Annotated in this window: 43 protein-coding genes; 25 read left to right on the forward strand and 18 right to left on the reverse strand. The window is 70.1% G+C overall.

Features of this window, described 5'->3' with window-relative positions; translation table 11 throughout:
* The first annotated feature begins 298 nt into the window (after nucleotides 1-298).
* The 5 genes from HV824_RS14925 (at nucleotide 299) to HV824_RS14945 (ending at nucleotide 6,129) form a co-directional block, all read left to right on the forward strand.
* A complete protein-coding gene (locus HV824_RS14925; protein WP_176418188.1) occupies nucleotides 299-595 on the forward strand; it encodes a hypothetical protein in 297 nt (98 codons plus the stop codon).
* A 22-nt stretch (nucleotides 596-617) separates the two neighbouring features.
* Nucleotides 618-914 (forward strand): hypothetical protein, encoded by a 297-nt coding sequence (locus HV824_RS14930; RefSeq protein ID WP_176418189.1) that lies wholly within the window; start codon nucleotides 618-620, stop codon nucleotides 912-914.
* A gap of 337 nt (nucleotides 915-1,251) precedes the next feature.
* Nucleotides 1,252-2,973, forward strand: a complete 1,722-nt coding sequence (locus HV824_RS14935) for a serine/threonine-protein kinase (RefSeq protein WP_217917407.1) — start codon at nucleotides 1,252-1,254, stop codon at nucleotides 2,971-2,973.
* Nucleotides 2,974-3,052: 79 nt separating this feature from the next.
* Entirely contained in the window at nucleotides 3,053-4,012 is a 960-nt protein-coding gene (gshB, locus tag HV824_RS14940; RefSeq protein ID WP_176423570.1) for a glutathione synthase, read from the forward strand.
* A 227-nt stretch (nucleotides 4,013-4,239) separates the two neighbouring features.
* The gene (locus HV824_RS14945) at nucleotides 4,240-6,129 is read left to right on the forward strand and encodes a PHB depolymerase family esterase (RefSeq protein ID WP_176423571.1); all 1,890 of its coding nucleotides are present in this window, start codon (nucleotides 4,240-4,242) and stop codon (nucleotides 6,127-6,129) included.
* A 21-nt stretch (nucleotides 6,130-6,150) separates the two neighbouring features.
* On the opposite strand, the gene yjjJ is transcribed toward HV824_RS14945, so the two are convergent.
* Entirely contained in the window at nucleotides 6,151-7,461 is a 1,311-nt protein-coding gene (yjjJ, locus tag HV824_RS14950; protein WP_176423572.1) for a type II toxin-antitoxin system HipA family toxin YjjJ, read from the reverse strand.
* Nucleotides 7,462-7,648: 187 nt separating this feature from the next.
* On the opposite strand from yjjJ, the gene HV824_RS14955 reads away from it, so the two are divergent.
* Nucleotides 7,649-8,428: a tRNA1(Val) (adenine(37)-N6)-methyltransferase gene (locus HV824_RS14955; RefSeq protein WP_176423573.1), complete on the forward strand. Its 780-nt coding sequence runs from the start codon at nucleotides 7,649-7,651 to the stop codon at nucleotides 8,426-8,428.
* Nucleotides 8,429-8,444: 16 nt separating this feature from the next.
* Here the strand turns inward: HV824_RS14955 and HV824_RS14960 are convergent, their stop codons facing one another.
* Nucleotides 8,445-9,365: a hypothetical protein gene (locus HV824_RS14960; RefSeq protein WP_255208050.1), complete on the reverse strand. Its 921-nt coding sequence runs from the start codon at nucleotides 9,363-9,365 to the stop codon at nucleotides 8,445-8,447.
* Nucleotides 9,366-9,579: 214 nt separating this feature from the next.
* Between HV824_RS14960 and HV824_RS14965 the strand changes: the two genes are divergently transcribed.
* The 3 genes from HV824_RS14965 to HV824_RS14975 all read left to right on the forward strand — a co-directional run bounded on the left by HV824_RS14965 (nucleotide 9,580) and on the right by HV824_RS14975 (nucleotide 13,267).
* Nucleotides 9,580-10,086 (forward strand): DoxX family protein, encoded by a 507-nt coding sequence (locus tag HV824_RS14965; protein WP_176423574.1) that lies wholly within the window; start codon nucleotides 9,580-9,582, stop codon nucleotides 10,084-10,086.
* Between the two features lie 127 nt (nucleotides 10,087-10,213).
* The gene (locus HV824_RS14970; RefSeq protein ID WP_176418196.1) at nucleotides 10,214-11,812 is read left to right on the forward strand and encodes a CapA family protein; all 1,599 of its coding nucleotides are present in this window, start codon (nucleotides 10,214-10,216) and stop codon (nucleotides 11,810-11,812) included.
* 219 nt (nucleotides 11,813-12,031) lie between these two features.
* Nucleotides 12,032-13,267, forward strand: coding sequence for an MFS transporter (locus tag HV824_RS14975; RefSeq protein WP_176423575.1), 1,236 nt, complete (start codon nucleotides 12,032-12,034; stop codon nucleotides 13,265-13,267).
* Between the two features lie 77 nt (nucleotides 13,268-13,344).
* Here HV824_RS14975 and HV824_RS14980 read toward each other — a convergent pair whose 3' ends face one another.
* Complete coding sequence (locus HV824_RS14980) at nucleotides 13,345-13,806, reverse strand: SMI1/KNR4 family protein (RefSeq protein WP_176423576.1); 462 nt, start codon at nucleotides 13,804-13,806, stop codon at nucleotides 13,345-13,347.
* 383 nt (nucleotides 13,807-14,189) lie between these two features.
* Between HV824_RS14980 and HV824_RS14985 the strand changes: the two genes are divergently transcribed.
* Nucleotides 14,190-14,498 (forward strand): hypothetical protein, encoded by a 309-nt coding sequence (locus HV824_RS14985; protein WP_176418199.1) that lies wholly within the window; start codon nucleotides 14,190-14,192, stop codon nucleotides 14,496-14,498.
* 100 nt (nucleotides 14,499-14,598) lie between these two features.
* Here the strand turns inward: HV824_RS14985 and HV824_RS14990 are convergent, their stop codons facing one another.
* Both HV824_RS14990 and HV824_RS14995 read right to left on the reverse strand, forming a co-directional pair.
* Complete coding sequence (locus tag HV824_RS14990; protein ID WP_176423577.1) at nucleotides 14,599-16,116, reverse strand: pitrilysin family protein; 1,518 nt, start codon at nucleotides 16,114-16,116, stop codon at nucleotides 14,599-14,601.
* The gene (locus HV824_RS14995; RefSeq protein WP_176423578.1) at nucleotides 16,116-17,522 is read right to left on the reverse strand and encodes a pitrilysin family protein; all 1,407 of its coding nucleotides are present in this window, start codon (nucleotides 17,520-17,522) and stop codon (nucleotides 16,116-16,118) included. Before HV824_RS14995 ends, HV824_RS14990 begins: the two co-directional genes overlap by 1 nt.
* A gap of 146 nt (nucleotides 17,523-17,668) precedes the next feature.
* On the opposite strand from HV824_RS14995, the gene HV824_RS15000 reads away from it, so the two are divergent.
* The 3 genes from HV824_RS15000 to HV824_RS15010 all read left to right on the forward strand — a co-directional run bounded on the left by HV824_RS15000 (nucleotide 17,669) and on the right by HV824_RS15010 (nucleotide 20,930).
* Nucleotides 17,669-18,520 carry a hypothetical protein gene (locus tag HV824_RS15000; protein ID WP_176423579.1) on the forward strand — a complete coding sequence of 284 codons (852 nt, stop codon included), beginning with the start codon at nucleotides 17,669-17,671 and terminating at the stop codon, nucleotides 18,518-18,520.
* 142 nt (nucleotides 18,521-18,662) lie between these two features.
* Nucleotides 18,663-19,145: a DUF2267 domain-containing protein gene (locus HV824_RS15005; protein ID WP_176418203.1), complete on the forward strand. Its 483-nt coding sequence runs from the start codon at nucleotides 18,663-18,665 to the stop codon at nucleotides 19,143-19,145.
* 111 nt (nucleotides 19,146-19,256) lie between these two features.
* The gene (locus HV824_RS15010) at nucleotides 19,257-20,930 is read left to right on the forward strand and encodes an MXAN_5453 family MXYO-CTERM-anchored protein (protein WP_303623421.1); all 1,674 of its coding nucleotides are present in this window, start codon (nucleotides 19,257-19,259) and stop codon (nucleotides 20,928-20,930) included.
* Between the two features lie 52 nt (nucleotides 20,931-20,982).
* Here HV824_RS15010 and HV824_RS15015 read toward each other — a convergent pair whose 3' ends face one another.
* The 5 genes from HV824_RS15015 to HV824_RS15035 form a co-directional block, all read right to left on the reverse strand.
* Entirely contained in the window at nucleotides 20,983-22,536 is a 1,554-nt protein-coding gene (locus HV824_RS15015) for a HEAT repeat domain-containing protein (RefSeq protein WP_368738063.1), read from the reverse strand.
* Between the two features lie 82 nt (nucleotides 22,537-22,618).
* Nucleotides 22,619-23,971 (reverse strand): chromosomal replication initiator protein DnaA, encoded by a 1,353-nt coding sequence (gene dnaA / locus HV824_RS15020; RefSeq protein ID WP_176418206.1) that lies wholly within the window; start codon nucleotides 23,969-23,971, stop codon nucleotides 22,619-22,621.
* 248 nt (nucleotides 23,972-24,219) lie between these two features.
* Nucleotides 24,220-26,085 carry a HEAT repeat domain-containing protein gene (locus tag HV824_RS15025; RefSeq protein ID WP_176418207.1) on the reverse strand — a complete coding sequence of 622 codons (1,866 nt, stop codon included), beginning with the start codon at nucleotides 26,083-26,085 and terminating at the stop codon, nucleotides 24,220-24,222.
* Nucleotides 26,086-26,106: 21 nt separating this feature from the next.
* Nucleotides 26,107-28,527, reverse strand: a complete 2,421-nt coding sequence (locus HV824_RS15030; protein WP_176423582.1) for a hypothetical protein — start codon at nucleotides 28,525-28,527, stop codon at nucleotides 26,107-26,109.
* 398 nt (nucleotides 28,528-28,925) lie between these two features.
* Complete coding sequence (locus HV824_RS15035) at nucleotides 28,926-29,129, reverse strand: helix-turn-helix domain-containing protein (RefSeq protein WP_176423583.1); 204 nt, start codon at nucleotides 29,127-29,129, stop codon at nucleotides 28,926-28,928.
* Between the two features lie 285 nt (nucleotides 29,130-29,414).
* Here HV824_RS15035 and HV824_RS15040 point away from each other — a divergent pair, with 285 nt between their 5' ends.
* The 11 genes from HV824_RS15040 (at nucleotide 29,415) to HV824_RS15090 (ending at nucleotide 38,169) form a co-directional block, all read left to right on the forward strand.
* On the forward strand, nucleotides 29,415-30,302 hold the full coding sequence (locus HV824_RS15040; RefSeq protein WP_176423584.1) for a DUF2381 family protein: 888 nt from the start codon (nucleotides 29,415-29,417) through the stop codon (nucleotides 30,300-30,302).
* Between the two features lie 31 nt (nucleotides 30,303-30,333).
* Nucleotides 30,334-31,521 carry a serine/threonine-protein kinase gene (locus tag HV824_RS15045; protein WP_176418211.1) on the forward strand — a complete coding sequence of 396 codons (1,188 nt, stop codon included), beginning with the start codon at nucleotides 30,334-30,336 and terminating at the stop codon, nucleotides 31,519-31,521.
* A 125-nt stretch (nucleotides 31,522-31,646) separates the two neighbouring features.
* Nucleotides 31,647-32,030, forward strand: a complete 384-nt coding sequence (locus HV824_RS15050) for a hypothetical protein (protein WP_176418212.1) — start codon at nucleotides 31,647-31,649, stop codon at nucleotides 32,028-32,030.
* A 361-nt stretch (nucleotides 32,031-32,391) separates the two neighbouring features.
* Entirely contained in the window at nucleotides 32,392-32,544 is a 153-nt protein-coding gene (gene rpmH, locus HV824_RS15055) for a 50S ribosomal protein L34 (RefSeq protein ID WP_002637840.1), read from the forward strand.
* A gap of 12 nt (nucleotides 32,545-32,556) precedes the next feature.
* Nucleotides 32,557-32,976: a ribonuclease P protein component gene (rnpA, locus tag HV824_RS15060; RefSeq protein ID WP_176418213.1), complete on the forward strand. Its 420-nt coding sequence runs from the start codon at nucleotides 32,557-32,559 to the stop codon at nucleotides 32,974-32,976.
* On the forward strand, nucleotides 32,973-33,191 hold the full coding sequence (gene yidD / locus HV824_RS15065; protein WP_176418214.1) for a membrane protein insertion efficiency factor YidD: 219 nt from the start codon (nucleotides 32,973-32,975) through the stop codon (nucleotides 33,189-33,191). The genes rnpA and yidD overlap by 4 nt, the downstream gene beginning before the upstream one ends.
* A 49-nt stretch (nucleotides 33,192-33,240) precedes the next feature.
* Nucleotides 33,241-35,049: a membrane protein insertase YidC gene (gene yidC, locus HV824_RS15070; RefSeq protein ID WP_176418215.1), complete on the forward strand. Its 1,809-nt coding sequence runs from the start codon at nucleotides 33,241-33,243 to the stop codon at nucleotides 35,047-35,049.
* Nucleotides 35,046-35,810: a hypothetical protein gene (locus HV824_RS15075; protein ID WP_176418216.1), complete on the forward strand. Its 765-nt coding sequence runs from the start codon at nucleotides 35,046-35,048 to the stop codon at nucleotides 35,808-35,810. The genes yidC and HV824_RS15075 overlap by 4 nt, the downstream gene beginning before the upstream one ends.
* 48 nt (nucleotides 35,811-35,858) lie before the next feature.
* A complete protein-coding gene (locus HV824_RS15080) occupies nucleotides 35,859-36,086 on the forward strand; it encodes a hypothetical protein (protein ID WP_163786312.1) in 228 nt (75 codons plus the stop codon).
* Between the two features lie 72 nt (nucleotides 36,087-36,158).
* Entirely contained in the window at nucleotides 36,159-37,487 is a 1,329-nt protein-coding gene (gene mnmE, locus HV824_RS15085) for a tRNA uridine-5-carboxymethylaminomethyl(34) synthesis GTPase MnmE (RefSeq protein ID WP_176423585.1), read from the forward strand.
* Nucleotides 37,488-37,563: 76 nt separating this feature from the next.
* A complete protein-coding gene (locus HV824_RS15090; protein WP_176418218.1) occupies nucleotides 37,564-38,169 on the forward strand; it encodes a Uma2 family endonuclease in 606 nt (201 codons plus the stop codon).
* Between the two features lie 25 nt (nucleotides 38,170-38,194).
* Here the strand turns inward: HV824_RS15090 and HV824_RS15095 are convergent, their stop codons facing one another.
* From HV824_RS15095 to sppA, 5 genes are all read right to left on the reverse strand, one after another.
* Nucleotides 38,195-38,581 (reverse strand): DoxX family protein, encoded by a 387-nt coding sequence (locus HV824_RS15095; protein ID WP_176423586.1) that lies wholly within the window; start codon nucleotides 38,579-38,581, stop codon nucleotides 38,195-38,197.
* Between the two features lie 17 nt (nucleotides 38,582-38,598).
* Nucleotides 38,599-39,039: an SRPBCC domain-containing protein gene (locus tag HV824_RS15100; protein WP_176418220.1), complete on the reverse strand. Its 441-nt coding sequence runs from the start codon at nucleotides 39,037-39,039 to the stop codon at nucleotides 38,599-38,601.
* A complete protein-coding gene (locus HV824_RS15105) occupies nucleotides 39,036-39,362 on the reverse strand; it encodes a helix-turn-helix transcriptional regulator (protein WP_176418221.1) in 327 nt (108 codons plus the stop codon). The genes HV824_RS15100 and HV824_RS15105 overlap by 4 nt, the downstream gene beginning before the upstream one ends.
* 433 nt (nucleotides 39,363-39,795) lie before the next feature.
* Nucleotides 39,796-41,079: a general secretion pathway protein GspE gene (locus tag HV824_RS15110; RefSeq protein WP_176423587.1), complete on the reverse strand. Its 1,284-nt coding sequence runs from the start codon at nucleotides 41,077-41,079 to the stop codon at nucleotides 39,796-39,798.
* Between the two features lie 234 nt (nucleotides 41,080-41,313).
* A complete protein-coding gene (sppA, locus tag HV824_RS15115) occupies nucleotides 41,314-43,104 on the reverse strand; it encodes a signal peptide peptidase SppA (RefSeq protein WP_176423588.1) in 1,791 nt (596 codons plus the stop codon).
* A 208-nt stretch (nucleotides 43,105-43,312) separates the two neighbouring features.
* Between sppA and HV824_RS15120 the strand changes: the two genes are divergently transcribed.
* Nucleotides 43,313-46,144: a pitrilysin family protein gene (locus tag HV824_RS15120; protein ID WP_217917409.1), complete on the forward strand. Its 2,832-nt coding sequence runs from the start codon at nucleotides 43,313-43,315 to the stop codon at nucleotides 46,142-46,144.
* A gap of 71 nt (nucleotides 46,145-46,215) precedes the next feature.
* On the opposite strand, the gene HV824_RS15125 is transcribed toward HV824_RS15120, so the two are convergent.
* From HV824_RS15125 to HV824_RS15135, 3 genes are all read right to left on the reverse strand, one after another.
* Nucleotides 46,216-46,965, reverse strand: a complete 750-nt coding sequence (locus HV824_RS15125) for a hypothetical protein (RefSeq protein ID WP_176418225.1) — start codon at nucleotides 46,963-46,965, stop codon at nucleotides 46,216-46,218.
* A 180-nt stretch (nucleotides 46,966-47,145) separates the two neighbouring features.
* Entirely contained in the window at nucleotides 47,146-47,925 is a 780-nt protein-coding gene (locus HV824_RS15130) for an alpha/beta fold hydrolase (RefSeq protein ID WP_176418226.1), read from the reverse strand.
* Nucleotides 47,926-48,000: 75 nt separating this feature from the next.
* Entirely contained in the window at nucleotides 48,001-49,248 is a 1,248-nt protein-coding gene (locus HV824_RS15135; protein ID WP_176418227.1) for a multidrug effflux MFS transporter, read from the reverse strand.
* Between the last annotated feature and the right edge of the window lie 431 nt (nucleotides 49,249-49,679).

Consider the following 49,679-nt stretch of genomic DNA (forward strand, 5'->3'; position numbering starts at 1 on the left):
GACGGTGTGTCCCGACAAGCCACCGCCCCCAGCCCCAGCATCAGCGCCAATACAACGCCGCTGTACCGGGACGCCCGCGTTGCGTGCGCCATGGCGTCCTCCCCCCGTGCCGTCTGGCTATACCCGCACCGGAGGGCCCCGCGGACGCCCCACCCCTGTCGGCGTCCCACCTCCCAACACTTCAGGGTCGGCGGGGAGAGGGGCAGTGTTTTTTACAGGTCGCTCCACTGCTACAGGCTGCAACCGCGCGAAATGGTTGGGTGCCGGAAGGGTATGGTTCTCGCACGCGGGGTACGTCATGACCTCTGTCGCATCCTCCTCATGCGCCCCTTCGTCATCGCCGGCCTTCACCGTGCTCATCCCACGCGGCCTGCAGGCGACCGTGGAGGGGCTCGCGGCGGAGACCCGCCAGGAGCTGCTCGCCGAACTGTTCCGCCTGGCCGCGCTGGCCCGGCAGGAGGAAAGTCACCTGCCCCCTGAGTTCCCGTACACGCTGAGGCTGGACGTCGCCGGCTGCCAGGTCAGCGTGGAGCTGGACCCGTCCCGCGCGCGCCTCACCCTGGTGGGCCTGCTGCGGCCCCAGCCGCTCGAGTGAGCCCGCCCGGGCCAGGGGTGAGATGTCGCGCCGTGCCGGATATGCAGAATCCTGGGACCTCACGTACCTGGTGGAGCAGCTCCGGGAGCTGATCGGGCACGACCTGCGCCTGGGCGAGGCCCTCAGCGATGAGCTGGAGGACGTCCTGGGCAGCCTGGTGCAGCGCAATCAGCGCCTGAGGGTCCTGCAGCGCATGGTGAACGCGGAACGCGCCCAGGAGGACCTGGCGGCCCTCCGCGGGGCCCTGGAGGACATGGACCGGGAGCTGATGGTGCGGCTGCCCGCGTTGCTCGACCAGCTGCGCCTGGCGCTGCCTTGAGTTTCCACAGGCACTTCGTCCCCAGCGCCGCCTGCTTCTTCTAAAGGTTCATAGAGGTATTGATCTATTGGTAGTAGCGGTAGGGAGCCGGGACTTGGGGACAAGTCAGCAAGCTCATGGGAATACTCACGAATTTCGGAAGTGCTACATGTGGGTAAGATGACGGTTATCCCCGGGAACCCACAGGTGTTGATCCACGCCGGGGTTTCTCCACAGCCGCTCCCCCGCTGTCCACAGGCCATCCACAGCTTCCCAGTGGATGCGGGAGGCACCCCAGGTGGTGGCGCGTTCTCACCCCACGTCCGCCCCGCACAAGGCTGTTATCGTCTGGTGCGGGATGTGCCCCGACAGTGGGGTGCCGGCGGAGGGTTTCCCCATCGACTTCTATCGGGGCGAGCGCATCGGGAAGTACGAGGTCGTCACGCAGCTCTCCGTGGGCGGCATGGCGGAGCTGTTCCTGGGCTTCACTTCGGGTCCGGGCGGCTTCCGCAAGTACGTGGTCATCAAGCGGGTGCTGCCGGACGCGCGGGACAACGCGCAGTTCGAACGCATGTTCCTGGACGAGGCGCGCATCACCGCGGCCTTCAACCACCCGAACATCGCGCAGGTGTTCGACCTGGGGCGCGAGGATGACGGGCTCTACCTGGCCATGGAGTTCATCGCCGGGCAGAACCTGAACCAGATTACCGGCGCGTGCCTGCGCCGCCAGGAGCAGCTCCCGCTGGGCTTCACGCTGTCGGTGGCGCGCGACGTCTGCATGGCGCTGCACTACGCGCACGTCTATACGGCGCCCTCTGGCGCGCCCAGCCCCGTCATCCACCGCGACGTCGCCCAGAAGAACATCATGGTGACGTACGACGGCGTGGTGAAGCTGCTCGACTTCGGCATCGCCAAGGCGAAGGACAGCCTGGAGCGCACCAACGTCGGCACGGTGAAGGGCACCACCGGGTACATGTCCCCGGAGCAGGTGCGGGGCGAGGCGCTGGATGGGCGCAGTGACTTGTTCGCCGTCGGGGTGATGCTGCACGAGCTCATCACCGGCGCGCGCCTGTTCGCGGGCAAGAACGAGCGCGACGAGATGATGAAGATTCTGGAGGAGCCCGTCCCCTGGCCCTCGCACGTCGCGCCGCACGTGCCCGAAGCGGTGTCCAAGGTGGTGATGCGGGCGCTGGAGCGCAGCCGTGAGAAGCGCTTCGCCACCGGCCGGGACATGGCCCGGGCCATTGAGGCGGCGGCGGGCAAGCTGCTGCTGGACGCGCATGACCGGGCCGCGCTGATGCAGGACCTGTTCGCCGAGCGCATGTCCGCCACGCGCGTCATGCTGGAGTCCGCGGACGGCACCACCAACGGCGTCATGCTGGACTCCGCGAAGCGGGCCCTGCGCGGTGATGACGGGCCCTACCTCCCCGAGCGCAAGGACCTCCCGACGCCGTCGAACGGCGTGGCGGGCATGCCGCGCAAGCCCTCGCGCAAGGTGCAAGCGGCGGCGGCGCCCCGGAGGCCCGCGGCGGCGAGCCAGCAGCAGCCACCGGAGAGCAAGACCTCCAATGTGCTGTGGGGACTGGTGCTGCTGGGCATCCTGGTGGGCGGCGGGTATGCCGCCTGGCACCTGTCGAAGGTGCTGAACGAGACGGTGGAGGAAGAGGACGCGAGCGCGCTGCGCACCCTCCCCAGCCATGACCCGAACCTGCCCATCTACCCGGTGCCGGGCTATGACGCCCCCACCCCGGATGCCGGCAACCCGGAGGCCCCTGCCAAGGCGTTGGGCGCCGCGGTGGGCGGCGAGGACGTGGAAGAGCACCGTCCCAAGGAGGCGGCGAGCCCTCGCCCGGCGAAGGGCCGGGGCAAGCTGACCTTGCTGGTGCTGCCGGAGGCGGAGGTCTTCCGAGGCAAGAAGCGGGTGGGCCGCACGCCGATGTTCAACGTGGCCCTGCCCGTGGGGGAGCACGACCTGACCCTCGTGGGCCCGGACGGCAAGAAGCGCATGCTGTCGGTGCCGATTACCGCCGGGGAGACGACCCAGTTCCGACTGAAGCTGGCGGAAATCCCCGAGCGCTGAAACACAGCACCGGGATTGAGGGGCACGTTCCGGGGCACTTGGTTATCTTCGCGCCCCTCTTCCTCTGATTCCGGATTGTATGGCCTCTCTGAACATTGGCTTCCTGATGGACCCGCTCGAGACGGTGCGGGTGGACCACGACTCCACGTTCGCGCTGATGCTCGAAGCGCAGCAGCGCGGCCACCAGGTGCGCTACTTCGAGCAGGGCTGGTTGCGCTTCAACGGCACGTGCGCGGAGGCGCGCATGCGCCACGTCACCGTGCGCCGCGAGCCGGGACGGCACTTCGACCTCCTCGATGAGGCCTCGCGCCCGGTGTCCTCGCTGGACGTGCTCTTCATGCGCAAGGACCCGCCGGTGGACGCGGAGTTCCTGCACGCCACCCAACTGGTGGAGCTGTGCGGCACGCAGCGCCCCCCTGTCTTCATCAACGAGCCGGCGGGCATCCGCGACGCGAACGAGAAGCTCTACTCCCTGCGCTACCCGGACCTGATGCCGGACACGCGCGTCACCAGCGAGCTGCCGGTGCTGCTGGACTTCATCGCGCGCAACGCGGCGGGCACCATCCTCAAGCCGGTGGATGGCTTCGCGGGCAAGGGCATCCTCTTCCTGACCGCCACGGACCGGAACGCGCGCTCCGCGGTGGACATGCTCACCCGGGGTGGCCGGGAGGCCGTCGTCGCGCAGGCGTACATCCCGGAGAGCCGCCAGGGCGACAAGCGCATCCTCCTGGTGGACGGCGAGCCGGTGGGCGGCGTGCTGCGCGTCCCGTCCGAGGGCGACCACCGCGGCAACATGGCGGCGGGCGGCGTGGCTCGCAAGGCCGTGCTCACCCCGAGGGATTTGGAGATTTGCGAGCGCCTGAAGCCGGAGCTGCGCCGGCGCGGGCTGCGGCTGGTGGGCATCGACGTGCTGGGCAGCTACCTCACCGAGGTCAACGTGACGAGCCCCACCGGCCTGGTGGAGGCGAACCACCTGGACGACGTGTGCGTGGAGGCCCGGGTGCTGGACGTGGCGGAGCGGCTCGTCGCCGAGCGCTGAGCCCCGCCGGAGGGCGCCGGGCGACAAACGCTGGCTGCCCGGCGCCCTTCCGTGAGCTGAAGGCTGACTCATGTTTCAGCGCACCACACGACGCGGTGCGTGATTTGAATCCTGGTTCATGTTTCAGCGCGACGCGACGCGACGCGCCTTGAATCAGGGGCTATCGGGGGAGTCAGGTCTGTCCCCGTGGCCGCCCATTCCCCCCTGGTGGCGGCCTGGGAGACACCATGCACAAGCAGCGTCGCAGCCGTTCCTGGCCGTGGTCGTGGTCCGCCGGAGTGCCTCTTGCCGCGTGCCTGTTCACGGGACTGGGGGGCTGTGGTGGGCCGGCGGAGGACGCGCCGGAGGCCGAGGTGGCGGAGCAGCAGCAGCCGCTGCTCACGCAGGTGACGAACTTCGGCAGCAACCCCGGCAACCTGCAGATGTTCCGCCACGTGCCGTCCGGCATGCCGGCCAACGCGCCGCTGGTGGTGGTGCTGCACGGCTGTACGCAGCGGGCCGCGGCGATGGAGGGCAGCGGCTGGTCCGCGGCGGCGGACGTCTACAAGTTCTACGCCGTCTATCCGCAGCAGCAGAGCGGCAACAACATGAGCAGCTGCTTCAACTGGTTCGAGCCCGGCGACATCGCGCGGGACAGGGGTGAGGCGCTGTCCATCAAGCAGATGGTGGACACGATGAAGGCGACGTACTCCATCGACCCGGCGCGGGTGTACGTGGCGGGGTTCTCGGCGGGTGGATACATGGCGCCCGCGCTGCTGGCGGCCTATCCGGACGTCTTCTCCGCTGGCGCCATCCAGTCCGGAGGCCCGTACCGGTGCGCGGAGTCGATGAATGCGGGCTTCACCTGCATGAGCCCGGGGGTGAACCGCACGCCCGCCGCGTGGGGCGATGTGGTCCGCAACGCGTACCCGGGGTACTCGGGCCCGCGTCCGCGCGTCAGCATCTGGCACGGCACCAGCGACTACACGGTGAACGTGATGAACCTCACCGAGGCGATGGAGCAGTGGACGAACGTGCACGGCATCGACCAGACGCCGGACACGGTGGAGACGGTGTCCGGCTTCCCGCACAAGGTGCACCGGAGCGGCGCGGGCACCGCGCTGGTGGAGACGTGGGAGCTCACCGGCATGGGCCACGCGGTGGCCATGGATGCGCAGTTCCAGTTCCCGGGCGGCACGGGCAGCGCGGCCTGTGGCGCGGTGGGGGCGTACCTGAGCGACGTGAATCTCTGCGCCGTCTACCACCAGGCGCGGTTCTTCGGGATTGTGGGAGGCGGAGGCGAGCCCACCGGTGACACCACGCCGCCCACCGTCAACGTGACGGCGCCGGCGAGCGGGGCCACGGTGAGCGGCACGGTGAATGTCACCGCGAGCGCGGCGGACGCGGTGGGCGTCACCCGGGTGGAGTTCCTGGTGGATGGCGCGGTGGTGTCCACGGACACGCAGGCGCCGTATGCCTTCGCCTGGAACAGCGCGGCCGTGGGCAACGGGCAGCACCGGCTGGGCGCGCGGGCGTTCGACGCGGCGGGGAACCAGGCGACGGACGACGACACGGTGGTGACGGTGAGCAACTCCGGCTCCCCGGCGCCGGTGACGGTGCAGTTCACGAGCTTGGCGGCGGATGACGGCTACCTGAAGGCGAACGCGGATGGCAGCGCGGCGGCGCTGGGGTTCATGACGAACCTGGCGCTCGGCCGGGGGACGGATGGGAAGTACAACCGGTCCTTCCTCTCCTTCGACACGTCGAGCCTCCCGGATGGGGCCACCGTGACGCGGGCGTACCTGACGGTGAGCTACTCGTCGGGCTCGGGAGACCCGTGGTCGACGCCAGCGGGGAACGCGCTGGTGGTCGACGTGAAGTCGGGGACGTTCAACGCGGCGAACACGGAAGCGGCGGACTGGGCGGCGGCGGCCACGGCGAGCAGCGTCGCGGGCATCGACCGGTTCAGCGCGGGCGCGAAGAGCTCCGGGGACTTCAGCGGCGCGGGCCTTGGCGCCATCAGCAAGACGGGGAAGACGCAGCTGCGGCTGCGCTTCACCCAGGCGCAGACGGCCACGCAGTACCTGTTCGTCCGGGATGGGGCGAACGCGGTGCTGACGGTCGTCTATACGCCGTAGGGAGACGAGGCGGACGCCGGCTCAGACCGGCGTCCGTTGCATCAGCGCCGCGAGTGCGTCCCGGTTTCGTGCGCAGTGGGCTCGGAGCGCGTCGCTGAGCTCGGAGGTCTGCTCCAGCCGGGTCCAGTACGCCAGCGCGTGACGGGCGGCATCGGACCAGACGTCGAGCGTCTCCGCGGTGGGCGGCCGGGGCTCGAAGGTGCGCTCGACGATGCTGGTGCCCACGGGGGCGAACATCATCGGGAGCATGTCGTAGGCCGGTGCGAGCCGGAACCGCTGGGGTCCGTCCTTGAAGAAGGAGAGGTTGCCGAAGTGCCGGTCGGTGTTGCCGGTGAGCTGCCCGAAGGTGTCGAGCCAGCGAATGCGCCGGGCGTCCTCGTCGCTGATGGACTGGCGCTCCAGGAGATACCGGGCCGCGCTGGTCCAGGTGCTCCCCTTCCCTTCGTGGCCGAGGTACTCGTTGTCGATGGCCATGAGTGAGAGCAGCGCCTTGCGGCCTCGCTCGCCGATTCGGTCGAAGCGCTCGACCTCGAGGAACTGGTAGCCCTCGACGCGGAGGGAGCGCGTGGTCGCGGCCGGAATCCCGGCGGCCTGGACGGCTTCGAGCGCGAGGCCTTCGCAGATGAGCAACTCTCTCCAGCGCTGAGCGGCGGCGCCGTCGTCGTTGGCCGCGAACTTCACCAGGACGTGGCGCCCTGCTGTGTACGCCGTGAACTTGGGCTGCTCGCCACCGGCGGAGGAGCCTGCCTCGCTCGACAGGGATGAGCGGGCGAGCTCCGGGTACTGGGCTTCGGTGACGGGTCGAAGCGGGCTGGCCAGGAAACGGTCCAGGGAGGCCGCGCCGATGATGTGGGCTCCGACGCAGTCCTCGCCTCGGAGCGCGAGCGCGATGAGCTGGTGGTCTTCCGTCCAGTCCGTGATGCGTGGGGGAAGTCCCAACTCGGGGTGGCGACTCGCGAAGCCCTGGCCCAGGTAGCCCTGAGGGCTCATGTCGGCGGCGAAGGGCGGGAGGCCGGCGAACCGTTCCCCTCCCCCATCCTGTCGCGCAAGCCAGCAGCCTCCGTTCCAGAGTGGGTGCAGGATGCCTGCTTCGTGGGGACGGCCTGCCTCGTCGACGCGGTACAGCGGTATCTGTTCCCCCAGGGCGGCGATGAAACGGGTCCGCGCATAGCGCCTGGAGGGCCCCTGCCCCATCCGGCAGACGCTCGGACCCGCCGAGGCGAGCAGCCGCGACACCGTCGGGCGTGAGACGCGGAGCTGGGTGGCCAGCTCGCTCCCCTTCACCTCGACCTGACGTCCGAGGACGGTCAGCAGTTGTTCCAGGGTGGCCATGAACGGATTCCTGAGAGGATCCGTGAACAGATATCGCTGACCGATATCTCCGCGCAACCTGCTGAAATAACATCTGAAATTTACGATGTGATCCTGGCTGGTGAGCAGATTTTCCAGCGGGGATGCCGAGACGCAGTGCTGGGTTCTTGGGCCCGAAGCGGACGTTGGGTAGGAAGCCCCGCAGCCCATGCCTGAACCCACCCTGCCCGAGCCCGGCCCGGACGAAACGCTCGACTCCATCGGCACGGCGGGGGTGCGGGTGCTCCAGCGGCGGACGGGTTACCGCTTCACGCTGGACGCGGTGCTGCTGGCCCACTTCGCGGCCACCGAAGGCACTGGCGCGTCCGGGCGGATGCTGGAGCTGGGCGCGGGCAGCGGCGTGGTGTCCTTCCTGCTGGTGAAGCAGTTCGGCCTGGGGCCCGTGGATGCCCTGGAAATCCAGCCCGCCGTACATGCCCGGCTGACACGTTCCGTGGCGCTCAATGCGTGCGAGACGCAGGTCACCCCGCTGCTTGGAGACCTGAGGCGGATCCGCGAACACGTCTCCGGAGGCGAGTACGCCCACGTCGTGTCCAACCCGCCCTTCCGTCTGGCCGACGCGGGGGTCCGCAGCCCGGATGACGAGCGGGCCGTGTCCAAGTCCGAGGTCGCGTGTGACGCGCCAGCCGTCATCGCCGCGGCACGGTACGCGTTGATGCCCGGCGGCGGCGTGAGCCTGGTGTACCCCGCGGCGCGAGCGGCCGAGGTGCTGGGCCTGCTGTCCCAGGCGAAGCTCCACCCCACCGTGCTGCGCTTCGTCCACGCGCGCGTGGACGCTCTGGCCACGCGCTTCCTGGTGCATGCCCTGCGAGACAGGGACCGGGGCCTCGCCGTGCGCCCGCCCCTCATCGTTCATGGCGAGGCGCCCGGGGGCTACTCCGCGGAGGTGGCGGCGTTGATGGATCCGCCGCTCGCGCAGAGGCCCTGAGCCCCGCGCCGCCTCTCTACGGCGTGCCCGTGAGCGGCTTCGTGTTCATCACCTGGACGCCGTGCTCCTCGGACGCGGTGACGAACAGCTCGTGCCTCGCGGGCACCTCCAGCGTCAAACGCCGCAGCTTCCCGCCCACCGTGAAGTCCACCTCCAGCGCATGCGTCCCCGGCGGCACGTCGCGCAGGCTCAGGTTCGTCGCGTTGCTCGTGCCCCGGCGCCGTCCGTCCATCGTCACGGTGCACGGCTTCGCGCAGCGCACATGAACCAGAGAGGTCATCGCGGCGCTCGCCTCAGGCTGCTCCGCCGCCTCCAGGTCCTTCTGCTCCGTGAGCGTCACGCGGCCCTTGGAGTCCCCTTGGAGGGTGACCTCCGAGCCACCCGGTATCTCCACGTAACCCACGAACTGCCGCTGGTTGAAGACGCCACCGGTGGCCTCCACGCGCCGCTGGCCGGGCGCCACGTCGCGGAACTCCCAGGTCCGGTTGTCCCGGCGGACGCCTCGCTTCCCGTCGAGCAGCACCGTGCAGTCGTCCTGGCACTTCACCGTGGCCACGCTCGGCGCCTTCGACGTGGAGACCGGCGTTGGAGGTTTCGGCTCGGCCCAGTCCGGTGTTCCGGGCATGGTGGAGCTGCCAGGCTCGATGAGGATGCGCTTGTTGCTGGCCAGGAACACGTCCGCCGTCGCCACGTCCGGGATGACCACGAAGCTGCCGGCGAGCGGACGGTTCAGCACCCCCGTGGCGTCGATGCGCCGGCTGCCCGGCGCGATGCCCTTGAACTCCCAGGTGGAGTCATTCACCCGGAACCCGTGCTTTCCATCCAGCACCACCGTGCACTTCTCCGTGCAGCGGACCTGGACGGCGACGCCATCGGCCGCGAGCGCCGGAGCAGACACCCACAACGACAAGGACAGGAGCGGCCAGCGGAGGGACATGACGGGGTGACTGCCTCGTACCAGTGGGTATTCACGCGGGGCCCGCCCGGGGATGCGAGTCCACTCCCGCCTCATCAGGCAGGCCCCTTGGAGCCGGCAGTATGCCCACCGGGCAAGGGAGGCGGAACCGCCGCGGCGTGCCATGCGCCCACGCCGGACCCAACCTACCCAGGGTTCCGGCAACGGCCCCAGCCCCATCCAAGGAGCGGAAGGTATGAACATGGCGACGCTGACCGAGCAACCGAGCATCCTGAAGGCAGCCGCCCTGCTGCCCCCGCGCCTGTCGCTCGGGTCGACGATGGTGGTGCATGGCGTGTCCAAGCTCCGCCCCGGGGGCACCGCGCAACATGCGGGCTTCTTCGAGCAACTGGGCTTCAAGCCAGGCAAGCCCTGGGTCATCGCCACGGGGGTGGCGGAGCTGCTCGCGGGCGTGAGCTCCATCCTGGGCATCGCCACGCGTCCCGCGGCGCTGGCGGTCCTCGTCACGCAAGCCATCGCCGTGGCCAAGGTCCATGGCTCCAAGGGCTTCGACAACACGAAGGGCGGCTTCGAGTTCAACCTGGCGCTGGGCGCCATCGCGCTCGGCCTGCTGCTGCGGGGGCCGGGGCCGCTCTCCGTCCACAGCGCCATCGAGCACCGGGTGAAGCGCAAGGCGTCTCGGCGGTTGCGGCTCTTGCCGCGCCAGCGCCGTCGCTCGGTGCTGCTCGACGTGCTGGGTTGAACGCGGGCCGCGACGCACATCCCATCACCCTGACCGATGAGGTGTGTGTCGCCTGTCCGGCTGCAAGGCAGACTGAGGTCATCTCCCCTGACACAGAATCCCGAGATGGCCTCTAGAATGGCGGGACATGCCCTCGTCCGTCTTTCTCTTGATGGCGCTCGCCACCACGCCGGGTGCTGCCTCGGCGCGTGAGCCCGCCCCCGCCCAGCACGTCTCTCCTTCGCGAGCGCCCAGCTCCGAGGTGCCCTCCACCGCGCCCGCGCCCGAGACTGTCATCACCGACCTCAACGCGTACCCCCGTGCCGGTGACTCCGGCGCGGTGCTGGACCTGGGCCGCGCCGCCGCGGAGGCCGGCGCCGCCGCCCTGCGCGCCGCGGCCCTGGCCATGGGCAAGAGCGCCACCCCGCTGGCCGACCCGGACACGAGCTACGCCCAAGGAATGGAGGCCCTCCAGGCCAAGGACGCACCCACGGCCATCACCCAGCTGTCCGCCTGCGTGGAGGCCGCGCCCTCGCGCGTGGACTGCCGCTGGGAGTTGGGCTGGGCGCACTCACTGGAGAACCAGTGGACGGAGGCCTACACGCAGTGGACCGAGGTGCAGAAGCTCCAGCCGGACCACCCGGACCTCGAGGGCGCGCTGTCCCAGGCCCGCGGTCAGGCCATGCTCCAGGCGAAGCTGTCGCAGGGGCCACAGCCCGGCAACCGCCCTCCCCCGCCAGCCGACGCGAAGGTGCGCATCCGCGCGGTGGGTGACGTCATGCTGGGCACCACCGTGCCCGAAGGCCACCTGCCTCCCGATGGCGCGGGCAGCGTGATCGCCGGCGTGCGCTCCCTGCTGGAGGACGCGGACCTCACCTTCATCAACCTGGAGGGGCCGCTGTGCGACACGGGCGAGACGAAGAAGTGCCGCTCGTCGAAGAACTGCTACGCGTTCCGCTCGCCCACCGAATACGGCCAGTACCTGAAGGAGGCCGGGGTGGACCTGGCGTCCACGGCCAACAACCACTCGGGTGACTTCGGCGAGGAGTGCCGCCGCGCGACGGAGTCCACCCTGGACGCCCTGGGCATCGCGTGGAGCGGCGCGCCGGGCACGGTGGCCACGGTGGAGCGCAATGGCCTGCGCATCGGCATGGTGGCGTTCCACACGTCGCCGGCCTGCAACCACCTCAACAACCTGACCACGGCGACGGGGCTGGTGCGCGTGGCCGCGGCCGAGCACGACATCGTCATCGTGTCGTTCCACGGCGGCGCGGAGGGCAGCAAGGCGCTGCACGTTCCCCGCGGCCGGGAGAAGTTCTACGGCGAGGACCGAGGCGACCTGCGGGCCTTCTCGCGCGCGGTGGTGGACGCGGGCGCGCACCTGGTCATTGGCCATGGTCCGCACGTGGTGCGCGGCATGGAGTTCTACAAGGGCCGGCTCATCGCCTACTCGCTGGGCAACTTCGCCACCTACGGCCGGTTCAACCTGCGCGGTCCGCAGGGCCTGGGCCTGGTGCTGGAGGTCGAGCTGAACCGCGACGGCGACTTCACGGCGGGCCGCATCCTCCCCACGAAGCAGGTGGACCGGGGCATCGCCGTGCCGGACCCGAGGGGCGCTGTCATCAAGGCCATCCGGGACCTCACCACGGAGGACTTCCCGGAGACGGGCGCGCGCATCTCCGACGACGGCACCGTGAAGGTCCGCGGCAAGGGCCCTGTCTCCATGCTGGACCGCGCGCGGCGCTGACACGCCGGCGCGTGTGCGCGGCGGCGTGTGGGTGCTTCACGGACCTCGAGCCCGGGAAGTCCCGTCATGTCCGCCGTGTTCATGACGTCGCTGTCCCCTTCACCTCCCCGGGCTGAAGCGCGGCTGCTGGATGTGTCCCAGCTTTCGTCATAGCGGCTCAAAGCAACGGACGGCCCGTACAGGCATGTCGCACGGCTCCGGGATACAAAGGTCCCTGCCGTGCGCGCCCTCCGACTGCCACGCCTCTCCTCGCTTCGCGCCTTCGACCACCCCGGCTACTTCGCGGTCTGGGTGGGAGCCCTGGTCTCCACCATCGGCACCTGGATGGAGACGGTGGCCATGGGGGTGTACGTCACCGAGGCCACGGGCCGCGCCGAGTGGACGGGTGGCATCGTCGCCCTGACCTTCCTCCCCGCGGTGGTGCTGTCGCCGGTGGGCGGCGCGCTCGCGGACCGGTTCGACCGGCGCGCCTATGTCGCGCTGGGCACGGTGGTGCAGCTGGTGCTCGCGGGCGTGTTGACGCTGCTGGCCTTCACGCACCAGCTCAGCGTCCCCGTCGTGGCCGTCATCTCCTTCGTCCACGGCTGCGCCAGCACGCTCATCAACCCCGCCTTCGCGGCGATGCTCGCGGAGCTCGTGCCGCCCCGGGACTTGCACAGCGCCATGAGCCTCAACTCGGCGCAGTTCAACCTGGGGCGCATCATCGGTCCGGCGCTGGCCGCGCTGGTGCTGAGCATGGGCGGGACGTCCTGGGCGCTGCTCATCAACACGCTGTCCTTCGTCGCGGTGCTGGTGGCGCTGTCGCAGGTGAAGACGCTGACGCGGATGACGGCGAAGGCCACGCAGGGCCTGTGGCGGCAGATTGCCCACGGCTTCTCCGTGGCGCGCGGGGATTCGGAAATCTCGTTGATGTTGTGGGGCACGCTGCTGGTCGCCGCCCTGGTGGCGCCCTTCATCGGCCTGGTGCCGGTGTTCGCCATCCGCGTGTTCGGCCAGGGCGCGGCGGCCACGTCGCTGCTCGTCACCTGTCAGGGCGCGGGCGCGGTGACGGCCGCGCTGCTGGTGGGCACGCTGGTGGACAAGCTGGGCCAGCGCAAGCTGCTGGGGCTGGCGGCGACGTCCATCGGCGGGGTGTCCACGCTGTACTGGCTGTCACCCACCCTGCAGGTGGCCGCCGCCGTCATCTGCGTGCTGGGCGCCAACTACATGATGCTGATGAGCGGGATGCACGCGTACTGCCAGTCACGCGTGCCCCGCGAGCTGCAGGCGCGCATGAGCAGCCTGTTCAGCATGGTGCTCGGCGGCGCGTATGCGGCGGGCGTGTGGGGCCTGGGCGCGCTGGCCGACCGGATGGGCATCCGCTTCGTCACCGTGAGCGCCAGCGTGTTGTTCCTCGCGCTGGTGCTCACGTTGCGGCTGCTGCGCCCGCGGCGCTTCGACGGCGTGGGCGCGTAGGCGCGCGTCAGGGGATGACCGTCCAGATTGCTCGGGTCCTCGAGTTCGCACGTTTGGAGGAGACTTCACTCCCCTGGTCAGGAGTGGCCACGGCGGGTGCGCAGCGCCTGCTCCAGGAACTCCGAGAAGGAGCGGGCAATCTGCCTGCAGTAGGCCGGAGCCGGCCTTGCCTCGTGTTCGCCGTCGAAGAGGGGGTAGCGGCCATTCTCCAGTCGGGCCACGTCCACCAGCACGTAGTTGCCATCCTGCACATCGCAGAGCGCGTACACCGAGGCGGGTCCCCACTTGTCGTCATCCTCGCCGTAGATGGCCACCCTCGCCCGGACGATTTTGTGCAGCGGGAGGATGCTGAAGGACGTCCGCGATGGCCGCGCAGCCAGCTCCGCTCCATTGCAGTGCAGGTAGAAGGCGCGCAGGTCCGGGTCCAACTTCCAGCCTACCCGGCGCTCGAACGCAGCCACCTCTTCGGGTGTGGCGGGCGGATACGGCAAGTGCTCGCGGGAGACCTCTTCGAGCAGGCTGCTCATGGGCGTGGCCATCGTCAGTAGTCCGAGTAGGGCAGATTAGGGGGCGAGTCCCGTTCAGGGGAGCTGCGGAACGGACTTGTAGTTGGGTGGCATTGCGCAGGGATATGTCGAGGTAGCGGCGGTCGCTCCAGACGCTAGAGACCTCCCACGCGACGCTGGTGGAGCTGCCCGGCGTGGGCCACATCCCCCACTTCGAGGCGCCGGAGAAGTTCCACGCGGCGTTGCTCGACTTCCTCGGGAAGTGACGCGGCGGCGGGTCGCCCCCCTGTGGGCAACTTGGGGATGTCTCCGGGCGGCCGGGCGTGCCCCCGGACCTCCGCGGGGACCTTGGTGCGCGAGGAGCCCGCTCCGACATTCAACTTCGGAGCAGCACCCACTTCGACGAGGAGCGCACCATGCCGAACAGGAAATATGACCCGTACACGGGAGGCAAGGAGGCCGCGACCAAGCCTCCCTATGCGCCAGACCGCGTGGAGCGGGGACTGGAAGCCGACGACACCCTGCCGCTGTACGCCGCGGACTCCATCCGCGACACGCGCGAGCAGAAGTTCGCCCTGGACAGTGACTCCGAGGTGGGCGGCTACGTCCCCGACATCCGCAGCCCCATCGACGAGGCGGACGAGCTGGAGCGCGAGCGCAAGGGCCGCGAGCGAGCCGAGGAGCGCCAGGTCTCCGACGCGGAAGACGAGGCGCGCAACGGCTGAGCCTCGGGGGAGGCCCGGACCGCGTACCCCGTGAAGCACCGGGCCGAGGCCCGCGAGCAATGACTCGCAGACCACGGCCCGGAAGACACCTGCCTGCGTGCTACTTCGCCGCGCGCGGCATCGGCGCTTCATCCGGCTCAATGGGCACCAGCTTGCCCAGGCCGAGCGGCGTCACCTGCTCCTGGATGGTCGCCGGATCCCCCACGAGGACCATCTGCATCGCGGCCGGGTCCAGGTACCGCTCGGCCATGCGCTGCACGTCCGCGGCGCTGGCGTCGCGCAGGCCCTCCACGGTGCGGTTGAACTCGTCCAGCGGGCGGCGGGTGATGAAGAGCGCCGCGGCGCTGGCGCCCAGGCCCTCCACGGACTCGAAGGCGCCCGGGAAGGCGCGGATGAGGCCCTCCCGCGCGGCCTCCAGCTCCTCGGCGGTGATGGGCCGGTTCTTCAGGCCCGTCAGCTCGCTCATCACCTCGCTCAGGGCCGGGCCCGTCACGTCCTGGCGCACGGAGCTGTACGCGGTGAGCGGCCCCACGCCCAGGCGCGGAGAGACGCTGGCGCCCGCGCCGTAGCTGTAGCCCTTGTCCTCCCGCAGGTTCATGTTGAGCCGGCTGCCGAAGAAGCCACCGAACACGGTGGTGGCCAGCTCCAGCGGGTACTCGTCCGGGTTCCCCGCGGCGATGCCCGCGCGGCCCACCAGCAGCAGCGTCTGGTCCAGGCCCGGCTTGGGCACCACGTACACCTGCTGCCGCGGCGGCGCCTTCGTGGCCGGCGGCGGCGCGGGCGGCGTGGCCTTGCCCGTCCACCCGCCGAAGTGCTTCTTCGCCAGGGCCACCCCTTCTTCCAGGCTGATGTCCCCGGTGAGGATGACCGCCTGGGCCCTGGGGCCGGTGTGCTTCTGGTAGAAGCCCGTCACGTCCGCCAGGGTGAGCGTCTGCACGGACGCGGGCGTGCCGTCGGGGAGGTGCCCGTAGGGGTGCTCCAGCCCGAACACGGCCTCCAGGTACGCCAGCTGCGCCAGCACGCCGGGCTGCCCCATCGCGCGCACCAGGTCCGCCAGCTGCTGCTTCTTGCGCCGCTCGAAGGCCTTGGGGTTGAAGCTGGGCCGCAGCACCACGTCCGACAGCAGGGCCATGGCCGCGTCCAGGTTGCGCGTCAGCACGCGCACGCCCACCTGCGCGCCGTCCGCCTGCACGTCCATGCCGGGAGACACCCCCAGGTCGGCGAAGGCGTTGTCCAGCAGCACCGTGTCCCGCTTGCCCGCGCCTTCCAGCAGCATGCGGTACGTCAGCTCGGCGAGCCCTTCCTTGCCCTGGGGGTCCTGCGCGCTGCCCGCGGCGAAGGCCACGCCCGCGAACACCAGCGGCAGCTCCCGCCGCGTGCTCACCAGCACGGTGAGGCCGTTGTCCAGCTTCGCGCTCTGGAAGGTGGGCAGCACCAGGTCCGGCGCCTTGCCGGGCTGGGGTGGCGTGGCGCGGAAGGACTCGGCGTTGGCCGTGGCTTCAGCCGGGGCCGCCTTCTCTCCCATCGCGGGCGAGTCCGGACTGGCCGGCGCGGGCTTCGGGTTGCTGGCGCAGGCGGCCAGCGTGGTGACGAGCAGGGCGGAGAGGAGGCGGCGCATCAGTGGCGCTCCTTCGAGTCGAGGGGCGCCTGCCGGCGTGCGGGCGGCACCGCGTGGAGGATGACGCGCGCGCCGGGGCGCAGCGTGTCCTGGGCGAACTGCTTCACGGCTTCGGGCGTCACCGACTCGTAGCGCGCCAGGTCCTGGGCCACGTAGTTGGGCTCGCCGACGAAGTGGTTGTAGCTCTGGAGGACGTCCGCCTTGCCGCCGAAGCCGCCGACGGACTGGAGGCCGGCCAGCGTGCGCGTGTCGTAGCGCGTGCGGGCGCGGGCAATCTCCTCCGGGGTGATGCCCTGCTGGCGGACCTCGTCCAGCACCGCGTCCACCTCCTGGAGCAGCCTGTCCGTGGACACCCCGGGCCGCGCCACCACGTCCACCGAGAAGACGGACTGCGCGCCCTGGCTCTGCTGGCTGGCGCTGACGCTCTGGGCCAGCTCCTTGTCCAGCACCAGCCGGCGGTAGAGGCGGCTGGCCTTGCCGGTGGACAGCGCGGTGGCCAGCACGTCCGCGGTGGCGTCCCCTTCCTCCAGGTACGCCGGCGTGAGCCACTGGATGGTCAAGAGCGGCAGCCGGGCCACGCGCTCCTCCTCGCGCAGCACCACGGGCGCGGTGAGCTTCACCGGCGCGACCTCCGGCCGCTGTGGCCGGGCGTGGCTGGGCAGCGTGCCGAAGTACTTCTCCACCAGCGCCTTCGTCTTCGCCACGTCGAAGTCACCGACGATGGCCAGCGTGGCGTTGGACGGCGCGTACCAGGTGCGGAAGAAGTCCTTCACGTCGTCCACGTTGGCCGCGTTCAGGTCCTTCATCGAGCCGATGACGTCCCCGTGGTACGGGTGCGGCAGCGGGAAGAGCGCGTGCCACGCCTTCTCGCGGGCGGCGCCATACGGCGCGGTTTCAATGGACTCACGCCGCTCGTTCTTCACCACCTCGCGCTGCGTCTCCAGCTTCTCCGGAGTGATGGCGTCGAGCAGGAAGCCCATGCGGTCGCTCTCCAGCCACAGCGCCGTCTCCAGGTGATTGCTGGGGACGGTTTCAAAGTAGTTGGTGCGGTCGAAGCTGGTGGTGCCGTTGAGGTCGGTGGCGCCCAGCTGCTCCAGCCGGGAGATGTGGACGTCGTCGGCCACGTTGCGCGAGCCCTGGAACATCATGTGCTCGAACAGGTGCGCGAAGCCGGTGCGGCCGGGTTGCTCGTGGTACGCGCCGACGTGATACCAGATGTTGACGGCCACCACCGGCAGCTTCCGGTCCACGGAGAGGATGACCTCCAGGCCATTGGGCAGCGCGTATTTCTCATACGAGATGGCGAGCGCTTCGCGTCCGGGCTCCAGCGGCTTCGCCTCCTGGGGTGTCTGGGCAAGCGCCGGCAGCCCGCTGAACACAAGGGCTGCGGCGACGAGGGCCTTCATTCGGAACAAGGTGCCTCCAAGTCTCGATGCCAATGACTCACGCGACGCGCTTAGCACGCACCTCCGGCGCCGTGGGTAGGGAATGGTGGCGGGAGCGGCCGGTGCCCCGGGATGTTGGTTCCTGGTCAGCATGAGAGACTGAACGCATGTCCGCCGAAGTCTCATCCGGTGCCCTGCCCCGCTGCGCCCTCCACCCGGAGGCGCTCGCGGGCGCCACCTGCCAGCGCTGCGGCGGCTTCGTCTGCACCGCGTGCACGACGTGGGTGATGGGCCAGATGTATTGCCCGGACTGCGCCGCGCGTCCGGAGGTGAACTACCTGGAGACCTTCCGGCTGGGGCTCTGGGGACGGAGGGACGCGAGCGCCTGGCTGGTGATCGGTGTCGCGGAGCTGCTCTTATTTCTGGCGCTGGGGGCGCTGGTAGGGGGGACATTCCATCTCGCGCTGGCGTTCCTGGCCAGCGCGGGCGTGGGCCTGGCGTTCTTCCTGGGCATGCGCTGGGCCCGCCTGGGCCTGCTGGCCGTCCCGCTGCTGGCCATGCTGCTCACCGCGCCGTCGATGGGCGCGCCCGCGCTGGTGTTCTTCGTTCCGCTGATGGTCGCGGTGAACATCTTCCGCGACACGCGCAGCCGGCTCTTCTTCCGCCTGGACGTTCCGGAGCGCGAGTTGCGCCGACTGTGGGACCTGCGGGTCAACAACCCCCTTGCCCGGCATGCGCTGTCGTTGAGCGTGGGGTCGCTGCTCCTGCACGTGCTCACGCCGTTGCTGTCCTTCATCGGCGTGGGGTTCGTGTTGAGCTTCATCTGCATGGCCATGGCCACGCTGGCCCTCGTCCTGGGCGCGGTGGCGCTGCGGCGGGTGGACCCGGAGGCACGGCCGCCCATTGGACGGCGATGGGAAGCGCTGGGCGCGATGGGCCTGGCGCTGGCCTCGCTGACGTTCGGGTTCATGCTGCATTGGCGGCGGATGGTGGAGCTGTTCGGCGGCGCGGTGGACTGACGACGGCGAGACGGTGCCGCCAGTGCATGGCTCGCTCACCACCCTGCAGTCCCGGCGCGCGGGGGGCGGTAGGTGCCTGGGGGACGTGGGGTGCCCACGCTCACGGAGGAGACCCAAGCCAGACACCGAGGAGGCCACCGTCATGGCGAACATACGTGAGGAGCAGGGCGAGGCAGCGGAGGGCCGGAGCGCGGCCCCCAGCCTCAAGGAGCAGCGCAGCGAGTCACGCGCGGCGCAGACCTATTCGGGCTTCTTGAAGGACCTTGAAGCGAACGCGGGCGTCGTCCGCCCGCTGGCGGAGAAGGCCGCGCAGTCCGTGCTGTGCCTGCTGGAGCAGCGCCTCATGGACACCGAGGCGAAGCACCTGGAGGCCCAGCTCCCGCGGAAGGTGACGGACATGCTGAAGCGCTGTCCCCGTCACGAGGGCAAGGTCGCCAGGAAGTACAAGCTGGAGCAGTTCCTCGCCATGGTGGCCGAGGAGCTCGACACCACGCCCAACGAGGCGGAGCGCCTGGCCCGGGCCGTGTTCCTCACGGTGCGCAATCACATCAGCGAGGGCGAGGCCGACGACGTCATGGGCCAGCTCCCCGCCGACCTGCGCTCGCTGTGGGTGCCCGAGGCCTGAGCGTCGGAATCCAGTGATAGCCTGCCTTCCTTTTAAACATGGGAGGCGGCATCCATGTCAGTCGCGGGACGGAAGTGGAGTGCGCGGGCCAGTCAGGTCCGTGGAAGGACGTTGGCGCTGAGTGTGCTCACGCTGGCCGCGCCAGCCTGGGCGCAGGTGCCTGAATACACACTGGAGCTTCAGGCGCGGACCAACCTGCAGGGGAACGCGTCTGGCGCCTACAACGTGGCGCCGGGCAACCTGCTGGCGGGCAGCTACCAGCTCCCCCTCAGCGCGGACGGGCAGCTCGCCTTCCGTCTGTCGATTACGCCCGAGGGTCGCTCTGGCGTGTGGTGGGGGCAGGACGGCGTGGGGAGCCGCATCTACGTGCTTCCGGACCTGGGCGACGATGCCCGGACGGGCGACCCGGGCGTGAACTCGCGGGGGGACATCGCCTTCGCCGTCACGGGTGCTTCCGCGGCGGCCCAGAACGGCATCTATTTGCTGAATGTCGCGGCGCCGGACCCGGTGCGCATCATCCGCGTCCCCGTGGGCGCTTCCGACTGGAGCAGCCTGTGGCTCAACGAGGCCGGTCAAATGGGCTTCCGCGCCACGTTCGCGGGCGTGGGGCGCGCCTACGCCGTCGTGTCCGAGGCGCCCGACGGCAACTTCCAGGCGACCCTGCTGGCCAGTGAGCGGGCCGTCGACGGGGCGAGCCCCTACGAGTTCCTCTACTCCCCGACGATGAACGACCTGGGGCAGATGGCGGGCGTGGGAGACCTCGCGCCAGCGTCGTCGGAGTACTTCCAGGAGCTTCGCATCTTCAACGCGGATGGGACGCCGTCGCGGCTCATCGCGCAGACGCGGGGGCGGGAGGCGTCATCTCCCGTGTACCGCTTCGCGTCCGTGCAGCCCGCGCTGAACAACCACGGACAGGTGGCGTTTCTGGGAACGGCGCGGAGCGCGCAGGGAAGCAACGTCACCACGCTGTGGCGCTGGGATGGCTCCGAGCTGCGGACGGTTGCGCAGGACGGCCAGGGTGACATCCGGCAGTTGGAGTTCTTTCCGCCCGACATCAACGACAGTGGGCTCGTGGTGTTTCGCGCCTTCGACGCCGCGAACATGCGAGCGGTGTGGGTGAGCGACGGGCAGGAAACGCGGCGCGTGGCGACCGAGCACGACATCGTGTCCTCGGACCTGGGTCCCGCGCGCATCGACCAGGAGACGCCGTCCAACCCGGTGTTCGGTGGGTCGGCCTCCATCAACGCGAGGGGTGACGTCACGCTGGCCGCGGGCCTGGCGCCTCCGGACAACGACCAGGAGGAGTGGGGCACGGCGGTGTTCATCGCGCGGGCGTCGTTCCCGCAGGTGGATGGCGGCACGGGTGATCCGGATGGTGGCACGGGGACGGATCCGGACGCCGGCACGGGTGAGTCGGACGCGGGCACGGATCCGGACGCGGGTACGGAGCAAGACGCGGGCACGGAGCCCGACGCGGGCACGGGTGAGTCGGACGCGGGCATGGAGCCGGACGCCGGTCCGGGCGAGGAGCCGGACGCAGGCGAGGAGCCGGACGCGGGCGAGGAGCCGGACGCGGGCGAGGAGCCGGACGCGGGCACGGAGCCGGACGCGGGCACGGAGCCGGAGCCCGACGCGGGTTCGCGTCAGGATGCGGGGACGTCTCCGCCCCCACCGCCTCCGGACAGTGGCTGCGGGTGCCAGTCCTCGTCTCCCACCGCGCTGCTCCCGTGGATGCTCGCGGGACTGATGCGGCTCGTCGTGGGCCGCCGTCGCAAGGACGCGTAGCGCTTCGAAGTGGAACGGATGCCGGGCGAGCTCATCCGCCCGGCACCCCGCTCTACTCATCGAGCAGTGACGCCGCCAGCGCGCGCACGTTCGCGGACCCATCGTTCGCGGCCACATCGCGCAGCAGGGCGACGGTGGGGGGCTCCACGGTCCGCAGGTGGCCCAGCAGCCGCACCACTTCGATACGGACGCGCTCACTCCGCTCGGCGCGCAGCACCCGGGCCAGCGCTTCCAGGTGGGCGCCAGCGACCCGCTGAGAGACAGCCTTCACCGCGAGCGCACGAACTCGCGAGCTTGGGTCGTCGAGCATCACCTGGTCCAGCAAGGCATCCACCGCCGCGCCAGGGATGGAACGAAGCGCCTCCGTCGCCGCGCCCCGCACGGCCACCTCCGGATGCGCGAGCGACGACCTCACGTAGGCCAGTCCCGCCGGAGCGCCAGCCCGGGCCAGGGCATCCAGGCAGACCTCGGGCTCCAGCGTACCCATGCGACAGCGCCTCAAGAGCCCCTCGACCAGCACCTGGCTCCGGCCCGGCTCCGGCACCTCCAAGGCCTTTGCCAGCGTCCCCATCGACAGCGCCGCCGCGTTCCTCACCCCCGCGTCCCGTGCCCCATCCAGCACACGCTCCAGCTCATCACCGAGCAGCAGCGAAGGCCGCTCCATGTGCCCATTCGCCCGCGCCCCCTCCACGCCGGCCAACTCCGTGAGCCGCTCCGACCGCAGCGTCGCCCGCGTGGCCTCGAACGGCCTCAGCGATGAGAGCCGGTAGTCCACGCCCACGTTGGTCAGCGCGACCCGCGTCTCCTCGCGGATGCGTGGGAGCTCCGTGCCGCCGCCGCCCAGCTCCACCACCTCCGAGCCCGTCGCCTCCCTCACGTGCCCATCCGCGAACAGGGTGAAGTCCAGGTGCGCTTGCAGCCGTGGAAGCACCGCCGAGCCCGCGCGCAGGTAGCGCCGCTTCGTCTTCACGTAGGTGTTCGCGCTGCCACCCGCGCGGTACACGGCCTCCAGGTCACCGCGCGAGTCCGGCTCCTCGGTGCTCCAGCGGGCGCCCTCCTCCGCCACGAACTGCGTCGACGCGAGCAGCAGCCGCACCAGTCGCCGCGCCGCCGCGTCCTGCGCCGCATCGAAGTGCACGGCCACGATTCGGCCCCGGACGTCTTGGCCCACGTACACCGGCCGCTCGAACTTGCCCCGGAGCGCCCGCAGCGCGGCGTCACCGGGCGGCGGCGCCTCACCGGCGTCCACGACCATCCGCGTCGGCACGAAGCGGCCGGAGAACAGGTGCTGTTCACCCTCCGCGCCCAGGTAGGTGAGCTCGAGCAGGCCGCTCCAGCCCGTGTGCAGCGACTCCCGCGCGCCTGTCTGATGCTCAGTGTGGGTCCGGAGGTCCAAATCGAACGTGTACCGGAGCCGGTGGCCCACGACGAGCACCCGCTCCCGTCCCTTCACGCCCGGACGGCTCTCCAGTGGGGATGCGTCATCATCCAAGAGCTGTGAGACAGCCAGCGGTGTCTCAGGGGGCGTCGGCGTCCAAGGTGCCTGGCCCGCACGCCACATCGCGGCGGCCGTGAGCACGGCGAGCAGCAGGACCAGGCTCTTCACGCGCGGGCTCACTCCCCCGAATACGCGCCCGAGCCTCAATCCTGGCTACAGCCGCCCGGCATGAAACCAAGGCACGGCTGTTTCAGGGGTTGCCGAGCTTCAACTCCAGCTCCGCCAATTCGCGTTGCACGGTGGCGTCCGTCACGCGGAGGCCCTCCACCTTGCGCACCGCGGAGATGACGGTGGAGTGGTCCTTGCTGAAGCGCGCGGCGATCTCCGGGAAGGAGCTCTTCGTCAGCTTGCGGCTGAGGTACATGGCCACCTGACGCGCATGGGCCAGGGCCTTGTGACGGCGGTCTTCCTTCAGCGACTCCACCGTGACTTTGTAGAAGCGGGCCACCTCGCGCTGGATGGCTTCCACGTCCACCGCGCTGTGGGCGGGGAGGATGTCGCGCAGCACCTGGGCCGCGAAGTCCTCCGTCACCGGCTGGCGCGTCAGGCTGTGCACCGCGGACAGCTTCACCAGCGCGCCTTCCAACTCGCGCACGTTCTTCTGGATGTGCTTGGCGATGAAGTGCGCCACCGAGTCCGGCAAATCCAACCCTTCGGCCACGGCCTTCTTCTGGAGGATGGCCACCCGCGTCTCGTAGGTGGGCTCGCGGATGTCCGTCATCAGCCCCATGGCGAAGCGGCTGCGCAGCCGGTCCTCCAGGCCCGGAATCTCCGAGGGCACCGTGTCGCTGGTGAGGACGATGGCCTTGTTCATCTCGTACAGCGTGTTGAAGGTGTAGAAGAACTCCTTCTGCGTCTCCTCACGCTTGCCGAGGAACTGGATGTCGTCGATGAGGAGCACGTCGCACTCCTCACGGAACTTCCGGCGGAAGTCCCCCATGCGGTGCTCGCGGACGCTCTCCACGTACTCGTTGGTGAACTGCTCGCTGGAGAGGAACACCACGCGCTGGGACGGGTCCCGCTCCCAGATGAAGTTGCCCACCGCCTGGAGCAGGTGCGTCTTGCCCAGGCCCGTGCCGCCGTAGATGTAGAGCGGGTTGTAGTGGTGGCCCGGCTTGTCCGCCACGGCCTGCGCGGCGGCGGCCGGGAGCTGGTTGCTGTCCGCCACCACGAAGGTGTCGAAGGTGAAGCGCGCGTTCAGCCGCCCCGGGCGCGTGGCGCTCGCCTTGACGGAGGGTATGGGTGGAAAGTGCGGGTCCGGCTCCAGCCCCTCCACCACCTCATAGGCGATGGAGGTCAGCCCCTCCCCCATCCGCCCGAGCTGCACATCCAGCATGGGGCGGTAGTGGTCATCCACCCAGTCACGGAAGAAGCGGTCCGGGACGCCCATCACCAGGGCGCCGTCACGCACCTCCAGGGGCCGCATCCGCTCCAGCCACCTCAGCGCGTAGTCGAACTTCTCCTGGCGGATGGCATCCAGCATCCGAGCCCAGAGAATTCCAGCACTTGGGAGGGGGGTAGCGGCTTGGGCGAGGGCGTTCACGCGTGTCTCAAACGTGCGGATGCAGGGGGAAAACGAGGCGTTCGGCGGTGCTAACAGACGGTCCCTGGTGGATCAAGCAACCGGCCAAAACCGCCGTAACCTCAAGGGGTTTTCCCAACACGGATGATCCGCAACGGGCATGCCAGCCGGGCCCAGTTGTGGATCATCCCCGCCCCTACCCCAAGCGCTGGGGGACCCCGCCGAAGGCTTCACGTTGAGTGAAAACTCCGGCGTTCCCCCCGTCCTCGTCACGTCCCGAGCAGGCCGCGGATGCGCATGTGGAGCTGGGCGTCGGCCGCGTCGTGAGTGAGCAGGTGCTGGAGGAGCTGGCGCACCTCGGGCGTGCGCTGGACGTAGGGCTCCACCACCGACACCAGGGTGTGGTGGTTCTCCAGGGGCACGCTGCCGGCGAGCGCCAGGTCACGCAGTTGCCGCAGGGTGGAGTCGTCCAGGGGGCGGCGGCCCAGCGCCGTCAGCGCGGAGGACTGCACGGGGGCTTGAGGGTCCTCGGCCAGGGTGAGGAGCGAGCGCAGGGCCTGGGGCGTCTGAATCTTCCGCAGCGCGCGGGCTGATGCGCGGCGGACCTGCGCGTCCGGGTCCTGGGTGTACCGGGTGATGACGTCCACCTGCGCCTCCAGGCCCGCGTTGCCCAGCGCGAGCAGCAGGTGGGCCTTTGATTCGGGCGTGCGCGCGGTGTGCAGCTCCGACTCGAGCCGCTGGACGGCGGCCAGCGCCTCCCCGTCCTGCTGCTGCCGGTAGAGGGCGCCAGCGGTGGCGCCCAGGGCGTAGGAGGTGGCCACGCGCGTGTCGTCACGGGCCGTGAGGTGGGCGCGCTCGATGAAGCGCACCGTGTCCGGCGTGGGGCTGGTCAGCAGCGACAGGCGGCTGAGCAACATGCCGTAGGCGGGCTCGGCCAACGCCTGGGGGCTGGACAGGGCGCGCACCAGCGCCGCCTGCGCGTCCGGCGTGCCCGCGCCCGCCAGCAAATCCAACACCAGCGCCCGGCCGCGCGGCTTCAGCGTGGACTGCTGGAAGAAGTCGGCCAGCCGCGCGCACAGCTCGGGCTGCTGCTCCAGCAGGCCCGTGGCCTGGAGGAGGAAGTGGTTGTGCTCCGGGAAGGTGCCGCCGTTGGCGTACTTCTCCATCAGCTCGAAGAAGCGCTCCGGGGTGAGGCCATCCACCTGCTGCGCCAGCATCCGCTCCTGCACGCGGGCGTCCGTCACCAACTCGCCCGGCGCCAGCCGTTGGAGCGCCACGTCCGCGGGCGCCTGGGCCACGGTGAAGCGTCCTCGCGCGCCGGGCTCCAGGCGGAGCTGGACGTGCGCCGTGGCGGTGGGCTCGCCACCACCGGCCGGGCGGCGCAGCACGCGCTCCTCGCCCACGAGGCGCTCCAGGACGCCGCCGGCGTCCAGCGTCACCTCGAAGCGCGAGTCCACCTCCACGTCGCCGCCCCCGGTGCCCAGGCCCCGAGGCTCCGGGTAGGCCAGGCGCCGCTTGAGGAAGCGCGCGGGCAGGGTGTCTCCCTCCAGCCGCGTGTACTCCGCGCGCGCCACGCCTCGCGACGTCGTCTCATCCACCTGGAAGGTGTCACCGTCGCGCAGCGCCCACTGGAGCTCCCCCGCCAGCGCCTGCACGGTGTTCTTGAAGAGGGACGGGTCTGCCTCCTGGAAGGCGACGGCGCGCAGGGTGCCGTCGGCGTCCAGCTCCAGCAGGGCCTCGCGGCCGGCGAAGGTGGCCTCCACGGCCGCGGCGTCCGGCAGCAGCGCGTGGCCGAACAGCTCCAGCGAGTGGGTGCGGAGGTTCTCCAGGCTCAGCCCCACCCGCAGGGCGGTGCCCTGCGCGGGGTGGCTGCGCAGGACCAGGTCCCCTATGAAGTGGGCCTGGCCCGCCATGGCGGCGCCGTCCCGAGGTGCGCCAGCGAGGCGCACCTCGGTCCGGGCCGTGTAGTCCAGGTGATACGTCCGGCGCTCCCCCACCGGGAAGCGGAGGTGGAGGGGCGTCGTCGCGGGAGACGCCCCGGTGACAGGGGCCTGGGCCAGGTGGAGCCAGGTGGCCCCCAGGAGCAGCAGTGCCAGCAGGGCACCGCCAGTGATGACCTTGCGTGCGTTGTTCATGGGGCGTCTCCAGCGGGTGGGTTACAGCAGCGAGCGGATGTCCACGAGGTCGACGTTGAAGGCGTGGTCGAACAGCTTCACGTCCTCCTTGATGCCGTTCCAGCTCACCAGCGTCTGCTCGAACTCCGCCTCGAAGGGCCAGATGCCCACCTCCACGTAGGCGGAGATGCGGCCGGCCAGGAAGGTGAAGCGCAGGTGGGAGTTACCCTCCATGCGCAGCTTCAGCCTGCCGCCGGAGGACGTCAGATATGCGCTGGCGTCCAGCGGGACGGCGGCGTGGACCAGCTGGAGGCGGCCCTTCACGCCGGCCTCGATGATGAAGAGGTCGACGGCCGCGTACAGCTCCCCGTCCACCCGGGCGAAGGGCTCCAGGTGTCCGGCGACGCCCAGGCTCGTCACGCTGCACTGGGTGGTGCCCGTCACCTGGTGCTCGGCCGTCAGCCGGTAGTCGAGCCCCACCACGCCGGCCACCTTGGCCCCGAGCGTCACGGGGACCACGACGATGACGAAGGTGGCGTGGGCGTTCACCAGCGTGGCGGACTTCTCCTGCTTGCCGGACACGATGTTGAACTGGCCCAGCGCCAGGTCGCGGTGCACGTCCACCAGCGGCACGGTGTTGTCGAGCACGTCCAAATCAATGTCCGCGCGCTTCTGCGTCACCTGCGTCTGGGCGTGGATGAGGTTGGCGCTGATGCCCAGGGCGCTGCCGGTGGCGTCGAAGCTGCCCGTCACCTCCGGGGAGAGGCCGCAGTCGGGCGTGTGCTTCACGTTGTTGACGGCGACGGCCACCTGGTAGTTCGCGGTGGCGCCGAAGGTGTCATTGCCCAGGCTGTAGCTGTCACCGGACTCCCACCGCAGGCGGGGCTGCGCCGTCTTCGGGTCCAGCATGGTGCCCACCGTGGCGGACAGGGCGCGCAGGTACTGGTCGCGGCGGATGAAGTACGTCTCCAGGCGCAAGGGGCTCGTCGTGTAGTTCTGCGCGGGGAAGTTGACGCCGCCGTGCACCAGGGCCTTCGCCTTGAGGTCGGCGAAGTCGTCGCGGGTGTAGCGCGCGCACTTCTGGAAGTCCTGCTCGCGGGCGCCCTGGTAGAGGTTCATCACGCGCCGGGCGAAGCGCTTGGGGGACCAGTCACAGGGGGCGGGCATCTTGCCCGTCTGGAAGGCGAGGCAGCCGCGCGCCTGGGCCTGCTGGAGCGCCGCCTCGATGACGTCATCCAGGGCGGCGAGCTCGTAGGCGCGGGTGATGATGGGGTCCTGGGGCTCGTCGCCCGACAGGTTGCTGGACGTGTCCGTGGGCGGGGCCTGGAGCATCCCCGGAATCGGGCGGAAGCGCAGGGCCAGCTCCGACTGGATGGCGGCCACCCGGTCCTTGCGCTGCTGGATGAGCGCGGCGAAGTCCTCCTGGAGCTGGTCCAGCGAGTACAGCTGTTCGTCCAGCACCGCGGCGTTGCGCGTGCTCATGGAGCGGTGCCACGACCAGCTCTCGTTGTAGTAGCTGGCGCCCTGGGACAGGGTGGTCCGCAGCGCCGAGGGCAGGACGGTGCCGTAGAGGTTCAGGTCGCGGTGCAGGTCCTTGAGCTCGATGATGGCCCCGCCCATGACGCCGGGCAGCGGCACCACGCGGTCCCGGGTGCTGGCGCCGATGAGGACCTTGCCCTGGGCTGGGGCGGGCACGGTGAAGAACTCGTTCTTCGGCGCGCCCGAGGGGAACTGGATGGCGGGCTGGATGGGCGTGCCGTCCTTGCCGCGCTGCACCGGGTCCTGAATCGCGCGCGTGCCAATGGCGGTGGCGGGGACGGTGCCGCCGCTGGGCGCCGCGGCGAAGGCGAGGCCATGGATGCGGCGGTAGTCGGTGCCGAGGGAGGCGGTGGCGAACTCGAAGACGCTGTAGTCGTAGTACTTCTCGTGCACGTACTCCTGGCAGGAGTCGATGGTGGTGCCGCTGTTGTCCCACCCGGCGAGCTGGAGCGCGCGCAGGAACTTGATCCACCCGGCGGACTGGGACGTGGCCGGGAAGTAGGTCTGGTCGCGGTGCGAGGCGCCCAGCAGGAAGCCGGCGAGCCCGTTCATGCTGCGCCCGTTCGCGTCCTCTTCGATGAAGGCCACCGGCTTGGTGGCGACGTCCGGCTCCACCGTCTGGCCGCTCGCGTTGCGCGTGACGGGCACCAGCACGGTGCGCTCGGGCAGGCTGGCCACTGCGTCCAGCGCGGCGTCGCGCACCAGGACGTTGCAGGTGGCGTTCGGGTTCGTCCTCGCCGCCTGCCGCGCCAATTGGGCGCAGAGGGTGGTGCCGGTCTGGCAGTCCTGCAGCGTGGGGACATAGGCCACGCAGAGGTTGTAGATGGGCGACGTGGGGATGGTGGGAATCGGCGTGAAGGCCAGGGCGGGCGCCGCGGACATGACGAGTCCGAGCACGGCGACCTGGGGTCGCGTGAGTGACATGGTGTGGACACCTTCTGTGTGGGTTTCCCGGAGAACGGTGCTCTCAGATTTCCTTCGCCGGAAAAAAGCGGTGTCGCTGGACGGGTGCGGGAGGCCCCAGGGCGCTCTCAGGTGTTGCGAGCTTGAGGCGGGCCTGAGGTGCCTGCCCGGGTGTTGCCGTGCACGTCGCTTGAGTCGACTGGTGGATGGCCGCGGGACGGCGGTTCCCCAGTCACGTCAAGGCCTTGGCCACGCTTCGGCGATGCCCTTCGGGCAGCCTTGACCCGACCGGAGAACCTTGGGATGGGCGCAATAGTCCATCCATCCATCAACGTGCGCGGCAACAGCTGGAGCCGGTCGGCACCGTAGAGAGTGGGTCGGCTCGCGTAGGCGGCCGTTCGAGAATCACAATCCTTGATTCAGGCGCGCCGCTTCAGTGGCTTGAAGAGGCGAACCACATCGACCTCAAAGCCTTCGCAAACGCGGGCAAGCGACGTGAAGGTGAGGTTGGCTTCTTCTCCCTCCACGCGCTGGTAGAGGCGCGTCGTCATGCCGCAGCGGTGGGCCGCTTCTTCCTGCGTCCAGCCCTTCTGTTCGCGGAGGCGCCGGACCGCCGCGGCCAAACGCTGCTGGAGCGCGCGGTAGGCGTCGCTCTCGTACTGCTCCGCCCGCTCAGGCCGGCGTTTTCTGTCGACCCGGGGCCCCATCTTGCGGCGGGACCGTAGGAGCGTCTACAAGAGCTTCACCACGTCTCTAAAGACGTGTCGCTAGCGTCGTTTATCGACGCTGGGTCCAGCTGACGAGGCCGCGAATGGCTCCGGTGAAGTGCGGGAAGTGCGGCAGTCGGGTCGAAGGCTTGATGATGAACGTGCTGATGAGGCGCTGCGAGTTCAGCGGGCTCTGACCACGTGCTCGGTTCCTTGAACCCGTTGCCGTTGATGCTGTTGCTGCTGGCATGCGCGGCGGCCGCCCAGTCGCAGCCTGGCGGCGAGCGCAAGCTGCGGCAGCGGACCCTCTCCTTGCCCGCTGCAGGTGAGGACGTGACGGTGCGGGTCGCGCGAGGAACGCTCACCACCCTCACCTTCGATTCGAACCTCGGCATGAAGGGCGTGCAGCTCGGGGGACGTGAGTCGCACTTCGAGCGAGTTGATGAGCACGAGAGATTGGTCTCCTTCAAGCCGAAGGTCGACCTGGTGCCCGGCGAGCGCCTGCTGCTCACCGTGCGTTTCGCGGACGGCGCTGCGCCGGCAGAGGCGACGTTCGAGCTCATCGCCGCCGGGGATGAAGTGGACGCATCCGTGGAGGTGATTCGCCGCACGCGTTCCGTCGAGGCGCTCCAGGTGGAGCTGCGCGAGCTGAGGGCCAAGTACGCGGCGCTGCGGGACGGCAGTGGCGATGGGGGACCGGAGGGGATGGTCCTCTCCGGCTGGCTCACTCAGGACATTCGAGTCCGGCGATTCGACGCTCGCGTGCCACCTGACAATTCGAGCGGGCTCAGGGTGGAGGATGGCGTGGGCTACCGCACCGGCAAGTGGGCGCTGGTGGCTGTTCGACTCCGCAGCCAGCCAGGAACACGTCGCTGGACGTTGGGTGAGGTGAAGCTGTCGTCGGTCCGGGGAGCCCCTGTGAAGGTGCTCTCCGTGCGCATGGACAGGCCGCAGTTGGCTCCCGGAGAGGAAGGGCTCCTCCTCGTACGCACCGAAGCCCCCTGGTGGGAACTGGGCGAGGAGCTGCGCCTCGAGCTGAAGGACAAGGAAGGCAGCGGTTCGCTGCCCTTGAGCGGAGTGGTTTTCTGACCGCGCCGCAGGCGGCGCAGGGGCATTGGCCATGGCGATGATTCCGATTCACCCCGACCAACTCGTGCCCGGAAGCCGCGTTGGCCCCTGGCGCGTGCTCGCGCCATTGGGAGCTGGCGGCTTCGGCCGCGTCTTCAAGGTGGAGCGCGAAGAGCAGCCAGGGAGGACCTACACGTTGAAGGTCGCGCTTCGACCTTCCAGCGCCCATCTCCCGGAAGAGGAGAACGTGGAGGAGCGCATGTCCCGCGAGGTGGCCATCCACATGGCCTACGACACGGGGCTGAAGGTTCATGCTGTCGACCACTGGCCCATCCTCAGTGGCTTCCTCTACTTCGTCACGGACTACGTCGAGGGAGAGACGCTCCACGAGTGGCGCTGGCGCACCGAGCCTTCTGCCGCGCGGCTGCTCACCGTCTTCACGGAAGTGGTGCGCCAGGTCAGCGCTCTGCACCAGCGTGGGGTGTGTCACCGCGACCTGAAGAGCGACAACATCCTCATTCGCACGGAGGACGAGAAGCCGCTCGTCTTCGACTATGGCGTGGCCCGCCTTCCGGGCATGACGACGTTGACGGTGGGGGTGCCGCCAACCTCGCCGTACCTGCTCCCTCCTGAGTGCGTGACCTTCTTGGGAAAGGAGACCTGGAAGCAGGGCGCTCACTTCGACCCGGGCGTACCTGGGGACCTCTATGCGCTCGGGATGCTGCTCTTCGAGGCGCTCACCGATGGCTATGCCTTCCATCCGAAGTTGCCGTACGACCTGCTGGTGGTGGCCATCGCAACGCGGGTGCCGGCCGCGCCGCACATGCTCAACCCGAAGGTGCCGCGCGTGTTGAGCGACATCACCCTGCGCTTGCTGGAGAAGCGGCCCGAGGCGCGCTACCCCAGCGCCGAGGCGCTGCTTCAGGCCCTCTGGGATGCCGCCAAGGAGCGGAAGCAGCCCGAGTGGCAGACCTCCCTGGCGCTGCCTCCGCCGGAGGAAGAAGCGCTCGAAAGCCCTACCCCGGCCGCGCACCTTCATGCCGCCGAGGAATCGTCTGCGGTCGAAGGCGTGGAACGGGCAGCAGCGGCGGATGAACTGGCGCAGGTGAAGGCGGAAACGCCCGGAGCCCCGATGCTGGAGGGGACCGACGGCGTCTCCGTGGAAGCGCCGGTCCTCCCACGGTGGCGTTCTGTGCTGTGGTCCTTGTGCTCCCTGCTGGTGCTTTCTCTGGCCCTCTGACTGCTCTTCGCTCTGGCCCATCCAAGTTCCTGACAGCCACGCTCTGCGCTGTGGCAGGGCTGGCTTGCTCCGCGGCCCAGGTGCGGCCTGAGCCCGCGGAGTGTCCCGAGGAGGCCCGTGAGGCCATGTCCCGAGTCCTGGCGGTGGACACCACGAAGGGGCTCAAGGCCGTCATCGACATCAACCAGCCCGGAGATCAGAGCCAGCTCGGCACGTACCGCAACGGCGCCGTGGTCGGCCGAATCGCGGGCTACTCCTGGGCGGATCCTTCATTGCCTGATGGGACCTTGCTGTACGGACGACTCTGGACAGGCCTCGTTGATGAGTACGGTCGACCGGCGGCGATGGCCCGCTACTCCGAGGCGAAGCTTCCGGATGGGCGCACCTTCCCGGTGTGCATCGTCGTTGGGAACCCGGATGGCCGCGTCAGGACGCAGCCAGGCTCCAACCCGGATACCGCAGTGTTGCCTCGGGAGTTGCCGGTGAGCGCCGTGGAGCGGTGGCCATGACGGCCGTGCGGGTGAGAATGCCCGCTCGGGGGGGCTTGTGAGTGTAGGTAGGGCACGAGGCCGCCCGGCAGTCAGGCCGCTGCTGGAAAAAACCACCCGGGAAACAGACGTCCGCGCCGGTCGCGATTAAACTCCCGCCGCCGTGCGTTGGGCGGTGGTCAGCACCGTCAGTCTCACCCCAGCCTTCATCGCCCTACCTCGGGCCGGCCCATGGGGCCTCCCGGGGCGGGTTCCAGAGTGGGCCGGGGTGATCCAACGTTGACTTACCCTGGAAATGGGGGTACGGACCCGCCCCTTTCCCTAGTTCAGGTCGCGCCGGAGCGGTAGGAGGCGCCGCCGTCATCACCAAGGAGTTAGAGCCGTGTCCAAGCGCACGTACCAGCCGTCGAAGGTCCGCCGCAATCGCGCCCACGGGTTCCGCAAGCGGAACGCCACGAAGGGCGGCCGGGATGTCCTCAAGCGTCGTCGTGCGAAGGGTCGCAAGCGGCTCGTCGTGTCCGCTCCCAAGAAGTAGGCGAGTTCGCGTGTGAGGGCCGAGGGTGCGACGCCGGGCCAGTCCCGCCCGGCAGACCAGCGCTTCCCCAAGGCCCTGCGCCTGCTTCAACGGCGCGAGTTCCTCGAGGTCCAGGAAGGCGGGCAGAAAGTCCCTTCGGACTGCCTCCTGGCCCTCGTGAAGCGCAATGGCCGGCCGTACTCACGTGTTGGCCTGACCGTGTCGAGCAAGGTAGGCAACGCCGTCGTCCGAGCGCGCTTGAGGCGCGTGCTGCGGGAGCTCTTTCGCAAGCGCCGCATGCAATGGCCGCCGGGCCTGGACGTCGTCCTGGTGGCACGCTCCTCCGCGAAGGACGCCTCCTCTCCGGCGCTGGCGCGGGCCTTCGACGGTGTCACCCGTAAGCTGCAGCGGCTGCCCCGCGCGGAGACGAAGCCGAAGGAGCCGCCCAGATGAGCCCCCTGGCCTTCGTCATCTCGCTGCCCATCCGCTTCTACCGGAAGTTCCTCGGACCGCTGCTCCCTCGGGTGTGTCGGTTCCATCCTTCGTGCTCCACGTACGCCATGGAGGCGCTGGAGAAGCACGGCGGCCTCAAGGGGTCGTGGCTCACTCTCTGGCGGCTCATGCGCTGCCAGCCCTTCCACCCCGGCGGTATCGACCCGGTGCCGTGACGAGGGGTTCCACCCATTGCCGCCCTCTCCCCCGTGGAGGGGGGAGTCTATGAACGATCCGCTCTCGCCCCAGTCGAACGATTCGCAGAAGCGACTGCTGGCGGCCCTGGCCCTCTCGTTCGCGGCCACTGCCGTCTATACCTTCTTCTTCGCGCCCACGCCGCCGCCCGACTCGGAAGTCCCCGACGCGGGCGTGGTGGCCACGGCGCCCGCCGATGCCGGCACCCCCCCGGCCGTCCAGCCTCCCGAAGGCGGCGCCGGGACGGGCACCACCGCGGAGGCCCCGCCGCCTCCGGCGCGCAAGGCGGAGCTGCTCCGCGACGAGTCCGTCTACACCTTCTCCTCCGAGGGCGCCGGCCTCACCGCCGCCGTGCTCAAGGGCGCGAAGATGCGGGAGCAGCAGGAGCTCACCGTCGCCCAGGGCTTCCAGAAGCTGGTCGGCAAGGAGATTCCCCCCGCGCCGCAGATGGACCTGGCGCGCCCCACCCCGGGGCAGCCGCTGCCCCTGGCCGTGTCCATCACCGGCGCCAGCCCGCTGCCCGCGGACCTGAACTACGCCATGGATGAAGGCGCCCCGGGCAGCGCCGACGGCGTCACCTTCACCGGCCGCCGCGGCCCGTGGGAGGTCGTGAAGACGGTGAAGTGGCCCCAGGACGGCTTCGAGCTGTCCTACACCCTCCAGGTGCGCAACACCTCCGGCCAGCCGCAGAGCGGCGAGCTGCAGGTGCACCACAACCGCGCCATCGACCCCAACTTCGAGCACGCGCCGTCCTTCTTCGGCGGCGTGGGCAACCTGAGCCGCTCCGCCTGCTGGGTGGGTGACGCGCTCCAGAAGATGAGCCCGGGGGATGACGCCCCGGACGCCGAGGACGTCCGCGGCCAGGTGCAGTTCTTCGGCATCGACCAGCAGTACTTCCTGTCCGCGCTCTACCCGCTGGAGGGGCCGCGCGCCGGCTCGTGCGCCTTCGAGGCCACGCCCACCCTGCGCAAGGTGACGGCGTCCTTCCCGATTACGGCGGCCCCGGGCGAGACGGTGACGCTGCGCTTCGGCGGCTACTTCGGCCCCAAGGACCCGGACATCCTGTCCCTGGTGCCCGGCGCCTCGCTGCGCGCGTCCACCGGCCTGGGCGAGGCCGCCTTCCACCCGCCGCTGGCGGAGACGGTGGACTTCGGCATCTGGGCCGTCATCTGCAAGGTCCTGCTGACCGTCATGAAGTTCTTCTACGGCCTCACCGGCAACTGGGGCGTGGCCATCATCCTGCTCACGGTGGTGGTGAAGCTCGTGCTGCTGCCCCTCACCTACCGCTCCATGGTCAGCATGGAAGAGGTGAAGAAGCTCCAGCCGCGCATGGAGGAGATCCGCAAGAAGCACGCGGACAACCGCGAGCAGCAGAACCTCGAAATCATGAAGCTGTACCAGGAGGCCAAGGTGAACCCGCTGGGCGGGTGTCTCCCCCTCCTCATCCAGATGCCGGTGTGGATTGCGCTGTTCACCGCGCTGCGCAACAGCTTCGACATCTACGGCGAGCCCTTCGTCGGACCCATCTGGCGTGACCTGACCTACAAGGACCCCACGTACCTGTTGCCGCTGGCGCTGGGCGTGTCCATGGTCATCACCCAGAAGATGCAGCCGCAGATGATGGATGCGGCCCAGGCCAAGATCATGACCTGGTTCCTGCCCATCATCTTCACGCTGACGCTGCTGCAGTACCCGGCCGGCCTGTCGCTCTACATCTTCACGAACAACATCCTCTCCATCGCGCAGCAGTACGGCCTGCGGAAGTGGCTGGACCGGAACAAGCCCCAGACGGGCGGTGGGACGCCGGCGGTGGCCGGTGCGGGAGGCAGGCGCAAGTGAGCGAGCAGGTTCCCCAGCAGACGCCGTCCACCCCGGACTCCGGCGCTTCGTCCGCGGAGTTCCGGGGCCGTGTGGAGAAGCTCCTCGGCGACATCCTCGGGCTGATGGGCTTCCCGGCGCGCCTGGACATGAAGGACGGCGCCGACGGCAGCCTGTCGGTGGCGCTCCACTTCGAGCCCGCACCGCCTCCCGGTGTGGAGGTGGGACGGCGCAGTCAGGTGGTGGACTCGCTCCAGTTCCTGCTGAACAAGATGCTGCACCGCCCCGGCGCTGACCGGCGCTGGGTGATGCTGGGCGCGGGGATGCACCCGGAGCCCCGTCAGCGCCGTGAGCCCCAGGCCGCGGCAGCTCAAGCCGCGGCTCCGGCAGCCCCCGCCGCGCCCCGTGCCGCGGCGGCCCAGGCGCCTGCTCCGGCGAAGGGGGGCCAGCGGGGGGCGCAGACGTCCGCCGCCAAGGCCGCTCCCGCCAGCAAGGGCGACGGGGATGAGCGCTCGGTGACGGTGGAGGAGGATGCCGAGTTGAAGGCGGCCGTCCGCACGCTGGCGGAGAAGTCGGCCAGCCTGGGCCGCTTCTACGCGGTTGCCGCCATGAAGCTTGAAGACCGCGCGCGCGTCCTCACGTCAGTAGAAGGAGTGGGTGGCGTGAAGGTGTCGGCGGAGGGCGAGGGCCGCAACCGCCGCGTGGTGTTCACTCCGGACAAGCCCGCCCCGCTTCCCAAGCGGAGCATGCTGCCGGACGACGAGGACGACTTCGACGCGTGAGCCGCTGAGCGCGCCGCGCGCGCCGGGGCTCCCGAAGCGAGACCAGGGATGGGCAAGGCGAAAGCTCTCAAGGACAAGCTGTACGGCGCGGCGGTGCTCAAGATGAGCTTCCGCCTCCGCGGGGATGAGGAGTCCCCCGCGTTCCGCTTCGTCTACCCGGGCGTCCTGCGGGATTTGGAGCTCGAGGACGAGGCGGTGGAGCGGTACATCGAGGAGCACCGCGAGGCCGTGGAGAAGGCCGCTCGCGGCTCCACGCCGCCCATGGGCACCCGCTGACGCAGCGGGGCCCGCGCTGCGTCAGGTTCCAGGTGGCTTCGCTCCACTGGCCGCGTATGACGTCTTCCCCGTATGACGTCTTCCTCCATGACCATCGCCGCCCTGGCCACCGCGCCCGCCGCGGGCGCCGTGGGCATCCTCCGGCTGTCCGGCCCTGACGCGCTGGACGTGGGCCGGCTGCTGGCCCCCGGTGTGCCCGCCCAGCCCACGCCGCGCCATGCGTACCTCGCGTCCTTCGTGGACGTGGAGGGACGCGCGCTGGACGAGGGGCTGTTCCTCTACTTCCGCGGACCCCAGTCCTTCACGGGCGAGGACGTGGTGGAGCTGCAGGCGCACGGCAGCCCACGGCTCTTGAGCCTGCTCCTGGCGCGGGCGCTGGAGGACGCGCGCGTGCGCCACGCCGCGCCCGGTGAGTTCACGCGTCGCGCGTTCCTCAACGGGCGGTTGGACCTGACGCGCGCGGAGGCCGTGGCGGACCTGGTGGCGGCGGACTCGGAGGCCGCGGTGCGCGCCGCCGCCGCGGGGCTCTCCGGGGTGCTCGCCTCGCGAGTGCAGGCGCTGGAGGAGCCGCTGCGCGCGCTGCACGCGGACATGGAGGGCGTGCTCAGCTTCCCCGACGAGGCAGAGGGCGCGGACGAGGACGTGGGCGCGCGTGTCACCGCGCTGCGTGCCCAGGCGGAGGCGCTGTTGTCCGAGGCGGGCCGGGGCCGGCTGGTGCGCCGGGGCGCGCGGGTGGCGCTGTTCGGTCCCGTCAACGCGGGCAAGTCCACGCTGTTCAACCGGCTGGTGGGCGAGTCGCGCGCGCTGGTGGACGACGAGCCCGGCACCACGCGCGATGCGCTGGAGGCCCGCGTCGAATGGGACGGGCTGGCGGTGACGCTCTTCGACACCGCGGGGCTGCGGGAGACGCCGGGACGCGTGGAGGCGCTGGGCATCGCTCGCACGCGCGAGCTGCTCGCGGGCGTGGACCTGGCCGTGCTCGTGCTTCCGCCGGGTGTCACGCAGCCAGAGGCCGACGCGTGGACGCGTGACGCGGGTGGCACGCCCGTGCTGGTGGTGGACGGCAAGTGCGACGTGGCGGAAGCGCCCGGCTCGCCGCGCCAGCGCGTGAGCGGCCTCACCGGTGAAGGTGTGGACGCGCTTCGCGACGACATGCTCGGGCGGCTGTGGGGGGGTGGCACGCCCTCCGCGGTGGCGCTCGTCTCCGAGCGTCACGCCGATGCCTTGCGTCGCGCGTCCGAGGCGCTGGGCCGCGCGGAGCGCGCCTCGCGCGTGTCCACCCTGGAGGTCGTCTCCGGTGAAGTGGGGCTCGCGCTGGAGGCGCTCGGCGAAGTGTCCGGTACCGTGGTTTCGGAGGCCCTGTTGGACGCAATCTTCCAGCGCTTCTGCATCGGGAAATGACGCCTTCCGTCGAGCGGAGGACGTGTCAGACGGCTCCCTAGAATGCCCGCCTCAACCGGTGATTCTCGGAGGCGCTGTGATTGAAGGAACCATCCCCCTGGCGAACCATTCGATGCTCTCGGCCCTGCCCTCGGGCTGGGTGGGGGAGATTCTGGACGAGGAGCTGGTCGCCTCGCCTCGTCCCACCGCCGCGCAGACGCGCGCGGCCTTCATGCTGGGCGTGGAGCTGGGAGAGCAGCTCGACAAGCGCCGTGGCGGCAGCGGCCGCTGGTGCTTCCTGCGCGCGCCCGAGCTGCACCTCGGCCACGACATGCTCGTGCCGGACATGGCCGGCTGGCGCCGCGAGCGCCTGGACGTGCCCTTCGAGCCGGACGTCCCCTTCCTCACGCTGGTGCCGGACTGGGTCTGCGAGGTGCTGACGCCCTCCACCGCCGCGCTGGACCGCGCGCGCAAGCTGCCGCTCTACGCGCGCGCGGGCGTGTCACACGTGTGGCTGGTGGACCCCGCCGCGCGCACGCTGGAGGTGTACCAGCGCGTCAAGCGGGGCTGGCTGCTGACGGGGAGCTACGAGGACGACTCGCTGGTGCGGGCCGACCCCTTCCCGTCGTCGACGTTGGAGCTGGGCTCGCTGTGGCTGCCCGAGGGCTCCGAGAAGCCCTCCCTGCTGGCGGCTGTTCCGTGAGGCGCGTGGGCGCCCGCCAGCGCCGTCACGCGGCGGCTGCCACCACCGGCTTGAGGATGTAGCGGCCGTACGTCACGAAGGCGAGCAGCACACCCATCACGAGCGACCAGAGCATCGGGTTCTCGGGCGTCAGCTTCGTCGAATGACGCGCATACAGCACCGCGAGCGCGAACGTCTCGAACGTGAGCACCGCGGCCGCGTGCGCGGTGAGGCTGGGCATCCACTTGAACGCCGCCGGGACGATGAGCAGCACGCCACCGGCCATCTCAAGGAAGCCGAGTGCCCGCCAGGCCCCGAGGGGGACCTCGCTGAACTGGCTCGCGAGCTGCTGAAACGAGAACGCCTTGTATGACCCGCCCGCGAGGAACAGCAGCGCGAGGACGGCCTGAAGAATCCAGATGACGATGTTCATGGGGGGTGGCTCGGTGTTCAGGCCTTGAGGGCCGGGTTGTTGGATTCCTTCTCGAGTGTCTTGGCGAGCTTTCCGTGCATCAGCTTCCAGCCGAACTCGGCGCCGTGGAACGCCTGGTCCTCCTTGAAGCCGGAGTGCTCGAAGAGCACGCGCGTCCCATCGCCATCGGCTTCGAGGCGGTAGCGGACGCGGGTATCCAGCCAGCCCTCGCCAACGACCCAGGTGAACTCGAGCTCGGACGGAGGCGCGCACCGGAGCACCTCGCAGTGCACGGTGAGGCCGTCGAATCTGGCCCGAGCGTCTGGAGGCACGCGGAACGTGAAGCGATGCCCGACGCGCGGCTCGAAGTCGTTCGGGTACATCCAGTCGGCGAGCGCCTCCGGGGTTGCGAGCGCGCGCCACACGACGGCGGGCGGCTGGGTGAACTTCAGCTCCCGTCGGATGGTCTTGGTCGTCATTGCTGCTTGTCGCCTTTCTCGAGGTGTCGCCGCAGGCGGGCGAAGTTGTCGTCCCAGAACCGCTCGTAGTGGGCAATCCAGTCGCGCACCGGCTCCAGCTGCTCCGGCACGAGTCGGTACCGCCGCTCCCTGCCATGCCGTTGCTCGGTGACGAGGCCCGCGTCGAGCAGCACGCGCAGGTGCTGAGACACCGCTGGGCGGCTCATCTCGAAGTTCTCGGCGATGGCGTTCACCGGGCGGTCGCCGTCGACCAGCAGGTCGAGCATGCGGCGCCGCGCCGGATGGCTGATCGCTCCGAACACCCCTGGCTCGGTGTGCATCATCGTGCGGCCATAATGCGTAAGGAGATGCTTACGTGTCAAGAGAAGTGAAGGAGCGGCGCGGCCCGAGGGCGTGTCCACTCAGCGCCCGCCAGCTCGGACGCGGCGCAGCCGGGCCGCTGGCGGGGGCCTCGCGCCGCAACGCGCGCGCGCCGTCTCCACCGCCGAGGCGTCGCGGCAATCGCTGCGCGCTGGCTGGAAGGAGTGAAGCGGCTCGCTGGGGCGCAGGGCCTTGACGCACCTGGAGCCGCCCGGCCGCGGAAGCCAGCCCGTCACGGCCCCGCGGGTTTGCTGTGGTGCGCTCGCCGAGGCGCTTCACCGCGAGGCGCTCTACCGATGAGGGAGCGCCACCCGGCTACCGCCTGGCTCCTGCTGGAAGTTCATGGCGACGCGGCCGGAGCCTCCGTCGCCACCCCTGGCTGGGACGCGTGACGGTTCAGCTGGCCCGCTTGAGGTCCGCGTCACCCGCGGCCCGCGCCAACCGCCGCACGGCGCGCAGGAGCAGGTCTGGATCCACGGGAGCGGCGAGGAAGCCCCGGGCGCCCACCGCCTGGGCACGCGGCAGGTCCTGCTCCGGCGTCTTGCCCGCCACCAGCACCCGCGCGTGCGTCTGCTGGCGCAGCGCCTCCATGGACGGCAGCGGCGCCACCACCACCTGCGCCTCATTCGCCGCGAGCAGCTCCGCCGTGCTGGCGACGCGCGCGCTCAAGCCGGCCTCCGACAACACCCGGACGATTCCCGCGCTGGCCTCCGCGCCCCACCCGTACACGAGCACCTGCGCCATGGGCACCGGCTGCGCGGCCGTGAGCACGGGCACCGCGGGCGCACGCTTCCTCGCGGCGAGGTGCACGGCCTGGGCGGAGAATGGGGCCTTCGGGGACAGCGGCCGAGCCGCGCGGACGACGTGCGCCCCTTCCTGGAGCGAAGACGACGCGGCGCTCAGCGGCAGTGACTGCGCGGGGCGCGCTCCCACCGTCGAGCCCGCGGGCACGGCCCGCGAGTCCCGCGGCTGCTGCACCTGCGGCGAGGGCTGCGCCACCTCCGCGGGCATGGCGCGGATGGCCTGCACCAGCCGCTCCATCCGTGACGGCACCGCCTGCGGCTGCGCGACGACCTCCTCCAGCGAGGACAGCAGCGGCAGCCCGTCATCGCCGCCAGGGTCCTCCATGTTCGTCAGCTCCGCCATGCTGCCGCCGAGCACCATGGGCATGCGCTCGTCGGCCTCGGGCAGTGAGAAGCTCTCCAGTCCGGACCGCCGGGGCACCGCCTCACCGGTTTCGCCCCGGTAGAGCCGGCCAATGGCCCGGCGGATGGCCGCGTCCGACGCCAGCTTCGCCACCACGCGCGGCTTGCCGGACACGCTCTTCACCGCGTCCAGGGACGCCAGACTGGCGGGGGCGGCGATGGCCACCACCAGCACCGAGTCCCGGCTCCCCTGCCCTTCCAGCTTCAGCGGCACCACCCGGTGCGCCTCCGCCACGCGCTCCGGAATCAGCCACGTCAGGCTCGCGTCCGGCGGCTGGACGTCCAGGTCCACCGTCTGCATCCCCGCCTGGAGCGCCAGGGCCTCCAGGACCTGCTGCGGGGTGCTGAAGCGCTGGTCCACCACCACCTGCCCCAACGGCACGCCCCACTTGCGCTGGTACGCCAGCGCCGAGTGGAGCTGCAACGCGTCCACCACACCCCGCTCCATCAGGATGTCACCCAGTCGCTTCTTCATCTCGTCCCCCTCACGCCTTCCGCCCTGGCCGCCAGCCCCATGGGGCAGCCCGAGTCCGGGAAGGTCACAATGTCTTCTACGCTTCCATTCGCCCGGGAGCTTCCCGGCAGGCGACAGACGCTTCCGTCGCCGCGCCACTTGCAAGGTGAGGACCGACCCCTCCCTCGTCGCGGGCGCGGGCGGCGTGGCACCAGGGCGTCCCGGCGCCACGCGTCCGCGTCCTGGGAGGACGCGCTACCAGCTCGCCTCGGGCAGGGGGGCGTAGAGCTCGCCGCGCGTGCCCTCGAAGAGGCCCACCCGCGCGCCCACGGCGTACACCTTGCGCACGCCCGCCACCAGGCTCGTCCACGGGGACAGGACGCTGATGGAGGCGGCGTCGTCCTCGCTGTTGTCGCCCGTCTGGCCCAGCAGCTCGGAGAGGATGGCGGACGCGGGCTTCTTGCGCGGATACACCTCCACGTTGACGCGGGCGTCGGCCGGCAGCTTCGCGGCCTCCTTCGCCAGCTCGAGCGCCTTGGGGTAGCCGCCCAGCGCGTCCACCAGCCCGTGCGCCAGGGCGTCCTCACCCGTCCACACGCGGCCCTTGGCCAGCGACTGCAGCTTCTCCAGCGGGAGCTTCCGGCTGGCCGCCGCGCGCGTCGTGAAGTCCGCGTAGATGCGGTCCAGCGACGCGTCCATGCGGGCCTGCTGCTCCGGCGTGTAGTCCGCGTCCGTGCCGAACATCTCCGCGTTCTTCCCCACGGCGACGCTGTCGAAGTTCACCCCCAGCTTCTCCCAGAAGCCCGCCGTGACGAACTTGCCCGCGTACACGCCGATGCTGCCGGTGAACGTGCCCGGCTGCGCGACGATGCGGTCCGCCTCCATGGCGACGAAGTAGCCACCGCTGGCGGCGTAGCTGCCCATGGTGACGATGACGGGCTTGCCCGCCTCCTTCGCGCGCTGCACCTCGCGGCGCACGGTGTCGCTGGCCACGTAGCTGCCGCCCGGGCTGTCCACGCGGAAGACAATGGCCTTCACCCGCGAGTCCTCGGTGGCCTTGCGCAGCGCCGCGGCGACGCTCTCCGCGCCCATGGACTGTCCGCCCGACAGCGGGTTGGACTGGTTCTTCCCGCGCATCACCTCGCCCACGCCGTACACCAGGGCGATGGTGTCCCCGGACACGTTCGGCCTGCCGGCGCGCTCCAGGTACTTCTTCACGTAGAGGAAGCGCGCGCCCTCGCCGGCCTGCTCCTCCAGCCCGCCGAGCACCTCGTCCCGGTAGCGCAGCCCCGTCACCAGCTTCGCCTCCATCGCCTCCTGCGCCATCAACGGCGCCTTGTCGATGAGGCTCCGCACGACGTCCTCCGTCAGCCCGCGGTCCTCGGCGATGCCGCGCACAATCTGGCCGAAGAGGCTGTTCGTGAAGCGCTCGGTGGCCTCGCGGTGCGGCGCCGTGTAGTCCTGCTCCGTGTAGGAGTTGATGGCGTTCTTGTACTCGTAGCGGGCGAAGTAGCGCGGCGTCACGCCCAGCTTGGAGAAGGCCTCGCGGGCGAAGGGCAGCTCGAAGGCGAGCCCGTTGATGTTCACGTCCCCCGACGGCTGGATGTAGATTTCGTCGAAGGCGGACGCCAGGTAGTAGCCCAGCGTGCTGTTGCCCAGCTCGCCGAAGGTGTCGGAGTACGCCACCGCCTTCTTGCCCTTGGCGCGGAAGGCCTTCACCGCGTCGCGCAGCTCCTGCGTGGCGGCTGGCGTCCCCGGATGGCCGATGCGCACCAGCAGGGACTTCACGCGCGTGTCGTCTCCGGCCTTCTCCAGCGCCTCCACCACGTCGCGCACCGTGGTGGGCGCCTCGCCAAAGGCCCCCATCAGCGAGTCCCCTCCCCCGTGCTCCGACAGCGGCTCTTCCAAATCCAGCTCCAGCACGAGGTTGGAGGGCACCCCGGGCTTGCTCGCGGACGCGAGCAGCATCAATCCCACGAGGCCCACCACGAAGAGGACAGACAGCGCGCCCACGAAGGCCAGCGCGCCGATGAAGAATCGTTTCATCCGAAGGGACTCCTGATGCCCGGGAGAGACAGGGTACGGTCCTGGCAAGGGGTGCTTACTACTAACGCGCGCGGGCGACGATGCTTGCACGTCCCCACGGCTGTCGCTTCAGCGACGCCGGGTTGCTCGGAGTGCCACCGTTCGGGATGGCCCGGGGGCCAACTCGGGTTAGAAGCCGGTGCATTCCAAAAAGACCCGCGAGGACCGCATGAAGCGTCGTACCCCGCTCGCCCTGGTGGCGGCCCTGCTGATGGTGGCCGGCACGCCAGTGTGGGCCCAGACTCCCGCCGTCGCCAACAAGGCCCCCGCCACCCCGTCCGCTGTCACGAAGAGCAAGGCGAAGGGCCGCGCGCTCGCCCCCGTGACGAGCGTGGAAGGCATCTCCGAGTACCGCCTGCCCAACGGGCTGAAGGTGCTCCTCTTCCCCGACCCCACCAAGCCCACGGTGACGGTCAACGTGACGTACTTCGTGGGCAGCAAGCATGAAGGCTACGGCGAGACGGGCATGGCCCATCTGCTGGAGCACCTGATGTTCAAGGGCACGCCCACCACGCGCAACGTGCCCCAGGCGCTCACCGAGCGCGGCGCCCGGCCCAACGGCACCACCTGGCTGGACCGCACCAACTACTACGAGACGCTGCCCGCCTCCGACGCCAACCTCCGCTGGGCCCTGTCCTTTGAAGCCGACCGCATGGTCAACAGCTTCATCGCGAAGAAGGACCTCGACAGCGAGATGACCGTCGTCCGCAACGAGTTCGAGTCCGGCGAGAACGACCCGCGCGGCATCCTCTTCGAGCGCGTGATGAGCGCCGCGTACATCTGGCACAGCTACGGCAAGGCCACCATCGGCGCGCGCTCCGACTTGGAGAACGTGCCCATCGACCGGCTCCAGGCCTTCTACCGGAAGTACTACCGGCCGGATAACGCCGTGCTGGTGGTGGCGGGCCGCTTCGAGGAGGCCAAGGCCCTGTCGATGATTCAGGACACCTTCGGCAAGCTGAAGAAGCCCAACATCCCCCTGCCCGCCACGTACACCGCCGAGCCCACGCAGGACGGCGAGCGCGAGGTGCAATTGCGCCGCGTGGGTGACACCGCGCTGCTCACCAGCCTGTACCACGTGCCTGAAGGCGCGCACCCCGACTTCGCCGCCATCGACGTGCTGACGCTGGTCATGGGCAACAACCCCTCCGGGCGCCTCTACAAGTCGATGGTGGAGACGAAGAAGGCCTCGCGCGTGAGCGCGTCGAACCTCCAGCTCCGCGACCCGGGCATCATCGTCTTCAGCGCGGAGATGCGCGACGACCAGCCGGTGGCCGCGGCCCGCGAGGCGCTGCTGAAGACGGTGGAGGCCGCGGCCCGCACGCCCTTCACCGAGGAGGAGGTCAACCGGGCCAAGGCCACGCTGTCCAAGTACATCGACCTCACCATCAACAACTCCGAGCGCGTCGCCATCAACCTGTCGGAGTGGGAGGCCACCGGTGACTGGCGCCTGCTCTTCCTGCACCGCGACCGCATCGAGGCGGTGACGCCCGCGGACGTGACGCGCGTGGCGTCCGCCTACCTCAAGTCCTCCAACCGGACGCTGGGCACCTTCATCCCCACGCCGAAGCCAGACCGCGCGGAGCTGCCGGCGCCAGTCAACGTGGCGAAGATGATGGACGGCTTCAAGGGCCGCGAGGCCGTAGCGCAGGGCGAGGCGTTCGACCCGTCACCGGCCAACATCGAGTCGCGCGTGCAGCGCGGTGAGCTGCCGGGCGGCGTGAAGTACGCGGTGCTGCCGAAGAAGACGCGCGGCAACATGGTGAACGTGTCCCTCACCCTGCGCTGGGGCACGGAGGAGGCGCTGCGCGGCAAGGCGGACGCGGCGCAGTACGCCGGGCGAATGCTGATGCGCGGCACGAAGCAGCACACGCGCCAGCAGCTCCAGGACGCGTTCGACAAGCTGAAGGCGCGCGTGGGCGTGGATGGCGGCAGCACCGGCGCCTCCGCCTCCATCGAGTGCCCGCGGGAGAGCCTGCCGGAGGTGCTCAAGCTGGTGGCCGAGGTGCTGCGCGAGCCCGCCTTCGACGAGAAGGAGTTCGCCCTGCTGAAGCAGGAGCGGCTGGCGTCGCTGGAGTCCGAGCGCAGCGAGCCGCAGACGCTGGGCAACATCGCCTTCTGGCGTTCGCTGTCGGGCCACTACCCGAAGGGCCACCCCTACTACGTGGCCACGCTGGACGAGCGCATCGCCGGGGTGAAGGACACCACACTGGAGCAGGCGCGCGCCTTCCACAAGGCCTTCTACGGCGCGTCGAATGGCGAGCTGGCCGTGGTGGGTGACTTCGAGCCCAAGGACGTGACGGCGCTGGCCGGCACCCTGCTGGGTGGCTGGAAGAGCCCCGCGCCGTACCAGCGCGTGCAGCAGGTGTTCGGCGGCGGTGAGGCCGCATCCGTCGCGCTGGAGACGCCGGACAAGGCCAACGCGTACTACATGGCCGGCCAGTCGCTGAAGCTCCGCAAGGATGACAAGGATTGGCCGGTGCTGATGCTGGGCAACTTCGTGCTGGGCGGCGGCTTCCTCAACTCGCGGCTGGCCACGCGCATCCGTCAGCAGGACGGCCTCTCCTACGGCGTGGCCAGCAGCCTGGACGCGAGCGACGTGGACGAGGTGGGCACCTTCTTCACCTACGCCATCTACGCCCCGGAGAACGCGGCCCGGCTGGAGACGGCCATGCGCGAAGAGGTGACGCGCGCGGTGCGGAAGGGCTACTCGGCGGAGGAGCTGAACAAGGCGCGCTCGGGCATCCTGGAGTACCGGCAGTCGGCGCGGGCGCAGGACGGGAGCCTCGCGCGGCAGCTCGCCAGCTACCTGTTCCTGGGCCGCACGCTGGCCTTCGATGCGGCGCTGGAGCAGAGGCTGACGCAGCTCAAGCCGGAGGACGTGCGCAAGGCCATGGCGCGGCACCTGGACTGGACGAAGGTGACGCAGGTGCGCGCGGGCGACTTCGCCACCGCGCAGAAGAAGGCCGCGCCCGCGGTGAAGGCCCCCGCCGCGCCGTGACGCGGTAGTCCGTCATCCTTGTGAGGGATTGGAAGCCCCGCGGTGCCTCAGTGGCGCCGCGGGGCTTTTGCCTACCGGGAGCCCCACTGGAAGTCGTGGTACCAACTGGCCACGTTCACGCTGAGCCCCACTACCGTGCTGTGCCGCTCATGGGGAAGCGGCTCGCCGCCCAGCTTGAGCGCCCACGCGCGCTGCACGTAGACCTTTACCCACTTGTAGCCGCCCTTCACCGTCACGGCGGGCTCGGCGAAGAGCCACACGGGGCGTGTCACGTCGTCGGCCACGAGGAACTCGCGGGTGCGCTCCGCGTCGGTGTAGCCAGTTGCGTCGAGCGAGACATACTTCACCGCGGACAGGCGCACCGAGCCCGCGAGCTCGAAGTAGGGCGTGACGTAGCCCAGGTTCGGTTGAATGAAGGCACGCACGGCGCGGGCCGTGAAGCCGACGTCGCGGGGCATGGCGCCGTTCACCTCCAGCCGGTCGCTCGCGGTGGATTGGCCGTAGCCCAGACCGCCGTAGGCCTCCCACACGCCGTTGCCCAGGAAGGTGCCGTAAAGGCCGCCTCCCACTTCACCGAGCGCGCCGTTCGCGCGGCGCTCCCCTTCCGCATACCGCTCGTAATAACCCTGGGCCAGCAGGCCAACGCCCTCGCGTGGGGACCAGGCCACCTGGAGGTTGTTGTTGCCGAGCGTCCCCTTCAGCTCACCCTCCTCTCGCAAGAGCGGCGCGCTGACTTGATTGGGTTTGTACAGCGTGGTGGTGCATCCGGTGACGGCAAAGGAAATCCCCAGCGCGAAGCAGGTGCGGCGGAGTCGTCTCATGGCAGCCTCCTGCACCTGAAACACAGCAATGGCTGTGCCTGCTTTCCTGACGCAGCGGGCCACGCCGCTCCGTCGAGGAGCGGGTGCTGGGAATTACCTGACACGTCACGATTCGCGTGGATGTCAATCCGCGAAACCCAGGACGCGGTGCGCAGCGTGTGACGCGCCCTCCCCTCCCCTTCAGCGCGGCGGCAGCGTGGCGAGGAAGGCGTCCAGCGCGGCGTTGAAGCGCTCCGGTGCATCCATCATCAACCAATGGCTGACACCTGAGAACACGGTGTGCGGCGTGCCTGGGTACAGCAGGTGGTAGGCATGGGGCTGGATGAAGGCGTCCACGACGAGCGTGTGGAATGGGCCCTTGTAGCGCTCCAGCACGCGGTCCGAGTTGAACGTGAGCATGCTCTCCAGCGCGCCGACCACCACCTCGCGCGGCGTGGCGTGCAGCCAGCGCATCACCGACTCGTGCGTGTGCGGCTTCGCGTTCTGGAGGATGGGCGTGAACCACGCGTCCATGAAGGCGCGGTAGGAATCAGGACGTGTGCCTTCGTGGAAGCCTTGGAGCTGCTCGGGCGGGAGCGGCGGCATCGTCCCCGCGGCGTCCGCGATGACGAGCCCGGCGAGCCGCTCGGGCCAGCCACGGGCGTACTCCGCCGCGACGTAGCCGCCGAAGCTGTGGCCCACCAGGACGAAGCGCTCCAGGTCCAGGGCCGTGGCCACCGCATGAAGGTCATGGGCCATTTCCTCGGCGCCGTAGCGGCCCTGGGCGTCGAGCTCCGAGTCGCCCATGCCGCGCAGGTCGAACGACACGGTGCGCTGCTTCAGGTGTGCCTGCTGCGCGGCCCACTGCTCACGCTGGGAGGCGTTGCTGTGGACGAAGACGACGGGAAGGCCGCCGCTGCCAGCGTCGGTGACAGCGAGCTGGCCCGCGGGTCCCTGGACGGTACGCGAGGTAGAGGTCATGGCGCGCGGGACGATGACACGATTCGCGGCCCGCGCGCTGGGGGCACCCTCCCCTGCCCCTCGCGAGTGTCGGGTTCAGGCCGCGCCCTGCCGTGACGCCACGTCGCCCAGCGCCACTGCCCCCTGCTGGCGCGTGCGTGCCCGGAGCCCGACGAACGCGGCGAGCCACGCGAGCAGCGCCATGGCGGCCATGACCCCGGCCATGGGCAGCGCGGTGCCATTGTTGAACGTGCTCACGGCCCACGACGCACCGGCCGCCGCGGTGAACTGGAGCGCGCCCAGCGCGGCCGACGCCATGCCCGCGCGCGCGGCGTGCCGCTCCAGCGCAATCGCAGTCGCGTTGGGTCCCACCAGGCCCATGAGCGACACGAAGAAGAACAGCGTGACGGCGATGCCCCATAGGCCCATGAAGCCGGTCCACGCCACCACCAGCACGGCCGCCGCCGCGACGACACACAGGCTCAATGCCAGACGCAGCAGCCGGTGCAGCGGCAGGTGCGTCACCAGCTTGCGGTTGAGCTGCGCCACCGCAATCAAGCCCAGCGCGTTGACGCCGAAGAACCAGCCGAAGTGCTCCTCCGGAATGCCATACAGCGAGATGAACACGAACGGCGAGCCCGCGATGTACGCGAACATGCCCGCCTGCGCGAAGCCTCCGGCCAGCGCCGGGCCCACGAAGTCCGGGTCCTTCATCAATGCGCCCAGCCGGGAGCGCATCGTCTGCGAGCCCTCGTGCGGCGGCGCCGTCTCCGGCAGCGACTTCAGCACGAAGGCCAGCGCCACCGCGCCCACCGCCGCCAGCGCCACGAAGATGGCCCGCCACCCCGAGTACCGGAGCACCAGGCCGCCCAGCAGCGGCGCGAGGATGGGCGCCACGCCCATGACCAGCATCAGCCGCGACATCGTCCGCGCGGCGTCAACGCCGGACCACAAGTCACGCACCACGGCGCGCGGAACGACCAGGGCCACCGAGCCACCCAGCGCCTGCACGAAGCGCAGGGCCACCAGCATGGGAGCCGACGGCGCCAGCGCGCAGCCCAGCGAGCCCAGGACGTACAGCGCCAGGCCCGCGTAGAGCGGACGCGTGCGCCCGAAGCGGTCGATGAGCGGGCCCGTGAAGAGCTGGCCCAGCGCCAGCCCCGCGAAGCACGACGCGAGCGTGAGCTGGATGGCCGGCGCGGTGGATTGCAGGTCCTCCGCGATGCGCGGCAGCGCCGGCAGGTACATGTCGATGGAGAGCGGCGCGAACGCGGTCAGTGTCCCCAGCAGCAGCTCGAGCCCGAGCGTGCCCTGCACGGCGGGCCTGTTCGAAGACGTGGTCATGGACTCCCTGGGCCAAGGGCCGAGCCCCGGCGGATAACCGGCCCTCCGCCTCCGCGCCGTGGATGTGCCGCGCGCCCAGAAGCACGATTGCTGGAAGGGAACGCCGTGGCTGTACCCACCGTCCCCCCACCCGCCGAGCAGCCGCGTGGGCCGCCACCGGCATGTCAGACCCCCGGGTTATTCCTTTTCCCGTCGCGCACACGAAGGTGTCGGGCCCTGGCGGCCCGAGCTCGATTTCGCCACTGCGCCCTCACCGCACGGAGCGAGTCCACCCATCCGTGTACGCGACACCCGATTCCCCCGCGCGCGGCATCAGCGCTGACGTCGCGCGCGGGGGAAAAGCGTGGTGCCCTGGCCATGGGGGCCGGGGGCCGCGCCAGCGTGGGGCGGACCTTCAGGTCCGTTGAGCGGGGAGGTGCCGTCATCCCGGG

The sequence above is a fragment of the Myxococcus sp. AM009 genome (assembly GCF_013372605.1).
Lineage (GTDB): Bacteria > Myxococcota > Myxococcia > Myxococcales > Myxococcaceae > Myxococcus > Myxococcus vastator.

Coding starts and splice junctions, on each gene's coding strand:
- HV824_RS14925 (WP_176418188.1), top strand. CDS start 299: ATGACCTCTGTCGCATCCTCCTCATGCGCCCCTTCGTCATCGCCGGCC.
- HV824_RS14930 (WP_176418189.1), top strand. CDS start 618: ATGTCGCGCCGTGCCGGATATGCAGAATCCTGGGACCTCACGTACCTG.
- HV824_RS14935 (WP_217917407.1), top strand. CDS start 1,252: ATGTGCCCCGACAGTGGGGTGCCGGCGGAGGGTTTCCCCATCGACTTC.
- gshB (WP_176423570.1), top strand. CDS start 3,053: ATGGCCTCTCTGAACATTGGCTTCCTGATGGACCCGCTCGAGACGGTG.
- HV824_RS14945 (WP_176423571.1), top strand. CDS start 4,240: ATGCACAAGCAGCGTCGCAGCCGTTCCTGGCCGTGGTCGTGGTCCGCC.
- yjjJ (WP_176423572.1), bottom strand. CDS start 7,461: ATGGCCACCCTGGAACAACTGCTGACCGTCCTCGGACGTCAGGTCGAG.
- HV824_RS14955 (WP_176423573.1), top strand. CDS start 7,649: ATGCCTGAACCCACCCTGCCCGAGCCCGGCCCGGACGAAACGCTCGAC.
- HV824_RS14960 (WP_255208050.1), bottom strand. CDS start 9,365: ATGTCCCTCCGCTGGCCGCTCCTGTCCTTGTCGTTGTGGGTGTCTGCT.
- HV824_RS14965 (WP_176423574.1), top strand. CDS start 9,580: ATGAACATGGCGACGCTGACCGAGCAACCGAGCATCCTGAAGGCAGCC.
- HV824_RS14970 (WP_176418196.1), top strand. CDS start 10,214: ATGCCCTCGTCCGTCTTTCTCTTGATGGCGCTCGCCACCACGCCGGGT.
- HV824_RS14980 (WP_176423576.1), bottom strand. CDS start 13,806: ATGGCCACGCCCATGAGCAGCCTGCTCGAAGAGGTCTCCCGCGAGCAC.
- HV824_RS14985 (WP_176418199.1), top strand. CDS start 14,190: ATGCCGAACAGGAAATATGACCCGTACACGGGAGGCAAGGAGGCCGCG.
- HV824_RS14990 (WP_176423577.1), bottom strand. CDS start 16,116: ATGCGCCGCCTCCTCTCCGCCCTGCTCGTCACCACGCTGGCCGCCTGC.
- HV824_RS14995 (WP_176423578.1), bottom strand. CDS start 17,522: ATGAAGGCCCTCGTCGCCGCAGCCCTTGTGTTCAGCGGGCTGCCGGCG.
- HV824_RS15000 (WP_176423579.1), top strand. CDS start 17,669: ATGTCCGCCGAAGTCTCATCCGGTGCCCTGCCCCGCTGCGCCCTCCAC.
- HV824_RS15005 (WP_176418203.1), top strand. CDS start 18,663: ATGGCGAACATACGTGAGGAGCAGGGCGAGGCAGCGGAGGGCCGGAGC.
- HV824_RS15025 (WP_176418207.1), bottom strand. CDS start 26,085: ATGAACAACGCACGCAAGGTCATCACTGGCGGTGCCCTGCTGGCACTG.
- HV824_RS15030 (WP_176423582.1), bottom strand. CDS start 28,527: ATGTCACTCACGCGACCCCAGGTCGCCGTGCTCGGACTCGTCATGTCC.
- HV824_RS15045 (WP_176418211.1), top strand. CDS start 30,334: ATGGCGATGATTCCGATTCACCCCGACCAACTCGTGCCCGGAAGCCGC.
- HV824_RS15050 (WP_176418212.1), top strand. CDS start 31,647: ATGTCCCGAGTCCTGGCGGTGGACACCACGAAGGGGCTCAAGGCCGTC.
- yidD (WP_176418214.1), top strand. CDS start 32,973: ATGAGCCCCCTGGCCTTCGTCATCTCGCTGCCCATCCGCTTCTACCGG.
- yidC (WP_176418215.1), top strand. CDS start 33,241: ATGAACGATCCGCTCTCGCCCCAGTCGAACGATTCGCAGAAGCGACTG.
- HV824_RS15080 (WP_163786312.1), top strand. CDS start 35,859: ATGGGCAAGGCGAAAGCTCTCAAGGACAAGCTGTACGGCGCGGCGGTG.
- mnmE (WP_176423585.1), top strand. CDS start 36,159: ATGACGTCTTCCTCCATGACCATCGCCGCCCTGGCCACCGCGCCCGCC.
- HV824_RS15095 (WP_176423586.1), bottom strand. CDS start 38,581: ATGAACATCGTCATCTGGATTCTTCAGGCCGTCCTCGCGCTGCTGTTC.
- HV824_RS15100 (WP_176418220.1), bottom strand. CDS start 39,039: ATGACGACCAAGACCATCCGACGGGAGCTGAAGTTCACCCAGCCGCCC.
- HV824_RS15105 (WP_176418221.1), bottom strand. CDS start 39,362: ATGATGCACACCGAGCCAGGGGTGTTCGGAGCGATCAGCCATCCGGCG.
- HV824_RS15110 (WP_176423587.1), bottom strand. CDS start 41,079: ATGAAGAAGCGACTGGGTGACATCCTGATGGAGCGGGGTGTGGTGGAC.
- sppA (WP_176423588.1), bottom strand. CDS start 43,104: ATGAAACGATTCTTCATCGGCGCGCTGGCCTTCGTGGGCGCGCTGTCT.
- HV824_RS15120 (WP_217917409.1), top strand. CDS start 43,313: ATGAAGCGTCGTACCCCGCTCGCCCTGGTGGCGGCCCTGCTGATGGTG.
- HV824_RS15125 (WP_176418225.1), bottom strand. CDS start 46,965: ATGAGACGACTCCGCCGCACCTGCTTCGCGCTGGGGATTTCCTTTGCC.
- HV824_RS15130 (WP_176418226.1), bottom strand. CDS start 47,925: ATGACCTCTACCTCGCGTACCGTCCAGGGACCCGCGGGCCAGCTCGCT.
- HV824_RS15135 (WP_176418227.1), bottom strand. CDS start 49,248: ATGACCACGTCTTCGAACAGGCCCGCCGTGCAGGGCACGCTCGGGCTC.